Below are 57,671 nucleotides of genomic sequence, written 5' to 3'. Positions count from 1 at the left end.
CTGCTCATGGGGACGCGGCCGCTGTCCACGGAGCGAATGACGCGGATGCTGGAGGTCTTTGAAGATCAGCTCCAACGCCTGTCGAATCTGGCGGACCACCTGCTTGACGTCTCACGTGTCCACGAGAAGCGGCTCGACCTGCGTATGGATGAGCTGGACCTGGTGACGGTCGCCCGGCACATGGCGGGCCACGTCGAGGAGTCGCTCCAGAAGGCGGGCTGCGAGTTCGAGCTGGTGGCCCCCGAGCCGGTCTGGGGCCGCTGGGATCGCCTGCGGATGGAGCAGGTGATGCTCAACCTGCTGACCAACGCGATGAAGTATGGCGCGGGGCGTCCCATCAGGATGGAGGTCGCGATGCACGCGGGCAGGGCGCGGCTCATCGTCGAGGACCACGGCATGGGCGTTCCCTTCGAATCCCAGACCCGCATCTTCGAGCGCTTCGAGCGCGCCGCCTCCCTCAACTACGGAGGGCTCGGGTTGGGGCTCTTCATCACACGGCGCATCGTCGAGGCCCACGGCGGAAGCATCCGCGTCGAGAGCGAGCCGGGGCACGGCGCGAAGTTCATCGTGGAGCTGCCGCCTCACATGGCCTAGCTCGCGTCCTGGCGGACCATGACGGGCGTGGGCTCCACGTCCAGGGGGCGGCCCAGGCAGTCCTTGCCGTCCTCGGGCGCGGAGGTGCTCTTCGGCCGGTACTCCCAGTGCCACGGCTCCGACGCCACGGTGCGGCGGAAGCCGAAGCGGCACGCGTTGCCCGCGAGCCAGTCATACGTGGGGGACGCTTCCTCGCTGCCCACCACCAGGTCCACCGCGAGGCCGCGGTTGTGATTGGAGCGGCCCGGCCGCGCGGCCTTGGGCCCCAGGCCCTTGCGGTAGCGGCGCCACAGGAAGCGCTGCTGCTGATACGAACGCCACCCGCTCGTGACGAGCAGGGGCTGTCCCGCCGTGCGCGCCTCCGCGGCCATGCGCTCGAAGGCGGCTGCCGCGTCGCGGTGGAGCCGGTGGCCGCTGTGGATCCGCACCAATCGCGGTGCCTTCGCCTTGGCCCTGCGGACCTTGGCTTCCTTCGCGAACCCGACGGGGGCCAGCAGACAGATCAGGAGCACGAGGCCCCAGCGGAGCAGGGGAGAAGACATTCTTCGGAGGTCCAAGCAGTGGGCGAGGACCTGAGGCTGCCGTCTTTATTCCGCTCTGAAAAGCAGGCGAGCCGCCGAGCGCTTTCCCCTCGTGTCCGGCCGCCCGGACGGTCCGTGAGGACTAGAAGAGCTTGAGCTGCGCAGAGGGTGCGGGCGCGTCCCGCGGCGGTAGCACGCTGAAGCCGTGGGCGCGTGCCCAGGCCTCGCTCGGGCCCTTCCAGTGGTGCGCGTCCATGCGCACGTGGCCCGCGTCATCGAAGGCGACGCCCTCGGCCTCCAGCAGCTCGCGCTGGCGGTGGCCGGAGGTGCTGATGCCTCCTGTGCGGTTGATGATGCGCTGCCAAGGCACGCTCGCCGCTCGCGACCCCAGCGCCGCCATCGCATGGCCCACGGTGCGCGCATCACACGCCCCGCCGACGATGGTGGCGATGTCTCCGTAGGTGGCCACCTGTCCGGAGGGCACCTGTTCGCAGACGCGGTAGATGCGCTCATACGGGTCCTGCGTGTCGGTGGGGGATGCCATCGGGTCTCCGGGCTGGGGCTGCCAGAATCCTACTCATGGCATCCCCCGATGCACGCGAAACCCGAGGCATCCGACAACCCCGGGGATGCTAGGCCGCCACGGCCTGTCGCTCCTGTGACGGAGCGCCGGCTTGATTGAGCACCGCCCATTCCTGACGCAGGCGCTCGTACAGCGCATTCAACGGCTGGCCCGGCGCTTCGTACTGTCCGGCGTGGTGCTCCACGATGTGGCGCAGGAGCACGTAGCAGATGGTGGCCGCGCCCGCGGACTCCACGGCGGTGAGCTGGCCCGCGTCCGTGAACCAGAGCGTGGTGGGCATCTGACAGGCCTGCGTGCCCACGGCCACCAGGTGCGCACCGGGTTTCAGCCATGGGTGCTTCGCGAACAGGTTGGGCCGGTCCACCGTGAGCGCGGTGATGAGGTTGGAGATGCGCCGGTCCTTGAACCGCGAGTCCCCATACACCTGCCCGAACACGAGCCCCCGCACCCGCTTCATGAACACCTTGGACGTCAGCGCCAGCAGCGACGTCGCGCGGAGCACCAGCATCTGCGCGAACTCCGGCACGGTGAGCTTCTGGAACGACGGCCAGACATCCAGGTCCATCTGCCGCTTCACCAGCGTGATGACATCCGTCAGCCGCGCCCGCACCCAGACCAGCGCCGTCGCCACCGACGCCGTCAACACGCCGGGGATGAGGTAGAGGAAGTAGTCCCTGGGCTCCCAGTTGCCCTCGCGGGCGGTCTCGAACCCGCGCCACGCGAGGATGGCGGCGGAGAGCAGGGTGAGGAAGAAGAGCCCATAGGCCAACCAGGAGACGCCGTTCAGTGTCACCCAGCCGCGCTTCGTCGGGTTCTCCGGGACGTTGTACATCTCCGGGCTCTGCACACTCACGTCGGAGATGACCAGCGTGGGTTGAAGATGGCCTCTTGGAACTGGAGCCCACCCGCGCCCAGGACCTCACCGAAGCGCCGGTCGCCCAGGAAGTCGGGCCGGGCGTAGACGTCCGCGGCGGACCGGATGTGGCTGGCCCACGCATGGCTGCCGTGGTCGCGGTTGGAGGTCAGTCCGGTCAGGGCCTCCGCGATCACATTCGTTCGCAGCAGATACGCGGAGAACGTCTCGTGAAACGCCTTGAAAGGCTTGCCGTCCAGCTGGCTCACTTCGACCGGCCGTGTCCTCCGTGAGGAATTCCTAGCCCTCCGCGGCGTCCAGGTGCTCCTTCAAGAGCGCGTTGACGCGGTCCGGGAAGCGCAGGGGCACGCCGTGCGAGGCATGGGGAAGCTCCACGAAGCGGGCGCCCGGGATTCCCGCCGCCAGGGCCTGCCCGGCGGTGGGGGGCGCGATGGGGTCGTGCGTGGCGCTCACGACCAGGGTCGGCAGGCCCGCCAGCCCCGGGAGGAACGGGGTCGCGTCCGCGCTCCGCATGGCCCGGAACTGGCGCATCACCACGGGCGGTTGATCCGCGAGGTCATGGTCGAACAGCTCCGCGAGCTGCTCCGCCAGCGCATCCTTGTCGGCGTGGGCCAGCTCCTCGGGCGCCAGCACCATGCGGAGGAAGGCGTGGCGCCGCATGCGCCGCGTGCCGACCTGGGTCCGCAATCCCATGAGCAGCAGGCCCGGCGAGAGGCGGGTGGGCACCGCGCCCGTCGCGAACGTGCACAGCAGCGCGAGGCTGCGCACCCGCTCGCGTGCCTGGTGCGCGAGGTACAGCGCCACCAGCCCGCCCAGCGAGTGCCCCACCACGTGCGCGCTCTTCCAGCCCTGCGCGTCCATCAAGGCAAGCACGTCGTCGGCCATCATCTCCACCGTGAGCGCGTCGCCTGGCGGCTGGCTGGCGCCGAAGCCCCGGTTGTCCAGGCAGAGACACCGGAAGTGGGAGGCGAGGCCCTCCACCTGCGGCCGCCATCCCGCGGCGCCAACGCCGACCCCCTGGATCATCACCACCGGAGGACCGTTTCCCTCCACGAACCAGCTCAGCGAGCAGCCCCGGTACAGGGTGCTCTGTCGGCGGTAGGCGAGGCTCATGAGGGCTCCTGACGCAGGGAGGCGCGAAGGCTAGCTTGTCCCCGGGGTCACTGGTGCTTCGGTTGGGAGATGGGTCAGGCTTCCATCCCATGCCAATTCCTTCCTCGCATCGTCGCAAGGTCGCCTCGACGGCACTCTTCTGCGCGGGACTCGCGCTGGGCTGGCCCCTGTTCGCGGGCGCGAAGCTCCAGGGTGGGGTGTGTGATCCGCTGAATGATGAAGCCGACGGCATCCGGGTGCGGCTCGTGTCGGCCACCGCGGATGGTGTTTCCATCATCCCCGCGCAGGGCACGGGCCCCATTGGCGCCGTCTACAACGTGTGGGCGGTGCGGCCGGAGGCGGGAGCGACCGGAGACTTCGCGAGGGCCACGCTCTTCGAGGCCGAGCCGACGGAAGGCACGGGAGAGCTCTACCGGAACCTCAGCCTCCAGAGGCAGCCATGAGGAAGCTTGGCATCGTGCTCGCGGGCATGCTGACGAGTGCCCTGGCCTCCACGCTGTTGACGGCCTGCTGTCCGGACCGCCCTCCGCGCGTGGTCTTCAGGCTTCCCTTCGGAAACTACGCAGTGACGACGCCCACGGCGGACACGAACTATCGCCTCTTCCTCTCCGAGGACGGCGCCACCGTGGTGGAGACCTTCGAGCGCGGGGGCAAGGCCTACCGGCAGGAGTATCGGGTGACGGAGCGGCAGCAGACCGACATCTAGGGACGGTGTAGAACCCGACGGTGTTCCACGTCGCCTGGTTGTCGAACCCGCCAAGGCACGCGGACTGCCAACCCCAGCGGGCAATGCCGAGCGGGGCGCGGGCGAGCCTGGGGGCACGTCCGGCTTGCGCCTCACCGTCACCCTTTCAATGCCATCCCTTCAGGGAAGCTGGGTGGGCTTCGCGCCCGGAAGGGATGGGGGGGCAGGCGCCAGCGCACGCAGGGGTGCGTCGCTGCCCACGGTGATGAAGGGGGCCCAGTAGTGGGGATGGGGCCACGTCCGCCGGAAGGAGCGCATCGCCTCGCGCATCGCCGTGGCCCTGCCCTGCCCCGCGAGCAGGTTGCGGTAGTAGGCCTCCATCAGGGGGTGGGTCGTCCCGTCGTTCACCTTCCAGAGACTCATCACCACCGTCTCCGCTCCTGCCACGACGAAGGCGCGGCGCAGGCCGTACACGCCCTGGCCCAGCTTCACGTCGCCTCGTCCGGTTTCGCACGCGGACAGCACCACGAGCTGGGTGCCCCACAGGTCCAGGCCCGCCAGCTCCAGGGCCGTTACCATCGCGCTGGACGCAGGAGCCCTTGCCGCGTCAGGGGCGGCGGAGGACGCCCCCGCCAGGATCAGCCCCGAGCGCAGCAGCGGATCCGGAGCGGGGCGCGAGAAGACTCCATCTCCCAACACACCAAAATGGACCACGGCCCTGGAGTCTCCGGGCGCGGCGGCGTCGTCGAGGAAGAAGCCGTGGGTGGCCAGGTGCAAGACACGAGGCGTGGACAGGTGGAGCAGCCGCTCCTTGGTGGCTTCGGGACCGAGGAAGAGCTGTGCCTGGGGGATGAGCCTTTGAATGTCCTTGGCCTCCGCGCGACTGCCCGGGAGCGGTGCCCATGGGGTGGCGGCGATGTCCTCCGCGCGCGCAGTGGAGAAGAAGCGCTCAAGGGGGGCGGAACGCTCTACAGGCGAAGGGGCCCGGGGCGCGGTTCCAGATGCGACCTGAAAGTCCGGATCGGCGAAGACGACGACGGACGACACCGCGGAGGTGTCCTGGGGACGCCGCAGCAAGTCTTTACCGGAGGTGAGGTACGTGAAGTCCCAGGTGTCGACCAGGAATTCGCGTCCGTCGTGGAGCGCGGCGAAGGGGACAAGCCCCAGATGTCCGTCGGGCGAGACGAAGAGCCGGCGGGTGTTGCCCAGCAGCGGCATCAGGGGCCGGAACGCGATGTCGTGGAGCGCCCGGGCGGATACGTGTGACCGGGCATCGCGGCGTGCCAGTGCGTCGCGCAGGCGCATGGCGGCGCGGTCGATGGGCGCCGCCGGGCCCAGGTCCAGGGCCCGCGTGGAGGCGTCAGGGAAGAGCACCAGCGCCAGGTAGCGCAGGCGGCCCGGCTTCTTCGCGCGGGGCTTGCCTGGAGTGGGGAAGACGGGACTGTCCTCGGAGACGATGAACTCGATGAGGGCGCCATCTCGCGGGAGAGAGGCGGCGACCCGGTCGACGATTTCGGCGGCGGGTGGAAGCGCGGTGAGCGCGCGCAGGGGCGCGGAGCGTTTGGCCAGGTCGGCCTCCAGGGCATCACCCTGGTCGGCGAGCGACTTGAGGCGCTGCTGGTAGTCCGCCGGAGTGAGTTCGCCGGGGCCCTCGAGCGAAAGGGCGGCCCGTTGGGTACGCAGGCTTCGCAGCCGCTCGAAAGTGTCGCGATCCCTGGCTCCCAGACTTCGGGAGAGGCTGCGGGAGATCTCCGCGGTTTCCTCGACGGAGCGGCCCTTGCGCAGGAGCACGGCGCTGAGGGCCAGACGCCGCACACTGGCGTCCTGGGGCCAGGCGCGCAGCACGGCGTAGAGCCCCTGCTCGTCCGCGCGCAGGAGTTGGAGGAAATGGGCCAGTCGTGACTCGGAGAAGTCGAGCGCCTCCTGGCGCAGCCGCTGCTCGGAGATGCCAAAGGCGCGCGTGAGGAGCGGTAGGGCGCCGGTGAGGCGATGCCGGGCCAGGTGGAGCAGGGCGAGGCCGTGGAGCGATTGAGTGATGCTGGGATGGGTGTCGCCGAGCGTTGCTTCCTGGATGGCGAGTGCACGCTTCCAGAGGGGCTCGGCCTGGTCATACCTTCCTCGGGCCAGGTGGATCCTGGCGAGGCTGGCGAACGAGGAGGCCACGAAGGGATGGGTGTCGCCGAGCGCCGCTTCCTGGATGGCGAGCGCGCGTTTCAAGAGGGGCTCGGCCCGCTCCTCATTTCCTCCCTGGTCCAGATAGGCGTTGGCCATGTTGTGGAGTGAAGAGGCGAGGTCGGGATGATTCTTGCCGAGCGCCACCTCCCGGAGGGCGAGCGCGCGCTGATGGAAGGTCACGGCCCGGTCGTACAACCCCTGTTCCTTGGCCAGGAGTGCGAGGTTGTCGAACGAGGTGGCGACGAGAGGGTGATTGTCGCCGAGCGCTGCTTGCAGGATGGCGAGCGAGCGCATGAAGAGGGGTTCGGCCCGCTCGTACAACCCCTGCTCCATGTACAGCAGGGCAATGTTGTTGAGCGAGAGGCCGACTTCGGGATGATCCTTGCCGAGGGTCTCCTCCCGAATGGCGAGCGCACGCAGGTGGAGGGGTTCGGCCCGGCTGTACAGCCCCTGTCCTGAGTAGGCGTTGGCGAGGTCGTCGAGCGAGGCTGCCACATGAGGGTGTTTGTCTCCGAGGGCCGCCTCGAAGATGGCGAGCGCGCGCAAGAAGTGGGGCTCGGCCCGGCTGTACAGCCCCTGACCCACGTAGAGGTTGGCGAGGCCGTGGAGCGATGCGGCGACATCCGGGTGGTCGTCGCCGAAGGCCTTTTCCCGGATGGCGAGCGCGCGCAGGAAGAGGGGCTCGGCCCGCTCGTACAGCCCCTGGTCCTTGTAGAGCAGGGCAAGGTTGTTGAGCGATGTGGCGACACTGGGATGGTGGTTGCCAAAGGCCTTTTCCCGGATGGCGAGCGCGCGCAGGAAGAGGGGCTCGGCCCGGCTGTACAGCCCCTGGTCCAGATAGAGGTTTGCGAGATTGCCCAGCGTTCTGGCGACGAGGGGATGTGCGGCTCCAAGGCCCGTCTCCCGGAGGGTGAGTGCGCGCAGCAAGAGAGGCTCTGCCTGAGCGTACAGCCCCTGGTCCTTGTAGAGGATGCCCAGGATGGTGAGCGTCAGGGCAACGTCCGTGTGGTCCTTGCCAAGCGTGGCTTCCCTCAGGGCCAGCGCGCGTTGAAGCAGCGGCTCCGCATGGGCAACGTCGCCTTGCCGTTGATAGAGTTCCCCTACGAGGTCCAGAGCGCTGGCGATGTCTGGATGCGTGCCTCCAAGAGCGGACTCTCTCAGCGCAAGCGCCTGCGCGGCCGGCCCATGCGCCTCGGTGTAGAGGCCTGCGTCCATGAGCTTCGTCGCCTCGTCAAAGTTTGCCTGCGCCTTCCGAAGCCTCTCATCCCCTGGTTCCTCCGCTGTCGCCGCTCCCGCCGAACAGCAGAGCACGACGATCACCATCCACCTGAGCATGCGCCTCATGTCCCCCTCTTGAACGCAGACATTCTCAGTGAACCCCAGTTCCTCGGCGATGTCACGCGGGGTGCGAGCCGGCAGAGAGTGAATGCCGGCTCACACCTCAAAAGGGCACGCTAGACCCACTCAGGGCCGGTACTTGCAGAGCGTTCCGAAGCTCGCGACGTTGCTCCAGGGATACGCCGCGCTCGGACCGCATGCCAGGTACTCGTCCAGGGAGGCGATGTGTCCGGTCGACTGCGCCTCGGTGAATGAATTGCCCCCGCTGCGCTGGAAGTTGGCGCGGAAGCAGGCGTCCTTGGACCCGTAGCCATCGTAGTTGGTGGACGGCAGGCAGCCGTTGTTGCTGTTGTATTGAGCGACCCACCACTCGAGTCCGTCGACATCCGCGCAGCGCTTGAGATCGGAAAGGTACCAATTGATCCACTTGCTCCGCACGGGATCCGAGTGGGAGCACACGAGGGTGTTCCCCGTGGCGGACACGGTGCTGACGATCTTTCCGTCGCAAGAGCCGCCCACCCACTGCCACGTGCCATTGTTACAACGGAGCAGGGCCGAGCCGCTGCGCTCGGCGCCGGACGCCTGGACGGAGACGCTGAAGGTATCGCTGGTCGCAGGAACACTCGCACTGCAGAAGTAGGTCCCCTGGGTGTTCACATTGGAGTTCCATGCCGATTGCGGCTGGTTCCACGTCGCGGTGCCGGCTGAGCAGGACCAGCCGGCCGAGTGCACCGGTCGCTCCGGCGATTGCCCGGAGTCAATTTCCGATTCGCCTCGATTGTCAGCAGTTGGCGAGAAGCCTTCAAACACAGCCTCGGATTCCGGTGACTCCAAACCCTCGGTGTTGGCGCCAGTTTCGGCCCCGCAGCCTGCCAGGAGAGCTCCGACCAGGGCTGCACTCCACACGCTACGGAACGCCAATGAATGAATTCGCATCTTTCCCCTCAAGTGATGGTGGATACCGACGTGCCAGCTTTGACGGAGCCGGGTCCAGCCACCCGCATCGGCGATGGCGGCGGAGCCCATTCCGTCGAAAGGAAAGAGCCCGCTCGATCGAAAATCATGCAAAGAATTCGCGGACCGCCGGTCAAGCGGGGTTCTTGTTAGTCAAATCAGGTACTTCCGTCGCCACAACGCATGACTCCCTCGTGTGGGCGCGGGCGGTCAGTTTGGTTTGGAGTTGATGCGAGCTGCCATCGATTGGGAGTTCGAGGCCACCGTCGAGTACCTTCGGCACGCAAGGTGCGAAGGGGGGTCGACAGCGCCCGGGGGAGGCAGTGCTCGCGTTCCAGGCCTGGGTGTCTATCTTCACCCGCGCCGGTCGCGCAGCCGCGTGTATGTGTATGAGACGAGCAGCAGCATGACGCCTAGCAGGATGAACGTGAGCACCCGTTGATCCGGCGGCAGCTTCGCCACGTCCACCAGCACCAGCCGCCCCAGGGCAAGCCCCAGCACCGCCAACGCGGCCAGCCGGTACCAACGCTCGCGCACCGCGAAGCCCACGCCGAAGAGGAGGAAGGCGGCGATGACCCAACCCAGCGTGACGAGCCCCTCGGGCATCCGCGCGCCCACCAGCGCCACCAGTGACAGTCCCGTGCCCGCCGCGCAGATGGCGGTGAAGGGCGTCCGGGCCTCGGACTCGGGCAGGCCGGCGACGCGCACCGTCCCGCCGCGCTCCACCAGCACGAACGCCACCACCAGCCCCATGAGCAACGTCAGGCGTCCCGGCGTCTCCCATTCACACGCGCCCAGCGCCACGTAGAGGATGAGCACGCCCACGCCCCGCAGCACCGGGGACTCCACCCCACGCGCGGCCAGGCCCGCGACCAGCCCCGTCACCGTCCAGGCCGCCACCAGCGCGACGTCGTCGTAGTGCGCGGGCATGGCCAGCGCGAAGGTCACCGCCGTCAGCGCCAGGTACGCGTGCGTCAGCGCCGCGGGAGCACGCTGGAGCCTCGACACGACGGCCCCCGCGCCATGCGCCAGCGCGACGACGAGGAGGAAGCCGAAGAGGTGCGAGTCCTGCTCCTGGGAGACCTCGTACGCGCCCAGCGACGTCAGGCCCACCCAGTTGAGCAGGGTGAAGGCGAGGCTCGCGCGCACGGGCAGGTCGCGCGGGCGCACGAGCAGCGCCACGGAGAAGAGCAGGAAGTAGAGCGCGAGGAAGCCCAGGCTCAAAAGGAGCCGGTCATTCTCGGGCGCGCCCGGCGCCATGTGGCCCGTGCGCACCGCCCAGACGACGTGCGTGCTGTACACCGCCACCAGGCTGGACAGGGGCACGATGACCCAGCGGTTGCGCACCAGGAAGAACAGCGCGCCCGCCGCGAGCAGCGTGGTGGACAGCAGCGTGAACGCGGTGATGTCGCTGAGCATCCCCGTGTGCAGCCCCAGGAACAGCGCGATGCCCGCCACCGTCTCGGATTGCATCCGGTGCGCGATGGTGACGATGGCCACCACGAACCCCGCCAGCAGCACCAGCGCCAGCACCTCACTGTCGATGACCCGCACCGCCGGGATGAAGTGCAGCGCGTAGGTGACGAAGTACGCGAGCGCCAGGCCGCCGCCGAAGACGATGCGCCCGAAGAGCTGGTGCCGCCGCGCCAGCCACAATCCGAACGCGCCCAGGCCCGCGCTGAGCAGGTAGCCCGCGCCCACGCGCGCCAGCACCCCCAGCTCCCCGAAGTGGTACGTGATGAGGTACGCGATGCCGATGATGAGCGCCACGATGCCCAGGCGGCTCAACCAGTAGGTGCCGACATGCGCCTCCAGGTCCCGCTGCTCGGGCGCGGCCACCGGAGGCGTCACAGGGGCGACTGCGGGCGCGGCCACGGGGCGCGGCGCCTCCCGGGCCTCCAGGCTCGCGAGCCGCGTCTCCAGGGCCGCGACCGTCGCCTCCAACCGCTTCACCGTCTCCCGCAGGTCCTGCCCGTCACCCTCGTCCGCCATGGACTTCCTCGTACCCCAGCACGCGCGGGCCTGGCGCCAGCCCCCGGGGAGTGCGCACGGGGGCCGGATGCCTTTGCTTCAGGCGAGGTTGTGGAAGACGTGCTGCACGTCGTCGTCCTGCTCCAGCATGTCCACCAGCTTGAGCACCTCCGTGGCCTGGTCCTCGGGCAGCTCCTTCAGCGTACCGGGCAGGGGGATGTACTCGGACTGGGTGGACGCGGTCGCGATGCCCTTGGCTTCAATCGCCGACATGAGCTTGCCGAAGTCGGCGAACTTGCAGCGCAGGAGCAGCTGCTTCTCGCCCTTCTCGCCGGTCGTCTCGCCCATCTCCTCCAGGCCGTGGTCGATGAGCTCCAGCTCCAGCTCCTCCGCGTTCAGCCCTTCCGCGTCCAGGCGGATGGCGCCCATGCGCTCGAAGAGGCGGGAGACGCTGCCCGCCGTGCCCATGCTCCCGCCCAGCTTGGTGAAGGGGAAGCGGACGTTGGCCACGGTGCGCGTGACGTTGTCCGTGGCCGCCTCCACCAGGATGCCCACGCCGTGCGGCGCGAAGCCTTCGTACAGGAGGATCTGGTAGTCGGCCTGGTCCTGACCACTGGCGCGCTTGATGGCGGCGTCCACGTTGGTCTTGGGCATGTTCGCCGCGCGGGCGTTCTGCACGGCCCGGCGCAGCGCGGGGTTCGATTCGATGTTCGGCCCGCCCGCCTTCACCGCGATCACGATGTCCTTCGTGATGCGCGTGAAGACCTTCGCCATCTTGTTCCAGCGGGCGAACATCGTCGCCTTGCGTGTCTCGAAAATGCGTCCCATGGTGTCCTCAATATACCGTGAGCCGCTCCGGTGGAGAGGCTTTCGGAAAGGGTGTGTGTGTCACCCGCGCGGGAAGCGGCTCGCCAGCGCGTCGGCCAGGGGGCCCGCGCCCGTGCGCAGCGGGTCCACGCAGGGCAGGCCATGCGCCCGGCCGGTGGCCTCCAGGAGCGCCAGCGCCTCGGCCTCGCCCAGGTGCTCCGTGTTGATGGCGATGCCCGTGCACTGGATGGCCGGGTTCGTCAGCCGGCCCTCCAACACCGTGCGGTCGATGACGTCCTGGATGGACGGCAGCGGGTGTTTCACGCCGCGCATCCGCGTGCGCGTGGGCTCATGGCAGACGATGAACGCGTCCGGCTGCGCGCCGTGCAGCAGGCCCAGCGTGACGCCCGCGAAGGAGGGATGGAACAGCGACCCCTGGCCCTCCACCACGTCCCAGTGGTCCGCGTCGTTCGCGGGCGTGAGCCACTCCGCCGCGCCGGAGATGAAGTCGGACACCACGGCATCCAGCGCCACGCCCCGCCCGGAGATGAGGATGCCCGTCTGCCCGGTGGCCCGGAAGTCCGCCTTCCATCCGCGCTGACGCAGCTCCTTCTCCAGCGCCAGCGCCGTGTACTTCTTGCCCACCGCGCAGTCGGTGCCCACGGTCAGCACGCGCAGTCCGGGCCGCTTCGTGCCCTGGCCGGTGGCGAAGTCCCGGTCCGGGAAGCGCACGTCGTGCAGCTTGCGCCCGTGCTTCGCCGCCGCGGCGGCCACGGCGGGGAACGAGGACAGCCGCTTGTGCAGCCCGGTGGCCACGTCCAGCCCGGCCTCCATCGCCTGCACCAGCGTGTCCACCCACGCGTCCGCCAGCACGCCGCCCGGATTCACCACGCCCACCACCAGCGTGCGCGCGCCCTTCGCCTTCGCCTGGGCGATGTCCATGTCCGGCAGGCCACAGTCCGCCGCGCAGCCCGGGAGGCGCAGCTGACCCACGCACCAGTCGGGCCGCCAGTCCACGATGCCGTGGGCCGTCTTGGCCGCGAGCTGATCCCTCACGTCTCCCAGGAACAGCAGGTAGGGCTTGTCGATGTCCACGCGCGGTGCCTTAGCACGGCCGAAAAACGGCGTGGAAATGGCGCGGGGGAATAAGCGCGACACCGGACGTAACAGGGAGGAGCCCGGATACGGGCTTCCCCTCTGCCCCGGAGCCCCCCTCATGCGCTTCATGCCGACCGCCGCGCTCGTGTTCGCCGCCTCCCTGGCCACCGCCTGTGGCGGCCCGCTGGAAGAGGAGCCGCGGACCGCTGACGCCGACGTCGCGGGGGAGTCCATCGCCAGTCAGGAGCAGGCCATCGACGAGTCCTGCGTGAGCCCGAGCGTGGTGCTGGCGCAGCCGGACGGCGCGGCGGTCACGGCCGTCTTCCCCACGTGCGGGTATCAGGACGCGTCGGCGGCCTCCACCGACGGCTCCTATGATCAGACGGACTGCCCCCACCGCTTCGTGACGGAGGTCACCGGCCTGGCCGGCAACTTCGCCCAGCCGTTCGTGGAGGTCATCCCGGCGTCCACCGTCAACGAGAGCGCCTGCAAGGGTGTGGCGATCGGCGGCGCCGCGTTCGGCTACAAGAACGGCGCCTGGTATGGGTTGGGCTCGGTGAGCACCACCGGGACCTGGATTCCGCCGGGCCTCTTCTTCCCGAACGGGTTCTGCGTCCTGCGCTTCAACATCGGCTCGGGCGGGACGGGCTACAGCAAGATGCGCGTCACGGGCTTCGGCGCGGCGCTGGGCGTCTTCAAGACCCGGGTGCGCACGGGCGTCCGCCTGGGGACGAGCTCCTGCTAGCCCTCCGGGCCGCCATCCCGGGCCTCCCACCTGCCAGGTGGGAAGCGCTTGGGAGGGTATCGACGGACTTCGCGGGCGGGGCGGCTCCTGCTAGGAACGCCTCCGTGGTCTTCCGCCCGCGATCGCCCCGCGCCGTCCCGCCCGGGGAGTCCTCCGCACCCGAGCCGGAGGTGCCTTCGGCCTCCCGTGGGGACGCCGCGGAGTTCCAGGCGCTCATCGCGCGGTGCGCTCCGGCGTTGGAGGAGCGGGCCCGCATCCTCTGCCGGGGCCGCAACCCGTCGGACGCGAAGGACCTGTTGCAGGAGACCTACGAGCGGGCCTTCCGCGCGTTTCATACGTATGACCGGTCCGCGCCTCCCATGGCGTGGCTGGCGTCCATCCTCGTTCGACGCTTCCTCGACTGGTGCCGGCACGACCGGCGCCACCCCCAGGAGGAATTCACCGACGCGATGGGGGACACCCTGGCGGAGGCCGAAGCCGCCCCGGAGACATGGGCGCGCTACACGTTGGAAGACGTGTGGAAGGCGGTGGAACAGCTTCCCCCGGAGCTGCGCGAGGTGGTCCGCATGAAGGACATGGAGCGACAGAGCTACGCGGAGATCGGCCGGCGGCTCGGCATCCCGTCCATGACGGTGGGCACCCGGCTGTTCCGCGCGCGCAAGAAGCTCAAGGAGCTGCTCCTCGCCCGGGAAGGCACCGCGGGGGGACCGGCGTGACCGTCTTGTGTGAACAGCTCGCCGCCTTCGTGGACGGGGAGCTTCCGCCAGAAGAGGCCGAGGCCTTCCAGGCCCACCTCGCGACCTGCGCCGGGTGCCAGGCCGGCCTGGAGGACCAGGTGCAGGCGAGCCTCCTCGTGCAGGCCGCCGCTGACGCACGAGCCGCGTCCGGAGCTCAGACGCGGTCCGTGGCGTCCCCCGGTTCAGAAGGCGGCCCCGGTGCTCCGGCGGCGGCGCCGGGACTCCGTGCCGTTCCCGGGACGGGGAGCCAGGCCGAACCGGTGCCCGATGCCAGGACGCGCTCCCCGTCGGCTCGCCCGCGCGGCCGTGCTGCCTGGGATCGCCGCCGTGTGGCGGGCTTCGCGGCCGCAGCCGCCGCGGTGGTGCTCGCGGTGCTGCTGGTGGGACGTCCGTGGCGCACCACGGAGACCGTGCGCGCGCTGCCCTTCGCGCTCGCCGCCGCGCGTCCGCTGGAGGGCCGGCTCAGTCACCCGGGCCTCGCGGACTACCGCGCCACGGGCACGATGCGCGGTGGCGCCGACGGACGGCCGGAGCTGGACCTCAAGGTGCTGTCGGAGCTGGAGGCGAAGGGCGACCTGCACGGCGTCGCGACCGCGTGGCTCGCGGCCGGGGACTTCGAGCGCGCGGAGCGCATCCTGGAGCGGCTGCCCTCATCGCCCGCCGTCATGGGCGACCTGGCGCTGGCGGCCCTGGGCCGTGCCCAGCCGGAGCGCGCCCTGACGCTCGTGGAGCTGGGCCTGGAGAGCGCGCCGGACGACGCGCGGCTGCGCTGGAACCGGGGCCTCGCGCTCCAGGCGCTCTCGCTGGAGCTGGCCGCCGCGGCGGAGTTCTCCCGCGTGGCGCAGGCGAAGGAGCCCGGCTGGAGCACCGAAGCCACCGAGCGCGCGGACGGCCTGCGCAAGGGCGCGCTGTCGCGGCGGGACTCGTGGAAGGCCATGAACGCGGCGGGCATGGAGCTGGCGCTGGACGGCACGCCGTACCCGGGCCCGATGGCGCGGCGCAACCCGGACCTGGCGCGGCTGTACCTCTACCACGCGTTGCGCGCGGCCCCGACCGTGGAGCGCGTGCAGGCGCTGGCTCCGCTGGCGGCGCTGCTGGACGACGTCACCCGCACGAAGACGGCGAGCGCCTACGTGGCGCGCGTGGCGGCGGCGGACTTCAACAAGCGCGGCCCGCTGGCCAACACCTACCGCGAGCTCCTCGCCGGCACGCGCTCGCTGGAGGGTGCGGAGGCGGACGCGTTCCTCGTGAGGTTGCGGCGCTCCGGCGAGCGCGACCTGCTGCTGGGCGCCATCCTGCTGCTCCACCAGGAGGACCGCTTCGTCGACGAGCTGGCGGCGCTGGTCCGTCAGTCCGGCGAGCCCGCCTGGTACGACGCTCCGCTTGCCCGGGGCAGGGCGCAGGCGGCGCAGGACCGGGGGGACATGGAGACGGCGGAGACGTCGCTCAAGAACGGGCTGGCGGCGTGCCGGAGCGAGGGCTTCGGGTATCGCTGCGTGGATCTCCAGCGGTCCCTGGCCGCGCTCTACAACCGCATGGATCGCCGCAAGGAGGCCGAGTCGCTGGCGCGTCCCGCGCTGGAGGAGGCGTTCCGTAGCGACAGCTGGTACCAGGAAGAGCTGCTCCTGGCCGACCTGGTGACGAGCGCGCGGCTGAGCCACGCCCCGGCGCTGGCCCGCGCCTACCTGGACGAATACCTCCACCACTCGCCGGAGGACTGCGCGCGCCGGTCGGAGTACCACCACGCACGGGCGCTCCTCTTCGTGGAGGACCTGGACGCGAAGCGGGCCCGGCGCGAGGTGCAGGACGCGCTCACCTGTCCCACCGCACCCACGCTCATGGAGGTCGCCGTCGCGGGAGACCTGCTGCGGCTGGAGGGCGCCACGGTGCCGGGCCGCGAGCTGGACCGCGTGCGCGAGCGCATCCGCGTGCTGCGCGAGGACCCGTCGCTGACCACCGGCGAGAAGCTGCTCGTGGACCACATCGAAGGGCGCATCCTCATCGAGCGCGACCGTGAGGAGGGCCAGAACCTGCTGCGCGGGGTCATCACCGGCTCGGCGCTCCACCGCTCCACCGACATCGAGGCGCGCAAGGCCTGGGCCCACAGCCACCACGTGCTGATGATGGACGCGGGCCGGGCGAAGGAGTGGGGCCTCGCGGTGGACCTGCTCGCCGAGGAGGTGGACCGCACCGCGCCCACGTCGTGTCTGCTGGCGCTGGCCGGCCAGGACGAACGGATGCTCTTCGTCGCCCGAGGCCCCACCGGCGCGAGCAGCGGGCTGTACCTCCACGCCCTCAAGCAGCCCCTGCGCGAAGAGGTGCCCGCGGTGCCAGAGCCGCTCCTGCAGGTGCTCGCGGGGTGTGGCGTCGTGAAGGTGCTCGCGGAGCCCATCCTCCTGGGGCGCCCGGGGCTCTTGCCCGCGGACCGGGCGTGGAGCTACCTGGCTCCGGGCGGCTACCGCGTGGAGTCCCCGGCCGTGGCGCCCGCCCCGAAGCGGCTGGTGGTGTCGGACGTGGAGCCGCCCGCGACGCTGGGGCTGCCGCGCCTGATGCCGTGGAAGGGCATGACGGGGCCGGGCGACGTCCACCTGCGAGGCCGCGCGGCGACGCCGGAGTCGGTGCTCGCGGAGATGGAGGACGCCACGGAGGTGGAGCTGCACACGCACGGCCTCGCCGGCACCGTGTCCGACGCGGCCTTCCTGGCGCTGTCCCCGGACGCGGCCGGCCGCTACGCGCTCACCGCGGAGGAGCTGGAGGGACACACGCTCCGGGGCTCGCCGGTGGTGATGCTGGCCGCTTGCGACGCGAACGTGGGCGCATGGCGCTACCACTCGGTGGCGAGCCTTCCGTCCGCGCTCATCCAGGCAGGCGCGCGGGCCGTGGTCGCGCCCTCCACGGAGGTTCCGGACGTGGAGGCCGGGGCCTTCTTCCAGGCGCTGGTGGACTCGCTGCGGCAAGGCACCCCGCCCGCCCAGGCGCTCCGGGACACCCGCGCCCGGTGGCTGAAGCAGGGCAGCGCCCGGTGGGTCCAGGACCTGGTCGCGTTCGAATAGAGTCCCGGCGAATATCCGCGCCGCCGCGCGTAAGGGATCCGGGAGGAATCATGATCACGCGTTGGAAGTCCGCAGTGGGAAGGGTGGCCGTGGGGTTCGCCGCCCTGTCGGCGGCGCAGGCCGGTGCCCAGGAGAAGACCCAGAACACCCCGGTGAAGCTCGCTCCGGCGAAGCGCATCGAGAGCCCGGCGGCGGTGAAGTCCACCGGCTCCGTGGACGTGGCGGTGGACGATGGCGCCAGGGGCACCCGCATGTACCGGTACGACCGGAGCAGCGGGAAGCTCACGCTGGTGAAGCAGCTCACCCAGAAGGAGGCGGCCAGCACCACCGCCGGCTTCAAGGCGCTGTCGTCCGTGGAGGCCGGTGGCGGCACGGCCTTCGTGGATCCGAACCGCGGCGGCGCCGTCGCCCCCGAAGGCAAGCCTCCCAAGGGCGGCGGCCCTCCGGGCGGACATGATCCGGGCCTCACCCAGACGGACCTGGCCAACATCCACCGCGAGCTGGGCAGCCTGAAGCTGAACAAGGCCCAGGTGAAGATCGCCACCCAGGCTCAGCGGTAATCCCAGCCTCTCAGTGGAAGAAACGGACGGCCGTGGCGCCGGGGTGGGGACACGTCGCCTCACCCCGGAGGGCCACGGCCTTCACGTTCCTGGATGAACGCCAGCCCACGCGTTCAACCCCAGACGCCCGGAGTGTCTGCCCTGACTTCGCTCCCGCGTTTCCCGCACCTCTCGCGCCTTGCCACACGTACAACGTGCTCGCACTTTTCGTGCGTGAGGGGGCGCTGCTCGCCCGTTTGTCTTTGACGCCCTCCTTGTCCAAACGTTCGTGGGTCCGGCCGGAGCGCCCGCGGCAGCAGGAGGTTGCACACATGGGGAACGTGGAGAACGGGCGTCGTCGTGGCGTGGGAGGGCTCTCCCGGTGGGCGTGGGGCCTGGCCCTGGCCGTCATGGGAGCGGGCTGTGACCCGGGAGCCGGGGAGCCCGCGCCAGCGGATCCGCTGGGCACGCAGGAGCAGGCGGCCCTCAGCTACAACAGCCTTTCGTACAACGGGCTGTCGTTCAATGGCTTGTCCTTCAACGGGTTGTCCTTCAACGGGCTGTCGTTCAATGGCTTGTCATCCATTGACTTCGCGTCGTGGTACGGCGCGGATCCAGCGCTCGCGGAGGAGGTCATGCGCTACATCGTGCGCTGCGCCGTCCCGGAGGGACAGACGCGCACGTACACGGATGCGCAGACGAACACGATGCACACCTGGACGGGGCTGCTGGGCCTGGCGCCGGGCTGGGCCGGTGGGGCGCCCGCGACGGAGGCCGAACAGCAGATCGTCTCCGCCTGCCTCGCGGCGCACAGCAATCCCTTCGGCGTGAGCGTGCCCATCTCCGTGCTGGGACGGGATGCGCTGGGGGAGGAGATCCCCACCTCCGACTTCGAGCTGGCCTCCTTCGCCCAGCCGGAGTCCTGCTTCTTCGGCAACCTCTTCCAGGGGCAGGGGCTCTACGCGGGCAGCCAGAACCCGCCCCTGGACGCGACCCAGAGCACCACGCGCGCGTGCGCGGTGGTGGATGGCTCCGGGATGCCCCGCATGACGTGCGCGCCGCTCATCTACGTGGGGAGCTGCTCGGACGTGTGCACCCAGACGGGGACGGCGTTCGCGAGCTGCACGGTGGGAGGCGTGAGCTTCCAGCCGCTCACCACGCGCGTGCGCGCCGCGGACCTGGCCGTGTGCGGCGACGGCACCTGCCAGGTGACGGAGTCCTGCGGGGCGTCCAACACCTACGACGCGTGCACGGCGGACTGCGGCGCCTGTCCCTGAGGTGAGCGCGGGCGGCCTTCAGCCGGAGTGGGAGCCCAGGCCGGAGGCCGCGCCCGCGCGCAGCCGTTCATGCAGCGCGTCCGTGAGCAGGTACCAGAACTGGACGTTGCCGAAGCTGAGGATGTCGCCGCCCCGGAGCGGCACCTCGCGCTGCCCGATGGTGCTGGCATTGACGAAGGTGCCATTGGTGGAGCCCAGGTCGCGCACGGTGCAGCGGCCCGCCGCGCGGCTCCACTTGAGCTCCGCGTGCTGCTTGGACACGGACGCGTCGTCCAGCACCAGCTCGCAGTCCAGCCTCCGGCCAATGCGCAGCACCTCCGAATCCCGGAGGGTGGGGAGGGTGGCGACGAGCAGGTCGTCGAACTCGAAGAGCAGGGCGAGCATGCCCTGCTCGACGTCGCCGGGGTCCGCCATGCGGGTGGGCGCGAGCGCGGCGGCGGACAGCTCCGACGGCGGACGCTGCACCAGCGCGAAGGGGCCCAGCTGGTGCTGGAAGGCGCCCACGGGGAGGGCGGAGGCGAGCGCGCGCAATTCCTGGACGGACAGCACGTGGAGCAGCCTAACGGGTCGGCCGTCGGGCGCCCAGCCACTACCGGACGATGGCTGTAAGGCTTTCGTTGACCGGCCAGTCACTCGTTCCCTACATTGACCCTTTCGAGTCGCGGGCCGGGTTCCAGGAGGGAACGCTGGACCCCCGATGCGCAGCCAGGTGACGGAAGGAGCGGTGGTTCGATGAGCGGGAGCGACAACATCCCGATGACCCCCCACGGTCTGCAGAAGCTCAAGGACGAGCTGAAGCACCTCCAGTCCGTGGAGCGGGGCAAGATTTCGCGTGAAATCGAGGTCGCGCGTGCGCACGGCGACCTGCGTGAGAACGCGGAGTACCACGCAGCCAAGGAGAAGCAGTCGCACATCGAGGGGCGCATCCTGACCCTCGGTGACTGGATCGCCCGCGCGGAGGTCATCGACCCGGCGAAGCTGGGCGGCGACAAGGTTGTCTTCGGCGCCACCGTGGAGCTGGTGGACACGGAGAACGACAAGTCCATCAGCTACCGCCTGGTGGGTGAGACGGAGGCCGACCTGAAGAAGCGGTGGATCGCCGTGACCTCGCCGGTGGCGCGCGCGCTCATCGGCAAGAAGGTGGGCGATATCGCCACGGTGCAGAGCCCCGGCGGCGTGCGGGAGCTGGAGGTCGTCGCCATCAGCTTCGAGGATCCGCAGGAAGAGTCGGCCAGCTAGCGCTGGAGCCCGGCTGGCCGGGTGTCCTTCGGGGGAGCGGGCCTGGGCTCGCTCCCCCGGTTTCGTTTTCCCTGCGGCGTCAGGAGCGCTTCGTAGGATGGAGGCTGGAAATCCCGCGTGAACCACCCGCTCGCCAGCCTCGTTGGACCTCTCAAGTACGCGTGTCAGCGTGACTTCGCCCAGCTCGGGATCGTGCGCGATCTGCGCACGCTGATCGAGCGCACCCTGGCGTCGGCCGGGGGCGTGGACGCGCAGGCACTGGAGCATTTGAGGGCGGCGCTGCCGCACGTGGATCCGCCCGCGCCGCCGGAGCACCGCAAGGCCGCGCTGCGCCAGGTGCTGGGCGCGCTGAAGCTCAGCGGCGTGGTGTTGCCGGAGGAGCTGGAGCGGGTGGTCGTCACGGGAGAGATCAACGCCGTGGCGGCGGGCTTCCCCCGGTCGCCAGAGCGTGCGCACGTGCTGGAAGGGGAGCTGAACCCCGCGCCGCCGCGCCGCCGGTTGACGCCCCCGCCGGGGACGCTGGAGGCGCGTGGCAACACCGTGCCGCCGTGGCGTTCGCAGGACCCCGTGCCGCAGGTGGGCGGTGGCGTTCCGGCGGCAACGCCAGCGCCCGCGTCCCGGCAGCAGGTCCGTTCGCCCTCGCCCGGAGCGGGTCCCCAAGGCGGGAATGCAGGCCCGGCGAAGGGCGAGCCGGTGCCTTACGGTGTGCGCATGGCTGCATCCCGGGGCGCCTCGGCGGGCCCCGCGCAGGTGGACGCCCAGCCCTACGGTGCGCGCATGGCCGCGGCCCGGAACGCCGCCGTTCCCGCGGGTGCGCCGTCGCGTGCTCCGGGCGCGAAGCCCGCCGCGAGCACCGACGCTCGCAAGGGCGCGCCGCCCGCGGACCGCGCCCCCACGGAGAAGGCCCGGAAGAAGAAGGCCAAGGCCGTGGGCGCGGAGGCGTCCCGCTCCGAGGCGAAGCTGCTGTCCATCGCGCCGCGCACCGGCCCGCTGTCCGCGCCGCTCAAGACGCTGGGCAAGCGCCTGGGGCCGCGGCTCGTTGCCGTACTCGACAAGAAGGGCCTGCGCCGCACCGGCGACATCCTGTTCCTGTTGCCACGCTGTTACGAGGACCGCCGCAGGCTGCGCACCATCGCGGAGCTCATCCCCGGTGAGCGCGGCGTGACGGTTGGCACCGTCAAGACGGCCGACTTCGTCCCGGGGCGCGGAGGCAAGCGCATGTTCCGCGCCGTCGTGGGGGACCGCTCCGGCAGCATCGCCGCCACCTATTTCAACGCCGGGCCGTGGCTCAAGAGCCGCTTCTCCGTGGGCAAGCAGCTGGTGCTCTCCGGCGAGGTGCGCGCCTCCATGAACGGCCGGGAGATGGCCCACCCGGAGCTGGAGCCCGCCGAGGACCTGGAGAACACCACCTCCGTCCACTTCCACCGCATCGTCCCCGTCTACCCGGGCTTCGAGCGCGGCGAGCAGCGCTCCTTCCGCGAGCTGGCCTCGCGCATCAGCGAACAGCACGCGCACCACCTGGAGGAGCCGCTGCCCGCGGACCTGCGCCGCCGCTACCACCTGATGGGCCTGCCGGACGCGCTGCGCTTCATCCACTTCCCGCCCGACGACGCGGACCTGGAGGCGCTGGACGCGCACCAGAGCCCCGCGCACCGCCGGCTCGCGTTCGACGAGCTGTTCTTCCTCCAGCTGGGCATGGCCCTCAAGCGCCAGGGCATCAAGGCGGAGGAGGGCATCGCCTTCAACGTCTCCCCGGAGCGGCTGGACAAGGCGCGCGCCGCGCTGCCCTTCCAGCTCACCGGGGCGCAGGCGCGCGTGGTGGGGGACATCGCCCGGGACATGACGCGCCCGGAGCCCATGAACCGGCTGGTGCAGGGCGACGTGGGCAGCGGCAAGACGGCCGTGGCGCTCGTGGCCGGCATGGTGGCGCTCCAGGACGGCTACCAGGTGGCGGTGATGGCCCCCACCGAAATCCTGGCCGAACAGCACGAGCGCACCTTCCGCCGCATCCTGGAGCAGCTGGGCTACCGCGTGGGGCTCATCAGCGCGGCGGGCACCGCGAAGCACAAGCGCGAGGTGCGCGAGTCCGTGGCGAAGGGCGACATCCACCTCGCCGTGGGCACGCACGCGCTCCTGGAGGGCGGCGTGTCCTTCCAGAAGCTGGGGCTGGTGGTCATCGACGAGCAGCACCGCTTCGGCGTGCTCCAGCGCCACACGCTCATGAGCAAGGGGCTCACGCCGGACGTGCTGGTGATGACCGCCACGCCCATCCCGCGCACGCTCGCGATGACGCTCTACGGCGACCTGGACGTGTCCATCATCGACCAGCTGCCGCCGGGCCGCACGCCCATCACCACGCGCGTCTTCAACAACGAGCAGCGCGCGCGCGTCTACGAAGCGGTGGGCGCGGAGCTGGCCAAGGGCCACCAGGCCTACGTCGTCTATCCGCTGGTGGAGGAGTCGGAGAAGCTGGACCTGGAGGACGCCACCCAGGGCGCGACGAAGCTACAGGCGGTGTTCCCCACCGCCAGCGTGGGCCTGCTGCACGGGCGCATGAAGCCCGAGGAGAAGGACGCCGTGATGGAGGCCTTCCGCGACAAGCGCATCCAGCTGCTCGTCTGCACCACGGTGGTGGAGGTGGGCGTGGACGTGCCCAACGCGTCCGTCATGGTGGTGGAGGCCGCGGAGCGCTTCGGCCTGTCGCAGCTGCACCAGCTGCGCGGACGCGTGGGCCGTGGCGCCGCGGCCAGCTACTGCTTCCTCGTCGCGGGCGCCGCGCGCTCCTGGGAGTCCACCGAGCGGCTGGGCGTGATGGAGCGCAGCAGCGACGGCTTCGTCATCGCGGAGAAGGACCTGGAGATCCGCGGCCCCGGCGAGTTCCTGGGCACGCGGCAGAGTGGCCTCCCGGAGCTGGCCGTGGCGAACCTCGTGCGCGACGGCGACCTGTTGTCGCTCGCCCAGGCGGAGGCGCGGCGCATCATGGATGCCGACCCCCAGCTCCAGAAGCCGGACCACCAGGGGCTCGTGAAGGCGCTGGAGGAGCGCTGGGAGGGCCGGCTCGCGCTTGCCCGGGTGGGGTAGGTGCGAGCAGGCCTGCGGCCGCCGCCTGGATTGTCCCAGACTGTCGTCGTGCTTACTTTCCCCGCTGGAGGACCACGGGGGACGGACGCGATGGGAGACTGGGGCCGAGCGGAGTATCTGGCGCGGCAGGGCATCCGGGATCGCCGGGTGCTCGCGGCGATCGCCAACCTGAGCCGTGCGGACTTCGTGCCCATGGGCGAGCGGGACTCGGCCCATCAGGACGTGCCGCTGCCCATCGGTCACGGGCAGACCATCAGCCAGCCCTACGTGGTGGCCCTGATGACGGAGGCCCTGCGCCTGCGCGGCTGTGAGCGCGTGCTCGAGATTGGCACCGGCTCCGGCTACCAGACGGCGGTGCTGGCGATGCTGGCCCGCGAGGTCTACACGGTGGAGATCGTCCGCGAGCTGGCCCGGCCCGCCCGGCGGCTGCTCCACCGGCTGGGCTTCACCAACGTGTTCTACCGCGAGGGTGATGGCTCCCAGGGCTGGGCCCAGGCCGCGCCCTTCGACGCCATCATCGCCACCGCCGCGCCGGAGGACATCCCCCGGGAGCTCCTGCGCCAGCTGCGGCCCGGGGGGCGGATGGTCATCCCCGTGGGCTCCGTGACCGGGACGCAGGAGCTGCTGCGCATCCGCCGGGGACAGCCGGGGATGCTGCCCCGGGTGGATCGCCTGCTGCCGGTGCGCTTCGTCCCCATGACGGGCCTGGGCTCCTCCGCCCCGAGCTGAGCGGGTGCGACAGGTCACGCGCCTGCATGCCCACTCCCAGTGTCCCGGGGGCGCGTTGCCGACTGGAGAGGGGACCGGTAACGTCCCGCCCATGATCATCTGCCCGGTCTGCGACCACGTGCAGTCGGAAGGCGAAGAGTGCGAAGGCTGTGGCAAGCGCTTCCCCGGCCTCATGAACATCCCCGCGCCTGTCGTGGCCCCGCTGCCGGAGCTGGAGCTGACGCACCACGCGGGGGGCCGCGTGCCGGTGGACGCGCCCGTGCTGCCGGAGCTGGACCTGACGCGGCTGCGCTCGGGGCCGGACCTGCCGGCGATGGTCGTGCCCGACCTGGAGTTGACCCGTTCGGGCGCCACGGGCGACGTGCCCGTCGCGCAGATGCTGGACCTGGACACGGGCCGCGCGCAGGACGACGGCGTGCGCACCGCTGCCCCGGTGGGCGCGGTGACGTGCCGCTACTGCCGCCATGTCCAGGCGGAAGGCCTCTTGTGTGACGGCTGCGGCATGCGGCTGCCCCGGGCCCGGGTGGCGGCGCCCGTGACGGCGAAGCGCGGAGGCGCGGACGACGGCGAGCGCGTGCCCTGTCCCTCCTGCCACGTGCCGGCCTGGCCGGGCCGCGCGTGCGTGGCGTGCGGCACGAAGGTGGAGGGGGAGGCGTGACGGCCCCGGCGCTGAAGGCGGGCTACGCGTGCAGCGAGGGGTGCGGCTTCACCGCCTCGCTGTGGGACGTCGTCTACCGCTGCCCGCGCTGTGAAGGTCTGCTGGAGGTGGCCCACGACGAAGCCGCCCTGCGCGCCATCCCCGCGGCGGAGTGGAAGCGCCGCTTCGAGTCCCGCTTCGCGACGTCCCGGCTGCCGGACGGCTCCGGCGTCTGGGGCAAGCGCGAGTGGGCGCTCCCCGAGCTGCCGGTGGAGGACATCGTCTCGCTGGGAGAAGGGCGCGTGCCGCTCAAGCCGCTGCCTCGCATGGCGGCGGAGCTGGGGCTGGGCTCGCTGATGTTGAAGGAGTGCGGCGTCTCTCCGACGGGCAGCTTCAAGGACTGGGGGATGACGGTCCTGGTGTCCGCGGTGAAGCACCTGCGCTCGCGCGGCACGCCCATCCGCGCGGTGGCGTGCGCGTCCACGGGCGACACGTCCGCGGCGCTGTCCGCCTACGCCGCGGCGGCGGGCATCCCGGCGGTGGTGTTCCTGCCGAAGAACAAGGTGTCGCTCGCGCAGCTGGTGCAGCCCATCGCCAATGGGGCGCGCGTGCTGTCGCTGGACACGGACTTCGACGGCTGCATGAAGCTGGTGCAGGCGGTGACGGCGGACACGGGGCTGTACCTGGCGAACTCGATGAACTCGCTGCGCATCGAGGGCCAGAAGATGATCGCCATCGAGCTGTGCCAGGACCTGGGCTGGGAGCCGCCGGATTGGATCGTCATCCCGGGCGGCAACCTGGGCAACGCGAGCGCCCTGGGCCGTGGCCTGGACCTGCTCTTCAACCTGGGGCTCATCACCCGCCGGCCGCGCATCGCGGTGGCGCAGGCGCAGCGGGCGAACCCCCTGGCGCGCGCCTTCCGGGGCGGCTTCCAGGAGCTGGTGCCCATGCAGGCGGGAGCAACGCTCGCGTCCGCCATCCAGATTGGCAACCCGGTGTCCTTCCGCCGCGCGGTGCGGATGCTGCGCGCGTTCGACGGCGTGGTGGAGGAGGCGACGGAGTCGGAGCTGGCCAACGCGGCGGCCCGGGCGGACCGGGAGGGCACCTTCGCCTGCCCGCAGACGGGCGTCGCGCTGGCGGCGGTTGAGAAGCTGGCCGCGTCAGGCGTGATGGCCAGGGGCGCAAGCGTCGCGGTGGTGGCCACCGCGCACGGGCTGAAGTTCGCGGACTTCAAGGTTGGCTACCACCGGCAGACGCTGAGCGACGTGAAGGCCGCGCACGCGAACCCGCCGGTGGAGCTGCCCGCGGACCTGTCCGCCGTGCGCGAGGCCCTGAAGGACCTGGGCTGAAGCCTCGCGCGCCTCCCGGACTTCGCTACTCCACGTCGAGCGTCAGGCGCGACTCGATGGTGAGCCCGAAGCCGGAGAGGCCCCGGTAGGTCATGTCCGTGTTGGACATCACGCGCATGGTGCTCACGCCCAGGTCGGTGAGGATCTGGCAGCCCATGCCCACGTCGCGCGACTCGTTGGCCGCGCGGCTGACGGACGCGTTGCTGCCGTCGCCCGCGCGCTTGTGGTGGATGCCGAAGTCGTTGCCGTGCATGCCGGGCAGGTAGACGATGACGCCCGTGCCCTCGCGCGCCACGGTCTCCATCGCGCGGTCCAGCAGCAGGTTGCACTTGCAGTCCGGTGACCCGAACACGTCGCCCATGGCGCAGGCGCCGTGCAGGCGCACCAGCGGGGCGGGCTGGGTCTTCGACGGGTCGCCCTTCACCAGGACCAGGGACTTCGCGCCGTCAGGCGTCCACGTGTACGTGAAGGCGGTGAACTCACCGTGGCGGGTGCGCACGACGCTCTGGCCGGCCTCGCGGCGCACCAGGCGGTCCTTGCGGCTGCGGTACTCGATGAGGTCCGCGATGGTGATGAGCTTGAGGTCGTGCTCGCGCGCGAACTGCTTCAGGTCCGGCATGCGCTGCATGGTGCCGTCGTCCTTCACCAGCTCGCAGAGGATGCCGGACGGCTGCAGGCCGGCGAGCCGCGCCAGGTCCACGGCCGCCTCGGTGTGGCCCGCGCGGCGCAGCACGCCGCCTTCGCGGTAGCGCAGCGGGAAGATGTGGCCGGGGCGCAGGAAGTCGTCCGCGGTGGTGTTCGGGTCGGCGAGCGCGCGGATGGTCTTCATGCGGTCGCTGGCGGAGACGCCGGTGGTGGTGCCGTGGCGGAAGTCCACGGAGACGGTGAAGGCGGTGCGGTGGGACTCGGTGTTCTCCGCCACCATTTGGGGCAGGCGGAGCGCGTCCAGCCGCTCGGCGAGCATGGGCTGGCAGATGATGCCGCTGGTGTGGCGGACCATGAACGCCAGCATCTCCGGGGTGGCGAGCTCGGCGGCCATGATGAGGTCACCTTCGTTCTCGCGGTCCTCGTCGTCGGCGACGATGACGCACTTGCCGGCCTGGATGTCGCGGATGGCCTCCTCGATGGTGTTCAACTCGGAGTCACGGCTCATGTCGGGGGAACTCATCCTGCTGACGACGTGGAGAGGCATGGTTCGCGGCATGTAACGCGAGGGGGGTGGGGTGGCAAGCCATGCTCGGGGAGCGAGCGTGCGTCCGTTCAATGGCTGGGATGAGCGGAAGCTGGGACTGCGCGTCCGTGTAGGTGGGTGCTGCCCGGCGGCCGACTCGACGGGCTGGGGCACGTGATGTAGGGTGCTCGGCTCCGTGAGCGCAGACATTCAGCAGGACAAGCGGGCCCGGTTCGACCAGTTGCAGGAGAGCCTGTCGACCCGGCAGAGCACCACCCACTTCACCCACGCGGGTGTGTCCATCATCGCCTTCATGTTGATTTCAGGGGCGGCGGGGAAGCTGTTCTACGACTCGCTGCGCACGCCGTTCCTGGCCTGGGGCGCCACGCTCCTGGCGCTGGGGCTGCTGGTGTACGGCTTCCTCAGCTACCGCAAGGGCCGCGCGGTGCTGACGGAGGAGCTGCAGCGGTACGAGGCGCTGCTCGCGCTGCGCCGCGAGCTGCACCTGGACAACCCCGCCGCGCTCCTCCCCCGGTGAGCGCCGCCAGGAAGGTCGCCCTCCCGGGGCGATTCATCGTGCTGGAGGGCCTGGACGGCGCGGGCACCACCACGCAGACGGAGCGCCTGGCATCCGCGCTGAGGGCGGACGGGCTCTCGGTGGTGACGACGCGCGAGCCGTCCGACGGTCCGGTGGGAACGATGCTGCGCCAGGCGCTCACGGGCCGACTGGGTCTGCCGCAGGGCCGGGGGCCGTTGGCGCAGGAAACCCTGGCGCTGCTGTTCGCGGCGGACCGGACGGACCACCTGCACGCGAGGGTGCTGCCGGCGCTGGAGCAGGGCAAGGTGGTGCTGTGCGACCGCTACGTGCTGTCCTCGCTGGCGTACCAGGGCGCGAGCCTGCCCATGGCGTGGGTGGACACGGTGAACGCGCACGCGGTGTCGCCGGACCTGACGCTGTTCGTGGGCGTGGACCCCAAGGTCGCGGCGAAGCGCCGGGCCGTGCGCGGAGGCCCCGCGGAGCTGTTCGAAGCGGACGAGGCCCAGCGGCGGATCGCGAAGCAGTACCTCAAGGCCATCACGCTGCGAGCGAAGCGCGAGCGCATCGTGCACATCGACGGTGAGCTGTCCGTGGAGGCCGTGACGGAAGCGTGCCTCAAGGAAGTGCGGAGGGTGCTCGCGCGCAAGCGCTGAGCCCCGGCTGCCGGGACTGGGGTGCTCCAGCGACGCGGAAGCCGCGGACGAGCGTCCACAACAGCTCCAGCACGGAGCTGTCGAAGCAGATGCGGCTGACGGAGAGCCACGTGCCCACGGGCGCCGCGCCCACCCGTGCATCCATGGCGCTGAAGAAGTCCGCCACGCTCCGGTGCGGCACCATCACGCCCTGGGGCTTGCCGGAGGAGCCGGGCGGGTAGAGGACGTAGGCAGGGTCGTCCAGCGTCGTGCCCGCGCGCGGAGGCCCCAGGACGTCCAGCTCGAACGCGTCCTCCGAGTCCAGCAGGACGGTGCACACGCCGTCCGTCGGCAGGTCCTGGACCCGGCGGGACTCCGTGACGAGCACCCGTGCCCGTGAGTCCTCCATCATCGCGGCCAGCTGTTCCCGCGGGCAGTCCGGATCCAGCGGCACGAACGCGCCGCCTGCCTTGAGGATGCCGAGCATCGCCACCACCAGGCGGGTGGAGCGCTCCACGCACAGCCCCACGCGCACGTCCCGCGCGACGCCGTGCTCGCGCAGGTGCCACGCCAGCGCATCGCTGGCCGCATCCAGCTGTGCGTAGGTGAGCGTTTCATCTTCCGCTACCACCGCCACCGCGTCCGGAGTGCGCGTCACCTGCGCGCGGAACTGCGCGGGGATGCAGCGCGTATCGTCCGGCGGGGACGGCGGCGGCAGGTCGTTCGACTCGCGAAGCGGCATGTACCGTTCGTCCGTGTCGAGCAGAGGCTCGTCCTCGGATGCGGTGGGCACGGCCACCTGTGCCCGCGCTGGCCGCTTCCAGTCCTCCGCGAGCGACATCGGCACCATGTCCGTGGCCACCCAGTGGAGTTCACCCAGCTCCGGCGCCTCCGACTTGAGGCGCGGGGACAGCTCCAGGATGCTGCTCGTCGTCAGCACGAAGCGCGCGCCGCAATCCCGAGCGATGGCAAGAAGCTGGGGCAGGGCGCTGTCCAACCGGGAAGGATCCGGCGGGTGGCACGGCACCGCGATGGCGCCCACGTACAGGCAGCCCATGAACCCCACGACGTATTCGAGGCCTGGCGGATACAGCAGCAGCACCCGTTCGCCGGCCGCGTTCAGCGTCCGCAGCCACGTCCCCAGGGCCCGCGCCCGGGTGTCCAGGTGCGAGAAGCTCCACTCCTCGGATGGCCGCGCATCTCCCAACCGCTCCGCTCGTGGATAGAGCAGGTCCGCGAGGTGGAGGGTCGAATGGAAGATCTCTTCGCCGTTCTCCGCAGCATCCATGAACAAGTCCCTAAACGAGGAATGTCAGATAGTCATGGATGATGGCCCATGAGTCTGACATCCACCTTCGCGAAGGAAACCAACGGCGTTCCTGCGTTCGACACGGCGGGTTTCATCCCACCGCCGCGCTGGAGGGGACGCTGCGGCCAGGGGCGTTCGCCTCGGTGGCCTGGGGGGCAAATGCGCGCTGATGCCCTTTGGCTGGCCCTGGTCCTGATGGCCACGGGATGTGGCTCCGTGTCGCAAGTGCCCGGGCGTGGCCGAAGCTTGAGCTACGCGCCGCGTGAGGGCTCCTCGCCCGCGCGGGTGGAGGCTCCGAACGGCGAGCCCCCGCGCGTCCTCTCCGGGGCTGAGCAACGGCTTTTGCGCCGCCAGCAGCCGCGTGACGACGCGACAGCCGTGGGAGATGTCCGCAGGGAGGGCGCTGTTGGGGGCGAGGCCCGGACTGCTGCATCGACGCGTCAGGCAGTCATCGAGGCCACGGACGAGGTGAAGGGTTCCCTGCGCAGCGTCGAGGCCGCGTTCACCCAGTTGGCGGCCCGTCCTCCAGACCTTTGGGGCTGGAGCCTCACCGGCGTCTTCACGCGCTACCTCGACCAGGGCTCCAAGCAGGTGACGTGGCTTCAAGGCGCGCTTGGGAGCGCCACCGCGTTGACGAAGGTGGCCTCGGAAGTCGGCGACACGGACATGGAATTGGGCCTGCTGCGCATGACGGGGCCGAAGCTCCAGGCGGCTCAGTTCGGAACGCTTCTGCTGGCCACCTGGGTGGACTTCCTGCACCTCGCGGACGCCGTGCTTCGTCACTGCCCCATGTGCAGCGCAGAGAAGCTCTTCGTGGACCTTCATCGCGTGCAGGGGCTAATGGAGCCCACGCTGACGGACCTTGCCTCGCTGGACCCGGAGCGGGTGGAGGCGGCGACCACCGCGATGCCCGAGCTGATGGGGAGGCTGACGCGTGAGTTCGACACGCTCCAGAGGGAGACCCGCGAGACCATGAAGCTCGGCGGGCAGGTCATCGCGGCGATGCAGGCAGTGGAGGCGGTCGCGATGATTTCCACCATGAAGATGGCCCTGCCACGCGTGCCGCCCTCGGCCCCTGCGACGCTGGGCGTGGGGCTCGTGATGATTTCGGGCGGAGTCATGGTGGGCTCACGGATGGTGGTTTCCGCGGAGTGGGTGGAGATGATGCGACGGCTCGTGCATGCGGGTGTCATCTCCGTGCCTGCCGTCGGCGCGGCCGTCCTCATTCAGGGCGGACAGGTCACGATGGCCCAGGCGCACCGGGACCTGCCCAAGGGTGTGCGCGACGCGCTGGGGGACAGCCCGGAGGTGCGAGGCATGCGGGTGACGGGCAGCGCGGGGGCGGGCATGTCGGACGCTCCGAAACACCATGTCTTGCCGCAGGAGCACCGCGAATGGTTCGTGCAGCGCGGTTTCAAGGGCGACATGGATATCGACCAGTTCTGCGTCCGGCTGGAAAAGGCCCACCACGAGGCCATTCACGGTGGAGGGAACTGGAAGCTGGGGCGCACATGGCCCGGCGAGTGGAACCGGATGATCATGGAGGCTCTGCGCGAAGCGGAGAGCCTGGCTGCCCGGCGGTTGACGAGGCGCCAGGTCCTGAACATCGTTGCGGAGAACATGAAGGAGTACAGAGTCCCGATGAACTTCGTCACCGGGAGAAGCCGATGAGCGGCGGAGAAGCCTGGCGGGGCAACATCACGGCACGCCTGTACGAACGGGTCCGCAAGCGTGGGTACGAGTCACTCACCGCCTTTGCGAATGCTCGTCCTACCGTATCGTTGGTGGCGCTGGCCGAAGAGCTGGGACCGGATGACGTTGCAGGGGTACAGATCTTGAGTGCTTTGCTCTACGAGGCGGAGCAGCACAATCAGGTGACCCGTTTTGTGCGTGATGTACTCGCGCGCATGCTGACTCAGAGCCTTCCCGAAGGATGGCCGAGTGTGCTTGACGACGCGAACCGATTCGCCGTCGCCAAGGCGCTGGGGCGCTGGATCGCCTACACCCCCGAGACGCATAAGGGGCGTGCGAAGCGGGTCGGAGATGCGTTGCTCGCCAATCCCCCCTCCGCTGGATGGCGCCCGCTTGGCCCCGACGACGAGCTTCTTCGGACACTCCTCCCCGACGAGGAAGGCTGAGAGGGAAACCGGAGAACGCATTGTCTACGCAGCCGCCAACACGAGCCGCTGGCTGACCTCCGTGCACACGGCTTGTGCCTGCTGCACGGTGTCCGCGCAGGTGCGGCCGTCCGTCGCGCCGGGTGCATTGATCTCCGGATCTATTTATCACTGGTGCCGGGGTCACTTATCAGGTGGGGCGCACCCCTCATTCCTGACTGGTATGCGCCCAATCGTCCTTCATCCCCCGGCTCCTGGCCTCCGTTCGCAGTTCCACCTCCGAAGCCTTTCGGCGCTCGCGCTGACGGTGGCCGCCCTGATGGCGGGCGCCTGCGGCTCGTCGGATGAGCCCACGAGCCCTTCCCCGACGCCCTCCCGTGATGCGGGGGTGGATGCAGGGACGGGAACTTCGGATGGAGGCCAGGACGGGGGCGGGCAGGAGCAGGACGGTGGCACCGAGGAGCCCACGACGCCGGATGCTGGGGAGTCGCCTCCCGCGTTCACCCTGTCGACGGCTTCCGAGCAGACGGTGCGTTTCAATCCTTCGACTTCGACCGCGCTCGCGGTCCAGGTCCTCCGGGATGTGGCCTTCACCGGAGAGGTCTCGCTCTCGGTGGAGGGGCTGCCTCCCCACGTGCGCACCACCCAGGCGCTGCCGGTGATCATCCCCGAGGGCGCGGCTTCAACGCCGTTGGGCTACATCCCGGACGAGTTCGCGGCCTATGGCCGGTTCTCCCTCAAGCTCATCGGAGTGGGCGGCGGCACGCGCGCGGAGTTCCCCGTCGCGCTGGACGTACAGCCGGCGCCTGCCGCGCTGGACAGTGCCTTCGGAACGGAAGGCGTGGCGACGCCGGAGCTCGGCCTTCCCTCAGTGAAGATCAACGGCATGGCCGAGCAGCCCGACGGCAAGTGGATCCTCGTGGGCTCCACCGGTTCCACGGGCCAGCGGGATGTGCTGGTGGTGCGCCTGCTTCCGGACGGGACGCCGGACGCCACGTTCGGCACTCAGGGCGTGGTGGTCAGCGACATCTGCGGAGGCGACGACTATGTGGATGCCGTGACCGTACAGGCGGATGGCCGCATCGTCGTCGCGGGCGGGGCCATCTCCGGCACCAACACCTGCTCGGGGGCGAAGTATCAGAGCGTGCTGCTCGCCAGGTACACGACGGCAGGCGTCCTGGACACCACGTTCGGTGGCACGGGCGTGCGCACCTTCCAGCTCTCCACGGGCATCTCCACCCTGCACGCGGTCACCGTCGACGCCAATGGCAACATTGTCGGCGCGGGCACCGTCGACAACGACGGACTGGACCTGGTGGTGGTCCGCCTGACGCCGGCCGGGGTGCCAGACACGACCTTCAGCGCGGACGGCGTGGCGACCACGGACGTGGGCCGCGAGGATGACGGACTGTGCGTCGTCGCCGAGCCCGATGGCAAGGTCGTCGTGGCTGGGACCTCCACGGGCAGCCTCGACACGCTGGTCGTGCGCCGCTTCAACGCCAACGGCACCCTGGACAACAGCTTCCGCTACTCACCGTCGTTCAGCTCGCCGGACATCACGCCGCGGACGTTGCAGCGGCTGTCGAACGGGAGCTGGCTGGTGGGAGGGAAGGCGGTGTTCTCCAACGGGGACACGGAGGCCGTGGTGGCTCGGCTGACCGCGAGCGCCGGGCAGGACACGTCCTTCGGCCGCGAGGGCTACACCTACTTCACGGCGGGCTTCACGGGCGTGCGGGACACGGTCGTGGGCACGGGCGTGCTGGCGGACGGGACCCTCGCGGTCGCCACCTGGAGTCAGGATGCGAAGGGCGCATCCGGACTGGGAGTCGTCCACCTGGCCCCGAATGGCACCAGCATCCTCCGCTCACATCGGACGGACCTGCCCGGTGAGGAGCAGCCCACGGTCGCGCGGCTGGACGCGCAGGGCTTCCTGCGCGTCACCGGGACGCGAGTCCCGGAGGGGAAGAGCGAAGCCGTGCCCTTCGTGACCCGCTTCCATCCGTACTGACGGCGGAGGGCGGCGAGTCCTCAGGAGGTCTCCAACACGAGCCGCTGGCTGACCTCCGAGCCAGCGCCTCATGGAGCTGCTTGAGCTTGCCGGGGAGGACCGTACCTCAAGGAAGTGCGGCGGGTGCTCGCGCGCAAGCGCTGAGCCCCGGCAGCCGAGGGCGGGGGCTCCCGCGACGCGGAAGCCTCGGACGAGCGTCCACAACAGCTCCAGCACGGAGCTGTCGAAGCAGCTGCGGCTGACGGAGAGCCACGTGCCCACGGGCGCCGCGCCCACCCGTGCATCCATGGCGCGGAAGAAGTCCGCCGCGCTCCGGTGCGGCACCATCACGCCCTGGGGCTTGCCGGAGGAGCCGGACGTGTAGAGGACGTAGGCAGCGTCATCCAGCGTCGTGCCCGCGCGCGGAGGCCCCAGGACGTCCAGCTCGAACGCGTCCTCGGAGTCCAGCAGGACGGTTCACACGCCGTCCGCCGGCAGCTCCTGGACTAGATGAGACTCGTGTCCACCCAGTGGAACTCCCCCAGGTCCGACGCCTCCGACGACGGCGCTCTTGTGTCCGACGCGGCGGGTTCGAATCCCGGCTTCGGCACATCGTCAGGCCCATGAATCTCAACGGATTGCTGGAATGTTTCTCATTCGGGCAGCGTCATGTGTCCCCAATGTACCCCTCCGGCTTGGATTGAGGGCGCACACCAGGGAATGGACAGGGACGGGGCGAGATTACAAACCCGAGCAACTTCAAGACGACAGCGGGTAGTTGTGGACCCTGCTTGAGGTTTCCCACTACCCGCGTTGCGGATTCAACCCCCGCCGCCTCTGGTACTCACTCAGTGGCCTTACTGCTATCGTTCTGCTTTCGCTACTCATTGACCATCTATCACCCTCTCTTGGACGGTGACCATTGCGCCAAGGAGACCCATGAGTCAGCACCCAGGCAAATCGTCGTTGGTCCAAGTCCCTCCTCCCCAGCGTTGGATCGGCAGAATCCGCCCCTTTAGCGCACGGGTTCACAAGAGGCCGCACAAGAGTCCCAAAGGTCAAATCAACGACGTCGTCGTAGATCTGAACAAGGGCACCCGCGTAACGGTGATTGGCAAGGAAGGAGCGAACTTGCACATCCAGGCCATACAGGGTGGTAAAGCCTACAATGGCTATCTCTCGCAGGAGTTGGTCGAGTATGTTTCGTCCAGTGCTTCTGGATTTGAGGAGGCCCTGGCCACCAAGGATTGGCCAGCGGCAGCGAAGCACCTCGGCACTCTTCAGGAAAACGAGATTCGTGATTTATTGAGGTCATGCAGTGCCAGAGAGCTTGCGTACCTTACCCTGGGCGCGCTTTCCTCCGTGCCGGGTCCGTATCAACGTGTCATCAAAGTCATCGAGAAATTGAGCTTTCCTGCCGCGGTTGCTGGAACGAGGTTGTGGTCCGCGCAGTGTGACCTCGAATCAGCTCAGGCAGAATTCCAGGTGAAAGTGATTTCTCGTGATGCCTGGGGGGCCCTTCCGCCGGACAAAAGCCAAGGCTGGGACGAATACCCCCCAGACGCCGCCCTGCCGCTCACCCGCATTGTCGTCCATCATACCGCCGACCCACTAGAGCAGACCGTCAAAGAACTGGAGAGCAAGGAACGGGACGAGGACTATGCGGATATGCCCTATCACTTCGTCATCACCATGAACGGTGAGATCTACGAGGGACGCAGTATTCATGTCGTGGGCGCCCACGCAGGAGCGTTCAAGAATAACAAAGACATCAAGCGCGATCCTGACTATGGGGCTATTGGCATTGTTCTGACTGGAGACTTCGAAAGTAGAAAGGAGAATCTATGGATGCCAGACAGACCCACATACAGGCAAATCGCCAGCCTACAGCGACTCCTCAATCATCTTGTATTGAAGTACGGCCTCTCCCCTGATTCCATCTTGAAGCATTCTGAAGTCAAGCGGGATGGTAAGCCGAAGGTCTGCCCGGGTGAACACCTGAGTCCTCATGTGGATTCCGGTCGGTTTGTCGTGCGCCAAGCATTGAAAAAACTGAAGGCCGCCAAAGAAGATTTCCAGGCCGCCGAGCAGCATGCATCGACGCTCAAACTCAAATAGGATGACGGGATGGACACGGGCGACACCGATACCACGCTAAGGCGCATGGAGGCCGAGCACCAACGACTCCGCCGGCAGGTTCGCAGGCTGAGCATCTTGGTGGTCATTTCGCTCGCCCTGCTTCTGGTGGGTGAGGGGATCCGGTGGAAGAGTTCATTGGGTGCATCTGGAGAGAGGCCAAGCGAACTTCGGGTGTCGCGCCTGATCATCCAGGATGAGCAAGGGCAGGTGCGGGGGGAGTTGGGGCTCATGCCAGGTGCGCAAGAACCCTCCTTGGCGTTTTATCATCCGCAAGGACAACGCTGGGCCTCACTCGCCGTGGCAACTCCACCCGGCGCACCACCTGCGCACCAAAGTGCATCACTCACGCTCCATGATGAATCAGGCGATGCTCGGATCTTGCTGGGGGCTTCCGGACGCGACAATGGCCTGGTCCTCTACGAATCCGAGGGGCGTCCAGGCCTTGCCTTGTATCTTGATACAGACTCCCAAGGCCTGGTTATCAGGGGGGGCGACGCACCGCGGATACAACTCAGGTACACGGAACACGATGACGCCCGTCTCTCCGAACTCATCTTCCGCGATGAGCAGAGGAGGACGCAGGCTGCTCTTCGAGGAGGAAGCAGGGGAGGGGCCTTGAACATCTACCGCCCCGATGGCGAAAGCGCGTTCCGGACGCCCTGACACTGTGCGCGAGAGCAGTTCCGTTTCGCACCGCCCGACGCGGGTTCGAATCCCACCTTCGGCACAGCATCAGCTCCCAAGGAGCACGGGGACATGAATCCCACAAGACATCCGGAGCAGGTCCTGCAGACCCTCCTGGAGTTGCTGTCCGGGGACCCGTCGCCGGATGACGTTGCAGGGGTATAGGTCTTGAGTGCTTTGCTCTACGAGGCGGAGCAGCACAAGCAGGTGCCGCGCTTTGTGCGTGATGTACTCGCGCGCATGCTGACTCAGAGTCTTCCCGAAGGATGGCCGGGTGTGCTTGACGACGCGAACCGATTCGCCGTCGCCAAGGCGCTGGGGCGCTGGATCGCCTACACCCCCGAGACGCATAAGGGGCGTGCGAAGCGGTTCGGCGATGCGTTGCTCGCCAATCCCCCTCCCGCTGGATGGCGCCCGCTCGGCCCGACGACGAGCTTCTTCGAACACTCCTCCCCGACGAGGAGGCCTGACCGGAGGCGGCAGTTCTTCGATCCTGGGGCTGGAGAACGCACCGTCTACGCGGTCTCCAGCACGAGCCGCTGGCTGACCTCCCGGCACACGGCCTGCGCCTGCTGCACGGTGTCCGCGTAGGCCAGCACATAGCCCGCGCGGTCCTCTGACTTCAGGGCCTGACGGATGGTGGCTCCCAGCTCCACCGCGAGCGAGATGTCCACCACGCCCGGCAGCCGCTTCAGCGCCAGCGCACCGTTGATCCGCTTGAGCCTGCCGGGGGGAGGGGTGAAGTACTGGATGGCCGCGCCGCCCCGGGGCACCGGATCCGCCTCCAGGGGCTTCAGCGTCCCCATGGCCCACTGGAGCGTCATGTCCAGCAGGTCATGTCCCGTGGTCAGCCGGACCAGGTCCCACAGGCGGTCGCCGCCCAGCCGCGTGTGCGTCTCCACGATGCGCGGGCCTCGCGAGGTGTACTTCAGCTCCGTGTGCGAGGGGCCGTCCTTCAGCCCGAGCACGTCCAGGAAGCTCCGGATGAAGTCGCGCACCTCGCGGTCCCTCTCCGGGCTCATGGGCGCGGGGACCTGGTGCGCGACCTCCAGGAACGCGCTGCCGTTGGGGTCCGTGCTCTTCGTCTCCTCGTTGATGCCCAGGATGACGTGGCGCCCCGCGAAGGAGAAACACTCCACGGAGTACTCGGGACCGTCCAGGTACTCCTCGGCGATCCACGACGCGCGGCCGTTCAGCACGCCCTCCAGGTCCGCGGCGGAGCGCACGAGCCGCACGTCGATGCTGCCCACGCCGTCCACGGGCTTCAGGATGAACGGATAGCCCTGGCGCTCGGCGAACGCGACGGCCTCCTCCCGCGTCTTCACTGGAGCCCACTGCACCGGCGAGAACCCGCCGGAGTCGAGCACCCGCCGCATGGCCGGCTTGTCGCGCGTCTTCTCCACCAACGCCAACGGCGTACCGGGCAGCCCCAGCGCCTCGTTGATGCGCGCGCAGGTGATGAGCGCCTCCTCCGCGACCGTGATGGCGCTCACGAACGGCGTCACCGCGTGCGCGGCCTTCAGCATGGGGATGAGCGCCGGGTCGTCGTAGCTCATGAGGAGGACCCGGTCCGACTGCCGGTTCACGTGATCATCGGACAGGCCCGGCTGCTGGATGATCAACGGCCGCAGGCCCAGCTGCCACGCCCGCTCCGTAATGAACTGCCTCGCGCCCAGAAGGATGAGGTTCGCCGCCATGGTTCATGCACTCCTTGCAGTGACGTCCTCCGCGCTGCCTCGCGCGTGACGGATGAAGGCCTGGCGTCCTTCCTCGGAGACGACGAACACCCACCCCAGCTTGCCTCCACTGGAGGTGTTCACCACCTTCGAGGTGCGGCTGCCGCGCACCAGGAAGCCATGGGGCTTGCCACCGTAGGAGTAGAAGCCCAGCACCAGCCGGTACTCCGCCGGGGCGGATTCACCCGCCGCGCGCAGCCGGACGGTCTCCGCTTCCACGACGCGCTGGCAGATCCACCGCTCGATGCCCGGCTCACGCAGCTTCTGCTCCAGCACGTCCGCGGGCCAGTCCGTCCCCATCAGCACGCCGCTGCCGCCGTAGGAGGTGCTGTCGTCGATCTTGAACACCCACCCGGTCTTGTCGCGCAGCGCGTCCGCCAGGTTCTCCTCCGACAGGGAGAAGGCATGGGGCAGATACTTCCGGATGGCGGCCACCTCCTCGTCGCTGAACAGCGCGTGGTGGCCCGGCTCGCACAGCAGCGCGAGGAACCGCTTGCTCATCCGCAGCTCCGGTTCGAAGCCGTTGGTGAGCACCGCGCCGCTCGCCCAGAGCTTCTCCAGGAACACGAAGCCGTCCGTCACCTCCTCGTAGGTGAACATGCGGTGGATGAGCGTGCGCTCGCCCTCCTCACGCGTCAGCCAGGCCTCCGGGTAGCGGACCTCGTCGAGGAGGTGGACCGGTACGTCCGGGTTCAGTTCCTCCAGGTACCGCTTCAGGTACTCCTGCCGCGGATACCCCAGCTGCGAGTGTCCGGTGGAGTCGAGGATCACCACCCGGCGCAGGTCCCGCTTGCGGCACTCCTCCGCGTACAGCGCGGCGAGGTCCCTCAGCGGGCTGTTCATCAACCCTGCCATGGGAAAGCCCAGCGCCTCCGTGGCCGCGCGGGAACCCTCGTAGGCCTCGCCTCCGCCCACGCCAGGGAAGATGTTGAACTCGCAGAAGAAGTAGCCCTGCCGTGTCGGCACGACGTCCATCCGGCCAATCGTCGCGTCGCCGTGGCGCAGGTTGTTCCAGTGGATGAAGTTGACGAGCCGCCGGGGCATCCGCAGCAGCTCCAACAGGCCCTCCCGCGAGCGCGTGTCGATGAGGTGGCCAATGAGCTTCAGCTGCGCGGAGAGCAGGTGGCGGCACGCGCGGCTCAGCTCCTGGAACTCCGCTTCACTGAAGAGGAGCGGGTGCGCGAACTGGCTCTTCTCGTAAATGGGAGAGTCCAGGTCGTGGACGGCGGCGATCGTGCTCGCGTGCGCCCTGGCATCACGCTCGGGCGACCATCCTTCTTCCAAGGCGGCGAGGAACGCTTCGTTGAATGCACCGATCATGGATGGCCTCAGGAGCGTCCGGCGTCGCCGACACCGAACAGCGCGTTCATCTTCTGGAGGGAGAAGGCCTTGTAGACGACGGGCTCGTACTTCGCGGGCGTGTCCTTGCAGAACTTCGGGAAGCACTCGATGAGCGCGTCGTCGTTGGCGAGCTTGAAGAACGCCAGGGATTGACGCTCGCCTCCTCCCAGGACGACCCGGTGTGGCGTGGACACGTATTCGTCGTTGGACCAGCGGGCCATCAGGTCACCGATGTTGACGATGAGGTGATCCCGCCGCTCCAGCGTGGGCGTGATCCACGAGCCCCCACGCTCCTTCACCTGGATGCCAGGGCCCGTCTGCGCCAGGACCGTCAACAGCGTCCCGTCCGTGTGCTCGCCCATGCCCTGGTCGTTGACCAGCTCCGGGTGGAGCTGTGGGTAGAGCAGGGAACGGAGCGAGTCGGTGGACGCGGAGGTCTTCTTCGCGAAGAAGTCCCGGGGCAGGTCCAGCGCGATGCTGAACAGCTCCGTGAGCCGGGCCGTCAGCGCCTCGCACTCGCGGAAGTACGCCTTGAGCGCCGCGCGCAGCCGCTGGCCTTCCGTGTCCTCGCTGAACGGCAGGCTCGCGCTGTCGTCCTCGATGAGCCGGCCCACGCTGAACTTCTCCACGTAGTCGCTGGGGAGCCCCTTGCGGCCCATGTACGCGTAGGCGTTCTCCTCCAGCATGCCGCTGTAGCCGTAGGGCGTGTAGTCATCCGCGGCCATGGTGAAGCCGGACTTCAACCGGCACTGGTTCTTCACCTCGAGCGGCAGGCGGAAGAACGCCCGTGAGAGGGAATAGGCGTCCTCGAAGACCGAGGGCGCGATGCCGTGACCGCTCAGGGTGAAGAAGCCCACCTGCTTGCAGGCCCGGTCGATCTCGAACGCCGCACGGCGCTCGGCTTCGGACCCTGGCGTCGCGGACGTCAAATCGATTCGGGGCAACTCCTTCATCATGTGCTCCTCCAGGTTCGGTGGATCAGCTCGCGTTCACGCAGCACGTGCGCGACCGTGAGGACGTCCAGGAAGGCGTGTCCCGTCGAGCTGAAGACGGTGCGGCTCGAGCGCAGGGGACCGCTGTCCCTCCGCACGAGCTGCCCCAGGGTGATGGCGTCGGCGTGCACCGGTCCGGCCTCCGCGAGCGCGGTGGCCAGGTCCTCGACGATGACTGTCGACGTGCGCAGCAGTTCGAGCGGCACCTCCCGGGCCTCCACGGTGTGACCGCCCATGCAGTTGATGTGCACGCCGGGGGAGAGGCCCTCGAAGCTCCCCAGCGGTGTCTTCGACGACGTCGCGGTGCCGATCACGTCCGCGCCCCGGAGGGCCTCGTCGAGCGACGCACAGGCGGCGACGTGCACCACTTCGCCCAGGGACGCGCGCACCTCCGCGGCGAACGCGCCGCAGCGGGCCGGGTTCCTAGCCCAGAGCCGCACCTCCTGGATGGGACGGACCGCGCGGACCGCCAACACCTGCTGCCGTGCCTGCGCTCCGGTGCCAGCCACCGCCAGCGTCCGGGCATCCGTGCGCGCGCAGAAGTCCGTGACGAGCGCGGACACGGCGGCGCACTTGAGCTCCGTCACCGCCGCGCCATCGAGCATCGCGAGCAGCTCTCCCGTGCGCGCGGAGAACGCCGCCACCACGCCGTTCATGGTGGGCAGCGGATCCGTGGCGGACCGCTCGAAGAGGGTCGCCACCTTGTTGATGTAGAGGCCCAGGTGCTCCGACACGGCTGGCATCGACACGAACGCGGCGTGCCGGGAAGAAGAAGGGACCGCGACGCGCAGCGGGACCTGCATGCGCTCATGCAGGCCCTCCGTGAGCGCCGCCTCCAGCTCGCGCACGAGCCGGGGCAGGTTCCCGTGCGCGGTGACGACATCGTGGGAAAGGAAGGCAGCCATCGCGCGCTCCCCGCTTACAGCGTCGCGAGGACTTCCTTCAGGTGTCCGATGAACGACTGGACCTGCTCCGTGGGCAGGTCGCCGCGCAGCATCAGCCGGATGCCCGCCTTCCCCACGGGCACGATGGGGAAGAAGACCGCGGAGCAGTAGAAGCCTCGCTTGTAGAGCTCGCGCGAGAGCTTCACGGCCTTGTCCTGCTCGCCCACCTCCACGACCTTGATGTGCAGGCCGTCACCGCGCTGCTCGGTCTGGATGTGTTCGTCGAAGAGGGCGATGTTCCGGCGGAGCTGCTCCTGCCGCTTCGCCAGCTCCGGGCTGCGGTGGACCTTGATGCTTCCCATGGAGGTGCCAATGGCCGCCGTCCGCAGGCTCTGGGACCAGCCCATGGGGCCCGTCCGGTAGAGGAAGTCGTGGTGCTTGCGGGAGCCGAGCATCGCGAGGCCGCCCGTGCTGCCGAACGCCTTTGCGATGGAGGCGATGATCAGCGTGCGGTCGTTCATCTCGCGCAGCCGCGAGCGGATGTAGCCCTCGCCGTTCTTTCCCTGCGTGGAGAGCGAGTGCGAGTCGTCGAGGTAGAGGAAGAGGCCGTACTTCTCCTGGAGCGTGAGCAGCGCCTGGAGGTCCGTGGCGCCGCCCGTGGAGTAGACGCCGTCGCACACATACGCCACGCGCGGATACTTCCGGCAGACGTCCTCCAGGTAGTTCATGTCGTTGTGCGGGGCGTTCAGCACCCGCGTCTCATCCGCGACGATGGGCTTCACGAACGCCATGGAGAAGTGCGCGAACTTGTCGAACACCATCACCAGGGGCTCGCTGTCCGTCAGGTGGCCCGACCCGAGCACCGGCAGGATGGCCGCGGTAAGCGCGCTGGAGGTGACGGCGGGCAGCACCGGCCCACCGAAGAGGTCCGCGAGCTGCTCCTCCAACTCCTCCATGATGCCCAGCCGGATGCGAAACTCCGCCATCGACAGGCCGGTGATGCCCGCGCGCCTCAGCGCGTCGATGCCGCCCTGGAGGACGTCCGGGTGGCTGTTGAGCCCCAGGTAGGAGCAGGAGCACAGGTTGGCGAACTCGTGCCCGGTGTCCACCTCGCGCATGCGGTTCTGGCCGTCCACCGCCTCCACGCGGATGTTGAGCATGTTCGCCTCTCGAGCCACGGCCCAGGCGCTCTCGCTGGCGGGGATCATCTTCTGGTTGTTGCGGTGGATGTGGGGACCCATCACCGCGTCGCCGGGCGTCGTCACTTCCGCGCTCCCGTCTTGTCGATCACGAACTGGCCGATGCGCTGGAGCGCCTCGCGGCCGCTGCTGAGGCGGTGGAAGTGCAGGTGCCAGACGTGGACCATGTCGGGCCACTCCTCGAACGTGACGTCCACGCCCTGGGCCTGGGCCTTCTTCGCCATCGCCTGCGAGTCGCTGAAGAGCAGCTCCCGCTCGCCCACCTGGATGAGCAGGGGCGGGAAGCCGGTGAGGTCCGCGTGGATGGGCGAAATCGTGGGCTGCCGCGCGTCCTGTCCGTTGAGGTAGTGCCGGGCGACCTCCTCCACCACCTTGCGCTGCACGAGCGCGTCCGCCTTCTCGCGCGTTTCGTAGCTTTCGCCCTGGATGCCCAGGTCGAACCACGACGAGATGCACACCAGCGCGCCCGCGAGAGGAAGCCCCTGGGCCCGCGCGTTGACCTGCATGGAGACCACCAGGCCGCCGCCCGCGGAGTCCCCCGCGATGGAGATGTGGCCGGGCTTGAACCCACGCTCCAGCAGCCAGCGGTACGCGCTGGTCGCGTCATCCAGCGCGGCCGGGTAGGGGTGCTCCGGCGCCCGGCGGTAGTCGAGCTGGAGCACCCGGCAACGCGCCTGCCGCGCCATCTCCGCGGCCATGTGCCCATGGCTCACGAGCGAGCCGAAGACGAACCCGCCGCCGTGCAGGAAGAGGAGGGCGCGGTCCTGATCGCACTCCGGCGGCGTGAGCCACTGGGCACGGATGCCGTTCACGCTGACGGGCTCCACCCCGATGTCCGAGGCGATGGGCAGCCCGAGCGAATCGTAGTGGACCCGCGCCGCTTCATAGCCGTCCGGCCAGGGCCGCGCGTCCAGGTACGCGAGCAGGTCCTTCATCTCCGCCGCGTTGCGCTCCGCGTGCTGTCGCGAGGTCATGCCCGCACCTCGATGATGTTCGGGTACGGGTTGAGCTCGCCGCTGACGAAGCGGGTGATGTTGGCGTCGTCCTTGTGGTTGGTCGCCTTCTCCAGCGACAGGCCGTAGTAGTCGTACCAGCGCCTGAGGTCGTCGGTGCCCGCGACCTGGTACTCGACGTGGCGGATGGGGCGCTTCGCGGCCTTGCTCGCGTCGGTGAGGGACGGCTGGGTGGCCGCGTGGGCGAGCCCGCCCACCACCTCGTTGTGGAGGACGATCATCACGATGTCGTTCTCCAGGTCGAGCTTCAGCGCGAACGAGTAGTCGCGCAGGATCTCCTCGGAGAACTCCGCCTTCACGGCGACGTTGTAGTTGTTGGGGATGTTCTCGATGAGCGAGCGCGGGTCCAGGCCCTTGTCCTGGCAGAACCGGCGCGTGTCGCAGATCATCGGCATGCCGCCGCTGATGTTCTGGTTGGGGCCATAGAGGTTCGCGATGAACGGCGTCGCCGAGTCGAAGTGGACGCACTTCGTGGTGACGAACTCGCGGCTCTCCGTGTGGTCGCTGTTGGGCGTGAAGTTCCGGTTCTTGTTGAACCCGTCCACGTCCATCTTGGCCACGCGGTCGTAGGCGATGGGCGTGGGGCTGTAGCGGGCCAGGTCGAAGCGCGGCGCGATCGCCCGGAAGATGCCCTCCAGGTAGTCGCGGGCCAGCGCGGCGCCGGACTCGGTGTGGAGGTCCAGCCCGCGATCCGCGAGCAGCTTGTTCACGCCGAACACCACCGCGAACCCGTTCTTCTTCTCCACGGCCTCCACCACGGCGTCGAGCAGCGCACCGGCCGGAGCCGCCAGGCGGCCTTCACCCAGGTCCGCAGGGAAGGTGGAGACATTGATGAACGAATCCTTGAGACGGCTCGGATCGAGTCTTTTCATGGGCTGTCCAGGGGATGAGGGGGAATGGAGCGGCAGCCAATGGTCAGGCAAAGGGCCGCGATGTCTGTCTTGATATACTGATGCAGAAGTCTGGCGTCAACCCACCCTGGATTTTGCTGTTGACAGTGTTTGTGGATGGAGCGCGTAGCTTGAAATTGTATCAGGCGCTCCTGGGCTCCGGAACGACGCTCCCAGGAGGGCGGCGTCGCTCTTTCCAGGGGACCTCGTGCATGCGTCGGGTAGGATCGTGCCGACGCCGTCCTGTGTCGGCATGGATGTATGTGATTTCGCTGGTCGTGGACGCATCCGGATCATGGCCTTACATTGATTCGCAATGCGGAAGGGAAAACTGGATGGGATCGCGCCGGTGGCGATCTCTGGTTTTGCGTTTGCGCTGCCTGGCGCGCGCACACTGGATGAACTGGCGGAGGTGCTTCACGGGGGGAAGACGACGTATGGCCAGTGGCCGGAGGAGCGCATTCCCCGGGCCCTGTATCTGGATCCCTCGGCGGCCGTGGGCGCGTCTCGGACCTCCACGCTGCTGGGCGGCGTCGTGGAGGATGCATCGCAGCAGCGGTGGGTGGTGGAGACGGCGCACCGGGCGCTGTCTTCGGCGGGGCTGGCCCCTGGCTCGCTGGGTGGGCAGCCCGTGCCGGTGTTCCTCGCGCACTCACGCGGTGGCGGCCACGGGCTCTATGACGCCGCGGTGCTGGCCGTGGCGGGTCAGCTCCAGCCGTACCTCGTGCACGGCGCGCATCCGAACGAGTTCTCCCATCAGGAGCTGACGGACCTCACCCAGAAGGTGCGCCAGTCTCTCCGGGATTCGTTCGGGCCGGACTTCGTGGAGGACCCGAGGGAGCGCGCCACGCATCGGCTCGCGAGCGCCATCGCGGAGGCGCTGGGCACCACGGAGAAGGCGCTGCTCGTGGACGGGAACTGCACCGGCGGTCTGGCCGCGATCGAACTGGCGGCGCGGGAGCTCGCGAAGGGGGCGCCGTGGGCCATCGCGGGCGCGCTGTCCTACGTCGACACGGTGAACCAGGTCCTCTATTCGAACTCACGCCTCCTGTCGTCCGAGGGCTGCTTCCCGTTCGCCCAGAAGGGGAACGGCACGGTCATCTCCGACGGCGTGGTGCTGCTGGTGCTCACGAGCCTGGAACGGGCGACGCAGGAACGGCTCCCCGTCCACGGGGTGATCCGCGGAGTGGGCGGGGCGAACGACGGCGCGGCTGAGGCGTACATGCTGGTCCCGAATCCGCGCGGCCACGCGCTGGCGGTGGGGCGTGCGCTCGACCAGGCCGGCGTGGAGCCACGGGAGCTGGGGGTGATCCTCGCGCATGGCACGGGGACGCGGGCCGGTGACGCCGTGGAGGCGAAGGTCTTTGACCGCGCACTGAAGGCGCACGGGCAGGCGGCGCAACCCGCGTCGCCGGTGCCTGTGATGTCGATCAAGGGGAACCTGGGGCATGCGAAGGAGGCTTCAGGGCTGGCGAACCTGGTCGCGCTGCTTGCGCTGTTTGAGTCCGGCGCCATTCCGGGACCGGTGCACGGGGACAAGCCCCGGAGCCTGCTCGAACCCGGAGGGCTCATCGAGGTCGAGAAGACCGCCCGGTCGTGGCCGGCGGGCGAGCAGCCGCGCATGGGAGGCGTCAGCGCCATCGCGAGCGGAGGCCAGAACTACCACGCGGTGGTGGAGGACCGGCCTTCCCCCACGCGAGCCCAGGCGTTGCTGCGAGACACGCGGAAGCGCCCCGCGAGGAGCGACGAACCCATCGCCATCGTTGGGATGGCCGGTGCGTTCGCGGACGCTCCCGACCTCGCCACGCTGTGGACGAACCTGCTCAACGGCCGCCGAGCCTTCCGGAGGTTGCCATTCGGGCTCGGGGCGCCGCTGGAACTGGATGCGTCCCGGTTCACGGGCAACGCCAGCCAGTACGACGAACGACCGGCCGACATCCTCCGGCATGATCCGCTGCACTACCTGCTGGTGGACCTGGCGCGAAGCGCGGCAGGGAACGTCTCCATCGAACGGGGAAGCAACATCCCGGTGGTCGTCTCCGCGGAGCACTGCAGCGAGTACGGACTGCGCCAGGTCGCCGCCGCACGTCTGCCGGAGATAGAGGAGCACCTCCAGCGCGTGTTGCGCGAGACGGGCAAGGACCCCAAGGGGGTGGCCCGGACCGTGCGCGCGGCGATGAAGCGCCTGTCGAGCGACCTGCCGGAGCTGTGGGCAGGCAGCCTGTTCAACCTGTCGCCGAGCTTCATGGCGGCGAGGATCGCCCGAGCGTTCGATCTGACCGGCCCGACTTGCGCCATCGAAGCCGGAGGAGCCGCGGCGTCCATCGGCGGCCTGGACGTCGCATGCGGCCGGTTGTCGTCGCGTGAAGCGGACGCGGTGTTCTGGGCGACCGCGGACATGCGACTCGGAGTCACGCGCATGGCCGACGAGGGCGCGATGGGGCTTCTGTCCCAACGGGAAGCGCCGACCGTGTTCGACGCGGCCTCCGACGGGTACCTGCCTGGAGAAGGCGCCACGGTGTGCCTGCTGCGACGCTTGTCGGACGCGCGGGAGCGGGGAGAGCCGGTGCTCGGGATCATCCGTGCGGTGGGAAGCGCGTTCGGAACACCCGAGGACCACGGGCTCGTCTCCGAGCCCGCGATGAGCCTGGCCATCCGGCGCGCCTGGTCTCGGTGTGACGTGTCAGCGGACGCGCTCGCCTTCGTGGAGTGCTTCGGCAGTGGGCATCCCGCCAGCGACCGCGCGGAGCTTGCGGCCCTGGGACGGACGCTCGGAACCGCGCGAGCCCGGCCGCTTCCCCTGGGCACGGTCATGCCGAACATCGGTCACACCGGTGCGGCGGCGGGCGCCGCGAGTCTGATGAAGGCGCTGTACACGCTGGCTGTGAAGCGGGTGCCGGCGACCTTGGGCGTGACGACCCTGCCCACTGGCGCGGCCGACAACCTCCGCGTCTGCACGGAGCCGCAAGAACTGAAGGGAGCGCGCTTCGCGGGCGTCAACGCAGCGGGAAGCGGAGGCACTCACTACCACGTCGTGCTCGAAACAGGGCCCGACCTCCAGGTGCCAGGAACATGAGCCACCACCTGAACGAGGGGCAGAACGCTCGATGCATCAAGGCCTGGGCGGCTGCGTGGGGCTCTCTGGAAACGGTGCTTCCCGCGCAGGGCTCGACACGGTCCTCGGGGAGCCATCCATGAGCGGTCATTCCCTTGTGGCGCGGGGGGACGGTGCATCCGAAGCAGAGCAGGAGGCGGTTCATGGGAAGCCAGCCGTGAACGGTCAGCCCCCTGATGCTCGGAGGGACGGTGCTTCCCGAGTAGGGCACGACACGGTTCATGGGGCTCCATCCGTGAATGGTCAGCCCCCTGATGCTCGGAAGGACGGTGCTTCCCGAGTAGGGCACGACACGGTTCATCGGGAGCTGGCCGTGAGCGGTGAGCCTCTTGATGCACCGGAGGATGTCCTGGCTCGGCTGGCCATGGAGCTTCATGCACGGATCCCGATGACGAAGTTCCTCGGGATCCACTTCGAGGTGTTCGAGCCCGGGCGCATCGTGCTCGTGGCGCCGCTGGGGCCTTCGCTCAACCACCGGGGCACGGCCTTCGGTCCCGGGGTGTTCACCTCCGCTGGGCTTGCTCCCTGGTTGTTGCTCGTGCGGGCAGCGTGGGCGGAGCGGCTCGCCGTGCACATCCTCCTTCGCCGCTGTGAGTTCGCCATCCACCGGCCCATCACCTGCGACTACCGGGCCCGCTGTGACACGTTGCCCGCGCTGGAAGCCGACACGCTTCGTCAGGGCGGCAAGGTGCGGCTTACGGCAGCGTCGCAGGTCTTCATCGACGACGGCGAGCCCGCCGCGACCTACACGGCGCACTTCACGTTGCTGGGCCAGCCTTCATCCACAGGGACGGGGGAGGGCGACCTGGCGTTGCCCTTTCCGGAGGCGTGGCGGACGTGATCTACCGGAAGCTGGGCGGCATCGATGTGTCGGTCTTCGCCCTGGGGGCGGCCAACTTCGGGGGCATCGGAAGCTCCCGGAAGCTGCTGGGCCAGGGGGAGACCGAATCCAAAGCGCATGCGCTCCTGGATCGCGCGGTGGCGCTCGGCATCAACCTCATCGACACGGCGGGCACCTACGCGGACGGCGCCAGCGAGGCCATCATCGGCGCGTGGCTGGCGTCGCGCGGCGCCGCGATGCGGGATCGGGTGCTCATCTCGTCCAAGGTGGGCCTTCGCGGCGGGCTCGGGCGCAAGCACGTGTTCTCGGAGGTGGACCGGTCACTCGCACGGCTCCGTGTCGACACGCTCGACTTCTATCTGGCGCATGTACCGGACCCCGCCACGCCGTGGGATGACGTCCTCGACACCTTCCAGGCACTCGTGAGGGCGGGCAAGGTCCGCCGCTTCGGCCTGTCGAACGTGACCGCGAGCGACCTCTGGCGCTGTGTCGCTCCGCGTGCAGGAGGCCCCGTGGGGTTCGGCTGGGTCCAGAACCGATTCAACCTGCTCGAACAGGATGACGCACACAACGGCGTGCTGGAGGCCTGCGCGAAGCTGGGGCTCCAGTACACGCCCTATTCGCCGCTGGCTGGCGGACTGCTGAGCGGCAGGTACGCCATCGCGGGTGACATCCCGGAAGGCACGCGCATCGGGCAGCGCAGGGACCTCTACGCGAAGGCCTGGACTCAGGAGAACGCGGCCCGCGTCGAACAGCTCAAGACGAAGGCCGCAGCCCACGCGCTGTCTCCGTCGGGACTGGCCACCTGGTGGCTGGTGCACTGTCCCTTCGTGACGTCGATCCTCGTCGGCGCGCGCAGTCCGGAGCAGCTCGAGCAATTGGTGACCGAGGCGTCGAACCTGCCCTCGAACGACGACCTCTGGCGAAGCCTCACGGCCCCATCCACCCAGGAGTGACGACATGCGAGCGATTGTCTGCGGGACGTGGGGAGGGCCCGAGCAGCTCACCCTCGCGGAGGTCCCCGAGCCCGTTCCGAAGCCCGACGAGGTGATGATCGATGTGCACGCCTGCAGCGTGAACTTCGCCGACCTCCTCATGATTGGAGGGACCTATCAGACCCGGCCCGCGCTGCCCTTCGTCCCAGGCCTGGAGGCAGCGGGCACCATCGCCAGCGCACCCGAAGGCTCGGGCTTCCAGCCCGGAGACCGCGTCGTGGCCATCCTGTGGCACGGCGGCTATGCCGAGCAGGCCGTGGCCTCCGTGAGGGAGACCTTCCTGCTTCCCTCAAGCGTCTCCTTCGACGTCGCAGCCGCGCTGACCAGCGCCTACGTGAGCACTGCCCTGGCGCTGATCCGCGTCGCCCACCTGAAGCCCTCAGAGGTGCTCCTCGTGCTGGGGGCCAGTGGGGGCGTGGGGCTCGCGGCCGTGCAATTGGCCAAGGCCCTGGGGGCCACCGTCATCGCGGTCGCGAGCACACCGGACAAGCTCGCCATCGCGCGTGAAGCGGGCGCGGACCACGTCCTCCGCCACACTGACGGAGACTGGAAGGAGCAGGTCCTGGCCGCAGCGGGATCCTCCGGTGTGAGCGTCTGCTTCGATCCGGTCGGGGGCCCGCTCTTCGACCCGGCGCTCTCGACGCTGGGGTGGGGAGGCCGCTACGTCCTCGTGGGCTTCGCGGCGGGACAGGTTCCGAGCATCCCCGCGCACCGGCTGCTCGTGAAGCACCGCGCGGTGCTGGGGTCGTCGTTGCGCTACTTCCGCTACCACGACCCAGCGGCGCTCCGCGAAACCATGGAGCAGCTCTTCGCCTGGTACGCGCAGGGCCGCATCCTCCCGCGCATCACCTCCCGGTTGCCCCTGGATCGGACCGCCGATGGCCTGCGCACCCTCGCGGAGCGACGCGCCATCGGCAAGGTCGTGGTCCATGTCCGCGAGGGCCAGGACGCGCCGCCCGGCGCTACGTGAACGAGCGGGGCAGTCCCAGGACGTGCTGGCTGATGTACGACAGGGCCATGTTCCGGCTCACGGGGGCGTTGATGAACAGGCGCACCTCGCGGAACTTGCGCTCCACGTCGTACTCCTCGGCGAAGCCGTAGCCGCCGTAGGTGTCCATGCAGGCGTTGGCGGCCTCCCAGGCGGCTTCCGCGGCCAGGTACTTCGCCATGTTCGCTTCGGCTCCGCAGGGCTGGCGGTTGTCGAAGAGCGTGGCGGCCTGCTCCGTCAGCAGGGACGCGGCCGTGAGCGCCGTGTGCGCCTTCGCGATGGGGAACTGCACGCCCTGATTGGCCCCAATGGGCTTGCCGAACACGACGCGCTCCTGCGCATAGGTGACGGCCTTCTCGATGAACCAGCGGCCATCCCCGATGGCCTCCGAGGCGACGAGCACCCGCTCCGCGTTCATGCCATCCAGGATGTAGGAGAAGCCCTTGCCCTCTTCGCCGATCAGCCCTTCGACGGGCACTTCGACGTTCTCGAGGAACAGCGCGTTCGTCGCATGGTTGAGCATGGTCCGGATGGGCCGGACCTCCAGCCCCTGCGTCTTCCGCAGGTCGAGCAGGAACACGCTCATCCCGTCCGTCTTCTTGCGCACCTCCGCGCGGGGCGTCGTCCGAGCCAGCAGGAGCATCAGGTCGGACTGGAGCACGCGCGAGATGAAGATCTTCTGCCCGTTCACGACGTAGCGGTCCCCGCGCCGGACGGCCGTCGTCTCGATGGCGGTGGTGTCCGAGCCCGAGTTCGGCTCCGTCACCGCGAACGCCTGGAGCCGCAGCCGTCCCGCGGCGATCTCCGGCAGATACCGCTGCTTCTGCTCCGCGGAGCCGTGCCGCAGGAGCACGTTCATCACGTACATCTGCGCATGACACGCGGACGCATTCCCGCCGAAGTGGTTGATCTCCCCCAGCACGACCGCCGCTTCGCGCAGGCCCAGCCCCGCGCCGCCGTACTCCGCCGGGATGAGCGCGGCCAGCAGCCCGGCCTCCGTGAGGGCCTTGACGAAGTCGTGAGGGTATTCACGCTCCGCGTCGAGGGTGCGCCAGTACTTCGGAGGGAAGCGGTTGCAGAGGGCACGCACGGACGCGCGGATCGCGTCCCGGGTCTCGGTGGAGTCCATGCGCGAAGGATGTCCGTCCCCTCGTGCTGACTCCAGGACAGGACAGGTCCGCGCCAGCGCAACGCGCGAGTCCACCCCCGGGGTCCGTTGGAGTAGAATCCCCGGTTCCATGGAGCGGACCGGCGCGGCGGCGATCATCATTGGCAACGAGGTCCTCACCGCGAAGGTGAAGGACGAGAACGGCCCCCACCTCATCCAGCGGCTGCGGGAGCTGGGCATTCCACTCGTCTCGGTGGAGACCATCCTGGACGACGTGGACGCCATCGTGGACGCGGTGTCCCGCGCCCGGCGCAAGGCCCGCTACGTCTTCACCAGCGGAGGCATTGGCCCCACCCACGACGACGTCACGGTGCGCGCGGTGGCGCTCGCGCTGGGCCGGCCCGTGGTGCGCCTGCCGGAGATGGTGTCGGCCATCCAGGCCCGCGCGGGCACGTCGCCGGTGACGCCAGAGTCCCTGCGCCTGGCGGACGCACCCGAGGGCGCGGTGCTCCTGGCCCAGCCGGGCATGTGGTTCCCCGTGCTGACGGTGGGGGACATGTTCCTGTTGCCGGGGGTGCCGCAGCTCTTCCGGCTGCAGTTGGAGACGGTGCTCTCACGGCTGAGCGGCACGCCGGTGCACCTGGTCAGCCTGTACTTCAACCTGGGCGAGAGCGCCCTGGCCGCCGTGCTGGACCGCGTGGCGCTGGACATGCCCCACGTGGCCATCGGCTCCTATCCCGTGTTCGACGCGGCCATGGACTACCGCGTGAAGGTGACGGTGGAGGCCCCGGAGCGGGCCCACGTGGACGACGCCGTGGGCCGGCTGCTCGCGGGGTTCCCGGCGGACGCGCTGGTCCGCCGGGAGTAACGCGGACGCCTACAGCGACAGGCCGATGCGCTGACGCAGGCGGAAGAAGTCGTCCGTCAGCAGCCACGACAGCAGGGCCTTCAGGTCCGCGCGCTCGCGCACCGCCTGGAGGATGCCGTCGGTGCTGCCATCCTGGCGGTTGGCCACGATGTTCGGATCCTCGCGCAGCACCATGGTGAGGCCCACGGACGGGTCGCCGCAGACGAGCAGGCCCGCGCGGTCCGCGGAGAAGCCGAGCGCGTCCACCACCGCCGCGACGTCGATCTTCGACTGCGTGGACAGCGTCTGCGCGGGGCCTTCCGAGGCCTTCATCGCCTTGCGGCTGAAGGCCTTCTTGAGCTGCTTCGTCATCTCGTCGTTGCGCCGGCCCAGGCCGTTGAACTGCTGCTCGTGGACGCGGATGGCGTTGCCGAACAGGTCCACCGTCTCGCCCTGGGACAGCTTGGAGAGGACGGCCGTCTTGTTGAGCAGGCCCAGCACCGCCTTGCCGATGAGGAACTTCTGCTCACGGGCGTTGAAGCGGCGCACCACGTCCTGGCCCACGCACAGGGACAGGGGCTCCGTCGTCTCCGGCTGCAACATGCCGCGCCGGGCGAGGTAGACCTCGAACTCCTCCACGCCGAACGTCTGCGCCACCGCGCGCACGGCCTTGAACACGGCCGAGTCCGGCTTGAGCTTGTCCTGCTTCGGGTTGACGCCGAGCATCTCGAACTGCGGCGGGTACACCTTGCCCAGGTGCTCACCCATGGCGCGCAGCAGGTCCGTCAGCGGGCCGCGCGCGGCCGGGTGCATGAGGACGGTGTCCACGTCCGCGGCGGGCAGCGCTTCACGCGGCTCCTGCGGCTGCCGGGCGCGGGCCTCCGAGTAGAAGGCCTGCTCCACCTCGTTGGTGGCGCGCATGAAGGTCAGCACCGCGGCGACGGCGAAAGCCTTGTCCTGCTGCTTCTGGGCGTCCCACAGCTTGAACAGCGCATGCAGGCTGTCCACGCGAGAGGGGTCCTGGCGCAGGATTTGCCGGTGCTCCTCGATGGCGAGCGGGAAGCTGGCCATGTCGCGGCCATACAGGTCCGCCAGCGCGGCGCGGGCCCCGAGGTTCTGCGGGTCCTGCTCCACGAGCTGCCGGTAGATGACGGTGGCGCGAGCCGGCTCCGTCAGCGGGCCCGCGTAGAAGCTCGCCACGCGCATGCGCAGGGACACCGCGCGCTTGACGTCCGTGGACGCGGTGGCGGCGGCCTGGGCCTCCAGCATCTGCGCCAGCTCCGGCAGGTTGCGCTGGCGCTCGTAGAGGGCCACCAGCCGGTCCACCAGCGCGGGCTCGCCCGGCGTCAGCTCCAGCGCCTTCTTGTAGAGCGCCGTGGCGGAGGCGACGTCGCCCAGGCCCTCTTCATGGATGCGCGCCAGCTCCACGGTGAAGCGCGCGCGGGCGTCGTTGGGCAGGTCCTGATCCAACAGCCGCCGCAGGCAGTCCACCGCGCCGCCGAAGTTGCGGCCCTGTGCGTACACCGTGGCCAGCCGCTCCAGCGCCTCCGGGTGGCGGGGCAGGGTGGCCAGCGCCGTCTGGAGATGCGCCGCCGCGCGGCCCGGGTCGTTGAGGTGCTGCTGGTAGAGCGCGCCCAGCGTCAGGTGGTGCTGCGCGAGCACCCGAGGATCACCGCCCTGCTGCACGCGCTGACCGAGCATCTGCGCGGCCTCCGCGTACTGCTGCGCCTCCAGGAGGAGCAGGCCGCGAGTCTCCAGCGCGTCGGGGAAGCCGGGCCGGGCCGCCAGGGCCTTCTCCAGCACCGCGAGCGCGCGAGCCCGGTCACCCAGGGCCACGTTGTGCAGGCGGGCCGCGGTGACATACGCCGCGGCGGCGGCCTCCGCGTCGCGCTGCGCGAGCCGGGCCTCCGCGCGCCGCTCGTGCAGGGCCGCGAGGTCGGAGGAACCGCCGCGCTGCGCGAGCAGCTCCTCCAGGCCGGTGGCCGCGCCCGGGTGCAGCGGGTCGCGCTCCAGCGCCAGTCGGTAGAGGGCCGCGGCGCCATCCGGGTCATTGAGCTTCTGGGCCGCGAGCTTCGCGGCGGCGACGAAGCCCTCGATGGCGCTCTTGGTGTCGCGGCTCGCGCGGGCCTCGGTCTCCATCATGGTGCGCGCGGTGGCGAAGTCGCCCCGGCGCAGGGCCACGCGGCGGGCGCCCTGGAGCGCGGGGAGGCACTGCGCCTGGAGCTCCAGCGCCTGCCGGTACAGCGCGGCGGCCTGCTCCTGGTCGGGGTTCTTCTCCGCCAGCTCGGCGGCGCGCAGCAGCAGCTCCAGCGCCTCCGTGGCGTCGGTGGTGACGGCCAGCCGCATGCCGTACATGCGCGACAGGGCGGCGGTGTCACCGCTCTGGCGCAGCACGCGCTCCAGGCCGAAGGCGAGGCGCGCGTCGGAGGGGTCGGCGTCGAAGGCGCGCTGGTAGACCTCCAGGGTGCGCTCGGAGGGCGGGCCCTTCTCCTGATCCGCGGCGGCCAGGATGCGCAGGGCGCTGGACAGGCGCGTGTCGGTGACGCGCTCGGCGATGCGGGCGCGCAGCTCCGCGCGGCGGACGCGGTCCGACACGCGGATGCGCTCCAGCAGCATGAGGGCGGTGAGGTTGCCGGGCTCCAGGCCCAGCACGGACTCGCAGCACTGCGCGGCGCGGGACGGCTCCTGGAAGCGGTCCAGGTACAGCCGCGCGAGCTTGAGGTACGCGGTCACCTTGGCCGCGGGCGTCTGGCCCACCTGCGTCTCGCGGTCGAGGATGGACACCAGCTCCTTCACGTTGTCCTGAGCGACGTACAGGCGCTCCAGCGCGCGCAGCGTGGCGGCGTGGCCCGGCGTGAGGCGCAGCACCTCCTGGTAGCCCTCGATGGCCAGCTCCGGGCGGCCCAGCTGGTCCTCCCAGATGGCGGCGGCCTGGTACATCGCGTTGGCGCGCTCCAGCGGATCCGTGCGGTTGGCGGCGTCCGCGCGAAGCACCTCCACCAGGCTCTCCCACGCCTCGTGGGCGCGGTGGATGCGGGCGAGCGCGCGCAGCGCCGGGAAGTAGCTGGGCGCCAGCATCAGCGCCTCCTGGTACGACGCCAGCGCCTCGTTCTCCTGCTTGAGGCGGTGCTCGTACAGCTCGCCGATCTTGTAGATGAGCGCGGCGGCCGCGTCGGTGGAGGGAGAGATCTCCGACTCCGCGCGGTACATGTCGATGAGCTTCTCCCACCGGCCGTCCTGCGCGTACAGCCGGCCCAGGGCCTTGAGCGCGGGCAGGTACGAGGGCGACAGCGCGAGCACGCGCTCATACGCGGTGATGGCGCCCACGCGGTCCTTCAGGTTCTCGTCGAGGATCTCCGCGTTGCGGTGGAGCAGCGACAGGACCTGCTTGGTGTCGCCGGCGAACGACGCCTCCAGGTCGTTGGTCTCCAGCAGCTCACGGAAGCGTCCGGCGCGCTCGTAGAGGCGGGCCAGGTTGCGCAGCGTGGGCAGGTGATCCGACGCCAGGTCGAGGATGCGCTTCATGCACTCGATGGCGTGGTCCAGGTCCCCGAGGCGGTCCTCGTAGATGACCGCCATCTTGTTGAGCGTGGTGATGACCTGATCGCGGTCGGACGTCTGGAGCAGGTCCTGCTCGAACATCTGGACCAGCTCGGCGAAGCGGCCCTGGCGCTCGAAGAGGCGGGTGAGGGCCTTCTGCGCGGGGAGGTAGCCCGGCTGGAGCTGGAGGCACGCGTTGTAGCGAGCAATGGCGTCCTCCTGGCGGCCCAGGCGCTCCTCCAGGATCTCCGCCGCCTTGTACATGCGAGCGGCCTTGCCCTTGGCGTCCTCGGCGGCGGTGACCTCCGCGTCGAAGACGGCGACGAGCCCTTCCCAGTTCTGCATCCGGTACGACAGCTTGCCCAGGCCCGCGAGCGCGGCGGCGTGGCTGGGGATGCGGGCGAGGATGGCCTGGTAGCGGGCGGCGGCCTCCTGGTCGCGCTTGAGGTCGTCCTCGTACAGCGCGGCGAGGCGCAGGTTGATGGCGACGAGCTCGCTCTCGTCGTTGATGGAGCCCACCCACGCGAGCAGCACGTCGGCCAGCTCCTCGAAGCGGCCCTGCGTCTCGTAGATGCCGGCGAGCGCGCTCAACACGAGCGGCTCATGAGGGCTCACGCGGCGAGCGGCGAGCAGCGCGGACAGGGCGTCGTCCTTGCGGCCCAGGCGGTCATGGACCTTGGCGATGTGGAGGTACGCGGGAGCGCCCTGGGAGCCCTGGCCCTCGGCCTCGGAGAGGAGGGCGGAGAGGAGCTCATCGGTGCGGCCCTCGCGCTCGGCGACGCGCTTGACGGCGGCCTGGAGCAGCGGGTCGGAGCGGTCGAGCGCAAAGGCCTCGCGGAACGCAGCGGCGGCGGCCTCCTTCTGCTTGAGGCGCTCCTCCAGGAGCATGCCCGCGGAGGTGAGGTAGTGGGCGCGAAGGGACGGAGGGACGACGGCGCCAGCGAGCAGCCGGTAGATCTCCACCAGCGCGCCCGCGTCGTTGCGCGCGGCGTAGACGGACTCGAGCTGGGTGAGGAGGGTGACGTCGGTGGGCTTGCGGTCCAGGGCCTGGCGCAGGGCATCCGCGGCGTCGTTGTCACGGGACAGGCGCTCCTCGAGGATCTGCCCCTTCTCGAAGAGGAGGGACGCCTGCTGGCGAGGATCCTCGGAGGCGGAGAGCTCCGCGTCGATGAGCTGCACGACCATCTGCCAGTTGCCGACGTCAGCGAACAGGCGGCGAGCGGCGCGGATGTTGGCGAGGAAGCGCGGCGCCAGCTTGTAGGCGTTCTGGAACGCGACCGCGGCGTTGCGAGGGTTCTTGAGCGGCTCTTCCCAGAGCAGGCCAACCTCATGGAACAGGAGGGCGGCGGTCTGCGGCTCGGTGGTGGCGAGCGCCTTGGCCTCGCGCTCCATGGAAGCGATGCGCTCGCGGGCATCGTCCTCGGCGCTGGCCTGGGGGACGGGGGCGGGGAGGGTGCTCACGTTCTGGGCGAGTGTCTGGGCCGCGCCAGCCTCGGGGGCCCCGGG

The 57,671-nt window shown here is 69.5% G+C and carries 46 protein-coding genes and 2 pseudogenes (1 of these 48 running past the window's edge); 25 read left to right on the top strand and 23 right to left on the bottom strand.

What is annotated here, in order from left to right; translation table 11 throughout:
• Positions 1-594, top strand: the final stretch of a protein-coding gene (locus D7V80_RS07165) for a PAS domain S-box protein (protein ID WP_233585196.1). Its footprint begins 1,953 nt before the window's first position; 594 of the gene's 2,547 nt are visible here — the last part of the coding sequence; its start codon lies beyond the left edge, outside the window; the stop codon is at positions 592-594.
• Here the strand turns inward: D7V80_RS07165 and D7V80_RS07160 are convergent.
• The 5 genes from D7V80_RS07160 to D7V80_RS07145 form a co-directional block, all read right to left on the bottom strand.
• Entirely contained in the window at positions 591-1,136 is a 546-nt protein-coding gene (locus D7V80_RS07160) for a D-alanyl-D-alanine carboxypeptidase family protein (RefSeq protein ID WP_120587449.1), read from the bottom strand. The genes D7V80_RS07165 and D7V80_RS07160 overlap by 4 nt on opposite strands.
• Positions 1,137-1,257: 121 nt before the next feature.
• The gene (locus D7V80_RS07155) at positions 1,258-1,659 is read right to left on the bottom strand and encodes an MGMT family protein (protein WP_014397512.1); all 402 of its coding nucleotides are present in this window, start codon (positions 1,657-1,659) and stop codon (positions 1,258-1,260) included.
• A gap of 88 nt (positions 1,660-1,747) precedes the next feature.
• On the bottom strand, positions 1,748-2,551 hold the full coding sequence (locus tag D7V80_RS07150; RefSeq protein WP_233585195.1) for a hypothetical protein: 804 nt from the start codon (positions 2,549-2,551) through the stop codon (positions 1,748-1,750).
• Positions 2,548-2,820: a hypothetical protein gene (locus tag D7V80_RS42625; RefSeq protein ID WP_233585194.1), complete on the bottom strand. Its 273-nt coding sequence runs from the start codon at positions 2,818-2,820 to the stop codon at positions 2,548-2,550. The genes D7V80_RS07150 and D7V80_RS42625 overlap by 4 nt, the downstream gene beginning before the upstream one ends.
• Positions 2,821-2,851: 31 nt before the next feature.
• Positions 2,852-3,685: an alpha/beta fold hydrolase gene (locus tag D7V80_RS07145; RefSeq protein ID WP_120587448.1), complete on the bottom strand. Its 834-nt coding sequence runs from the start codon at positions 3,683-3,685 to the stop codon at positions 2,852-2,854.
• An 89-nt stretch (positions 3,686-3,774) separates the two neighbouring features.
• Between D7V80_RS07145 and D7V80_RS07140 the strand changes: the two genes are divergently transcribed.
• Together D7V80_RS07140 and D7V80_RS07135 are read left to right on the top strand one after the other, a co-directional pair.
• Positions 3,775-4,128, top strand: coding sequence for a hypothetical protein (locus D7V80_RS07140; protein WP_120587447.1), 354 nt, complete (start codon positions 3,775-3,777; stop codon positions 4,126-4,128).
• A complete protein-coding gene (locus tag D7V80_RS07135) occupies positions 4,125-4,391 on the top strand; it encodes a hypothetical protein (RefSeq protein WP_120587446.1) in 267 nt (88 codons plus the stop codon). Before D7V80_RS07140 ends, D7V80_RS07135 begins: the two co-directional genes overlap by 4 nt.
• Positions 4,392-4,550: 159 nt before the next feature.
• On the opposite strand, the gene D7V80_RS07130 is transcribed toward D7V80_RS07135, so the two are convergent.
• From D7V80_RS07130 to dgcN, 5 genes are all read right to left on the bottom strand, one after another.
• Entirely contained in the window at positions 4,551-7,760 is a 3,210-nt protein-coding gene (locus D7V80_RS07130; RefSeq protein WP_233585193.1) for a tetratricopeptide repeat protein, read from the bottom strand.
• 249 nt (positions 7,761-8,009) lie between these two features.
• Entirely contained in the window at positions 8,010-8,819 is an 810-nt protein-coding gene (locus D7V80_RS07125; protein WP_147447004.1) for a hypothetical protein, read from the bottom strand.
• A 372-nt stretch (positions 8,820-9,191) separates the two neighbouring features.
• Positions 9,192-10,829 (bottom strand): DUF2339 domain-containing protein, encoded by a 1,638-nt coding sequence (locus tag D7V80_RS07120; protein ID WP_120587443.1) that lies wholly within the window; start codon positions 10,827-10,829, stop codon positions 9,192-9,194.
• 78 nt (positions 10,830-10,907) lie between these two features.
• The gene (locus tag D7V80_RS07115; RefSeq protein WP_014397505.1) at positions 10,908-11,636 is read right to left on the bottom strand and encodes a YebC/PmpR family DNA-binding transcriptional regulator; all 729 of its coding nucleotides are present in this window, start codon (positions 11,634-11,636) and stop codon (positions 10,908-10,910) included.
• A 60-nt stretch (positions 11,637-11,696) separates the two neighbouring features.
• Entirely contained in the window at positions 11,697-12,710 is a 1,014-nt protein-coding gene (gene dgcN, locus D7V80_RS07110; protein ID WP_120587442.1) for an N-acetyltransferase DgcN, read from the bottom strand.
• Positions 12,711-12,831: 121 nt separating this feature from the next.
• On the opposite strand from dgcN, the gene D7V80_RS07105 reads away from it, so the two are divergent.
• From D7V80_RS07105 to D7V80_RS07085, 5 genes are all read left to right on the top strand, one after another.
• Positions 12,832-13,458, top strand: coding sequence for a hypothetical protein (locus tag D7V80_RS07105; RefSeq protein ID WP_120587441.1), 627 nt, complete (start codon positions 12,832-12,834; stop codon positions 13,456-13,458).
• A gap of 170 nt (positions 13,459-13,628) precedes the next feature.
• Positions 13,629-14,174 carry an RNA polymerase sigma factor gene (locus D7V80_RS07100; RefSeq protein ID WP_233585192.1) on the top strand — a complete coding sequence of 182 codons (546 nt, stop codon included), beginning with the start codon at positions 13,629-13,631 and terminating at the stop codon, positions 14,172-14,174.
• Positions 14,171-17,248 carry a CHAT domain-containing protein gene (locus tag D7V80_RS07095; RefSeq protein ID WP_120587439.1) on the top strand — a complete coding sequence of 1,026 codons (3,078 nt, stop codon included), beginning with the start codon at positions 14,171-14,173 and terminating at the stop codon, positions 17,246-17,248. The genes D7V80_RS07100 and D7V80_RS07095 overlap by 4 nt, the downstream gene beginning before the upstream one ends.
• Positions 17,249-17,298: 50 nt before the next feature.
• Positions 17,299-17,808, top strand: a complete 510-nt coding sequence (locus tag D7V80_RS07090; RefSeq protein ID WP_120587438.1) for a hypothetical protein — start codon at positions 17,299-17,301, stop codon at positions 17,806-17,808.
• 311 nt (positions 17,809-18,119) lie between these two features.
• Entirely contained in the window at positions 18,120-19,064 is a 945-nt protein-coding gene (locus D7V80_RS07085; protein WP_120587437.1) for a hypothetical protein, read from the top strand.
• 18 nt (positions 19,065-19,082) lie between these two features.
• Here the strand turns inward: D7V80_RS07085 and D7V80_RS07080 are convergent, their stop codons facing one another.
• The gene (locus D7V80_RS07080; protein WP_120587436.1) at positions 19,083-19,613 is read right to left on the bottom strand and encodes an FHA domain-containing protein; all 531 of its coding nucleotides are present in this window, start codon (positions 19,611-19,613) and stop codon (positions 19,083-19,085) included.
• A 183-nt stretch (positions 19,614-19,796) separates the two neighbouring features.
• Here D7V80_RS07080 and greA point away from each other — a divergent pair, with 183 nt between their 5' ends.
• The 5 genes from greA (at position 19,797) to thrC (ending at position 26,099) form a co-directional block, all read left to right on the top strand.
• Positions 19,797-20,303 carry a transcription elongation factor GreA gene (gene greA, locus D7V80_RS07075; protein ID WP_120587435.1) on the top strand — a complete coding sequence of 169 codons (507 nt, stop codon included), beginning with the start codon at positions 19,797-19,799 and terminating at the stop codon, positions 20,301-20,303.
• A gap of 117 nt (positions 20,304-20,420) precedes the next feature.
• On the top strand, positions 20,421-23,384 hold the full coding sequence (recG, locus tag D7V80_RS07070; RefSeq protein ID WP_120587434.1) for an ATP-dependent DNA helicase RecG: 2,964 nt from the start codon (positions 20,421-20,423) through the stop codon (positions 23,382-23,384).
• A gap of 90 nt (positions 23,385-23,474) precedes the next feature.
• Positions 23,475-24,113 carry a protein-L-isoaspartate(D-aspartate) O-methyltransferase gene (locus D7V80_RS07065; RefSeq protein WP_120587433.1) on the top strand — a complete coding sequence of 213 codons (639 nt, stop codon included), beginning with the start codon at positions 23,475-23,477 and terminating at the stop codon, positions 24,111-24,113.
• A gap of 91 nt (positions 24,114-24,204) precedes the next feature.
• Complete coding sequence (locus D7V80_RS07060; RefSeq protein WP_120587432.1) at positions 24,205-24,771, top strand: hypothetical protein; 567 nt, start codon at positions 24,205-24,207, stop codon at positions 24,769-24,771.
• Positions 24,768-26,099, top strand: coding sequence for a threonine synthase (gene thrC / locus D7V80_RS07055; RefSeq protein WP_120587431.1), 1,332 nt, complete (start codon positions 24,768-24,770; stop codon positions 26,097-26,099). The genes D7V80_RS07060 and thrC overlap by 4 nt, the downstream gene beginning before the upstream one ends.
• A gap of 25 nt (positions 26,100-26,124) precedes the next feature.
• Here the strand turns inward: thrC and ribB are convergent, their stop codons facing one another.
• The gene (gene ribB / locus D7V80_RS07050; RefSeq protein WP_120587430.1) at positions 26,125-27,252 is read right to left on the bottom strand and encodes a 3,4-dihydroxy-2-butanone-4-phosphate synthase; all 1,128 of its coding nucleotides are present in this window, start codon (positions 27,250-27,252) and stop codon (positions 26,125-26,127) included.
• Between the two features lie 214 nt (positions 27,253-27,466).
• On the opposite strand from ribB, the gene D7V80_RS07045 reads away from it, so the two are divergent.
• Both D7V80_RS07045 and tmk read left to right on the top strand, forming a co-directional pair.
• Entirely contained in the window at positions 27,467-27,808 is a 342-nt protein-coding gene (locus D7V80_RS07045) for a hypothetical protein (protein WP_199738415.1), read from the top strand.
• A complete protein-coding gene (gene tmk, locus D7V80_RS07040; RefSeq protein ID WP_120587428.1) occupies positions 27,805-28,461 on the top strand; it encodes a dTMP kinase in 657 nt (218 codons plus the stop codon). Before D7V80_RS07045 ends, tmk begins: the two co-directional genes overlap by 4 nt.
• Here the strand turns inward: tmk and D7V80_RS07035 are convergent.
• On the bottom strand, positions 28,424-29,728 hold the full coding sequence (locus D7V80_RS07035) for an AMP-binding protein (RefSeq protein ID WP_147447003.1): 1,305 nt from the start codon (positions 29,726-29,728) through the stop codon (positions 28,424-28,426). The two genes, tmk and D7V80_RS07035, sit on opposite strands and share 38 nt — an antisense overlap.
• 267 nt (positions 29,729-29,995) lie before the next feature.
• On the opposite strand from D7V80_RS07035, the gene D7V80_RS07030 reads away from it, so the two are divergent.
• From D7V80_RS07030 to D7V80_RS07020, 3 genes are all read left to right on the top strand, one after another.
• On the top strand, positions 29,996-31,420 hold the full coding sequence (locus tag D7V80_RS07030; RefSeq protein WP_370452466.1) for a DUF2380 domain-containing protein: 1,425 nt from the start codon (positions 29,996-29,998) through the stop codon (positions 31,418-31,420).
• Positions 31,417-31,887, top strand: a complete 471-nt coding sequence (locus D7V80_RS07025; RefSeq protein ID WP_120587425.1) for an NUDIX hydrolase — start codon at positions 31,417-31,419, stop codon at positions 31,885-31,887. The genes D7V80_RS07030 and D7V80_RS07025 overlap by 4 nt, the downstream gene beginning before the upstream one ends.
• A gap of 367 nt (positions 31,888-32,254) precedes the next feature.
• Positions 32,255-33,874 (top strand): hypothetical protein, encoded by a 1,620-nt coding sequence (locus D7V80_RS07020; protein ID WP_158616566.1) that lies wholly within the window; start codon positions 32,255-32,257, stop codon positions 33,872-33,874.
• A gap of 231 nt (positions 33,875-34,105) precedes the next feature.
• Here D7V80_RS07020 and D7V80_RS42620 read toward each other — a convergent pair.
• Positions 34,106-34,261: pseudogene (locus D7V80_RS42620) on the bottom strand (AMP-binding protein); the annotation flags it as partial.
• Positions 34,262-34,792: 531 nt separating this feature from the next.
• Between D7V80_RS42620 and D7V80_RS07010 the strand changes: the two are divergent.
• Complete coding sequence (locus D7V80_RS07010; protein WP_120587422.1) at positions 34,793-35,971, top strand: peptidoglycan recognition family protein; 1,179 nt, start codon at positions 34,793-34,795, stop codon at positions 35,969-35,971.
• A 777-nt stretch (positions 35,972-36,748) separates the two neighbouring features.
• A pseudogene (locus D7V80_RS42615) lies at positions 36,749-37,146 on the top strand (NUDIX hydrolase).
• 45 nt (positions 37,147-37,191) lie between these two features.
• Here the strand turns inward: D7V80_RS42615 and D7V80_RS07000 are convergent.
• From D7V80_RS07000 to D7V80_RS06970, 7 genes are read right to left on the bottom strand one after another with little or no spacing between them, the layout of a single operon-like run.
• Positions 37,192-38,373, bottom strand: coding sequence for an ATP-grasp domain-containing protein (locus tag D7V80_RS07000; protein WP_120587421.1), 1,182 nt, complete (start codon positions 38,371-38,373; stop codon positions 37,192-37,194).
• 3 nt (positions 38,374-38,376) lie between these two features.
• The gene (locus tag D7V80_RS06995) at positions 38,377-39,732 is read right to left on the bottom strand and encodes a hypothetical protein (RefSeq protein WP_120587420.1); all 1,356 of its coding nucleotides are present in this window, start codon (positions 39,730-39,732) and stop codon (positions 38,377-38,379) included.
• Between the two features lie 8 nt (positions 39,733-39,740).
• Entirely contained in the window at positions 39,741-40,709 is a 969-nt protein-coding gene (locus tag D7V80_RS06990) for an isopenicillin N synthase family oxygenase (protein ID WP_120587419.1), read from the bottom strand.
• Positions 40,706-41,650, bottom strand: coding sequence for an ornithine cyclodeaminase family protein (locus D7V80_RS06985; protein WP_120587418.1), 945 nt, complete (start codon positions 41,648-41,650; stop codon positions 40,706-40,708). Before D7V80_RS06985 ends, D7V80_RS06990 begins: the two co-directional genes overlap by 4 nt.
• Positions 41,651-41,664: 14 nt before the next feature.
• A complete protein-coding gene (locus tag D7V80_RS06980) occupies positions 41,665-42,894 on the bottom strand; it encodes an aminotransferase class I/II-fold pyridoxal phosphate-dependent enzyme (protein ID WP_199738411.1) in 1,230 nt (409 codons plus the stop codon).
• Positions 42,891-43,802 carry an alpha/beta hydrolase gene (locus D7V80_RS06975; RefSeq protein WP_120587417.1) on the bottom strand — a complete coding sequence of 304 codons (912 nt, stop codon included), beginning with the start codon at positions 43,800-43,802 and terminating at the stop codon, positions 42,891-42,893. Before D7V80_RS06975 ends, D7V80_RS06980 begins: the two co-directional genes overlap by 4 nt.
• Complete coding sequence (locus tag D7V80_RS06970; protein ID WP_120587416.1) at positions 43,799-44,713, bottom strand: hypothetical protein; 915 nt, start codon at positions 44,711-44,713, stop codon at positions 43,799-43,801. Before D7V80_RS06970 ends, D7V80_RS06975 begins: the two co-directional genes overlap by 4 nt.
• Positions 44,714-45,080: 367 nt before the next feature.
• Between D7V80_RS06970 and D7V80_RS06965 the strand changes: the two genes are divergently transcribed.
• Genes D7V80_RS06965 through D7V80_RS06950 form a run of 4 tightly spaced genes read left to right on the top strand, consistent with a single transcriptional unit; the run spans position 45,081 to position 50,652 of the window.
• The gene (locus tag D7V80_RS06965; protein ID WP_158616565.1) at positions 45,081-47,807 is read left to right on the top strand and encodes a polyketide synthase; all 2,727 of its coding nucleotides are present in this window, start codon (positions 45,081-45,083) and stop codon (positions 47,805-47,807) included.
• 31 nt (positions 47,808-47,838) lie between these two features.
• Positions 47,839-48,687, top strand: coding sequence for a YiiD C-terminal domain-containing protein (locus tag D7V80_RS43835; protein ID WP_120587414.1), 849 nt, complete (start codon positions 47,839-47,841; stop codon positions 48,685-48,687).
• Positions 48,675-49,643, top strand: coding sequence for an aldo/keto reductase (locus D7V80_RS06955; protein WP_158616563.1), 969 nt, complete (start codon positions 48,675-48,677; stop codon positions 49,641-49,643). The genes D7V80_RS43835 and D7V80_RS06955 overlap by 13 nt, the downstream gene beginning before the upstream one ends.
• Positions 49,644-49,647: 4 nt before the next feature.
• Positions 49,648-50,652, top strand: coding sequence for an NADPH:quinone oxidoreductase family protein (locus D7V80_RS06950; protein ID WP_120587412.1), 1,005 nt, complete (start codon positions 49,648-49,650; stop codon positions 50,650-50,652).
• Here D7V80_RS06950 and D7V80_RS06945 read toward each other — a convergent pair.
• Complete coding sequence (locus D7V80_RS06945; RefSeq protein WP_120587411.1) at positions 50,645-51,799, bottom strand: acyl-CoA dehydrogenase family protein; 1,155 nt, start codon at positions 51,797-51,799, stop codon at positions 50,645-50,647. The genes D7V80_RS06950 and D7V80_RS06945 overlap by 8 nt on opposite strands.
• Before the next feature lie 109 nt (positions 51,800-51,908).
• On the opposite strand from D7V80_RS06945, the gene D7V80_RS06940 reads away from it, so the two are divergent.
• Positions 51,909-52,646 (top strand): molybdopterin-binding protein, encoded by a 738-nt coding sequence (locus D7V80_RS06940; RefSeq protein ID WP_014397471.1) that lies wholly within the window; start codon positions 51,909-51,911, stop codon positions 52,644-52,646.
• A gap of 9 nt (positions 52,647-52,655) precedes the next feature.
• On the opposite strand, the gene D7V80_RS06935 is transcribed toward D7V80_RS06940, so the two are convergent.
• Positions 52,656-57,671: tetratricopeptide repeat protein (locus D7V80_RS06935; RefSeq protein ID WP_120587410.1), on the bottom strand; the 5,016-nt coding region annotated here is incomplete at its 5' end.

Source organism: Corallococcus sp. CA054B, assembly GCF_003611625.1.
GTDB lineage: Bacteria > Myxococcota > Myxococcia > Myxococcales > Myxococcaceae > Corallococcus > Corallococcus coralloides.
This window is presented reverse-complemented; position numbering and strand designations above follow the sequence as displayed.

Excerpts from the sequence above, each read along its gene's own strand:
- D7V80_RS06985 (WP_120587418.1), bottom strand. The coding sequence starts at position 41,650 with ATGGCTGCCTTCCTTTCCCACGATGTCGTCACCGCGCACGGGAACCTG.
- D7V80_RS06990 (WP_120587419.1), bottom strand. The coding sequence starts at position 40,709 with ATGATGAAGGAGTTGCCCCGAATCGATTTGACGTCCGCGACGCCAGGG.
- D7V80_RS07155 (WP_014397512.1), bottom strand. The coding sequence starts at position 1,659 with ATGGCATCCCCCACCGACACGCAGGACCCGTATGAGCGCATCTACCGC.
- D7V80_RS07000 (WP_120587421.1), bottom strand. The coding sequence starts at position 38,373 with ATGGCGGCGAACCTCATCCTTCTGGGCGCGAGGCAGTTCATTACGGAG.
- D7V80_RS07025 (WP_120587425.1), top strand. The coding sequence starts at position 31,417 with ATGAGCGGCGGAGAAGCCTGGCGGGGCAACATCACGGCACGCCTGTAC.
- D7V80_RS07115 (WP_014397505.1), bottom strand. The coding sequence starts at position 11,636 with ATGGGACGCATTTTCGAGACACGCAAGGCGACGATGTTCGCCCGCTGG.
- D7V80_RS07120 (WP_120587443.1), bottom strand. The coding sequence starts at position 10,829 with ATGGCGGACGAGGGTGACGGGCAGGACCTGCGGGAGACGGTGAAGCGG.
- D7V80_RS07090 (WP_120587438.1), top strand. The coding sequence starts at position 17,299 with ATGATCACGCGTTGGAAGTCCGCAGTGGGAAGGGTGGCCGTGGGGTTC.
- D7V80_RS06950 (WP_120587412.1), top strand. The coding sequence starts at position 49,648 with ATGCGAGCGATTGTCTGCGGGACGTGGGGAGGGCCCGAGCAGCTCACC.
- D7V80_RS06995 (WP_120587420.1), bottom strand. The coding sequence starts at position 39,732 with ATGATCGGTGCATTCAACGAAGCGTTCCTCGCCGCCTTGGAAGAAGGA.
- D7V80_RS07130 (WP_233585193.1), bottom strand. The coding sequence starts at position 7,760 with ATGGACGCAGGCCTCTACACCGAGGCGCATGGGCCGGCCGCGCAGGCG.
- D7V80_RS07065 (WP_120587433.1), top strand. The coding sequence starts at position 23,475 with ATGGGAGACTGGGGCCGAGCGGAGTATCTGGCGCGGCAGGGCATCCGG.
- D7V80_RS06940 (WP_014397471.1), top strand. The coding sequence starts at position 51,909 with ATGGAGCGGACCGGCGCGGCGGCGATCATCATTGGCAACGAGGTCCTC.
- D7V80_RS07125 (WP_147447004.1), bottom strand. The coding sequence starts at position 8,819 with ATGCGAATTCATTCATTGGCGTTCCGTAGCGTGTGGAGTGCAGCCCTG.
- ribB (WP_120587430.1), bottom strand. The coding sequence starts at position 27,252 with ATGAGCCGTGACTCCGAGTTGAACACCATCGAGGAGGCCATCCGCGAC.
- D7V80_RS07140 (WP_120587447.1), top strand. The coding sequence starts at position 3,775 with ATGCCAATTCCTTCCTCGCATCGTCGCAAGGTCGCCTCGACGGCACTC.
- D7V80_RS07010 (WP_120587422.1), top strand. The coding sequence starts at position 34,793 with ATGAGTCAGCACCCAGGCAAATCGTCGTTGGTCCAAGTCCCTCCTCCC.
- D7V80_RS06975 (WP_120587417.1), bottom strand. The coding sequence starts at position 43,802 with ATGACCTCGCGACAGCACGCGGAGCGCAACGCGGCGGAGATGAAGGAC.
- greA (WP_120587435.1), top strand. The coding sequence starts at position 19,797 with ATGAGCGGGAGCGACAACATCCCGATGACCCCCCACGGTCTGCAGAAG.
- D7V80_RS07160 (WP_120587449.1), bottom strand. The coding sequence starts at position 1,136 with ATGTCTTCTCCCCTGCTCCGCTGGGGCCTCGTGCTCCTGATCTGTCTG.
- D7V80_RS07135 (WP_120587446.1), top strand. The coding sequence starts at position 4,125 with ATGAGGAAGCTTGGCATCGTGCTCGCGGGCATGCTGACGAGTGCCCTG.
- D7V80_RS06945 (WP_120587411.1), bottom strand. The coding sequence starts at position 51,799 with ATGGACTCCACCGAGACCCGGGACGCGATCCGCGCGTCCGTGCGTGCC.
- D7V80_RS43835 (WP_120587414.1), top strand. The coding sequence starts at position 47,839 with ATGCATCAAGGCCTGGGCGGCTGCGTGGGGCTCTCTGGAAACGGTGCT.
- D7V80_RS07105 (WP_120587441.1), top strand. The coding sequence starts at position 12,832 with ATGCGCTTCATGCCGACCGCCGCGCTCGTGTTCGCCGCCTCCCTGGCC.
- D7V80_RS06970 (WP_120587416.1), bottom strand. The coding sequence starts at position 44,713 with ATGAAAAGACTCGATCCGAGCCGTCTCAAGGATTCGTTCATCAATGTC.
- D7V80_RS07035 (WP_147447003.1), bottom strand. The coding sequence starts at position 29,728 with ATGGATGCTGCGGAGAACGGCGAAGAGATCTTCCATTCGACCCTCCAC.
- D7V80_RS07060 (WP_120587432.1), top strand. The coding sequence starts at position 24,205 with ATGATCATCTGCCCGGTCTGCGACCACGTGCAGTCGGAAGGCGAAGAG.
- D7V80_RS07085 (WP_120587437.1), top strand. The coding sequence starts at position 18,120 with ATGGGGAACGTGGAGAACGGGCGTCGTCGTGGCGTGGGAGGGCTCTCC.
- D7V80_RS07145 (WP_120587448.1), bottom strand. The coding sequence starts at position 3,685 with ATGAGCCTCGCCTACCGCCGACAGAGCACCCTGTACCGGGGCTGCTCG.